Source organism: Leclercia sp. GLN_9, assembly GCF_043105735.1.
Taxonomy (GTDB): domain Bacteria; phylum Pseudomonadota; class Gammaproteobacteria; order Enterobacterales; family Enterobacteriaceae; genus Enterobacter; species Enterobacter adecarboxylatus.
In genome coordinates this window covers 1-57,671 of sequence record NZ_JBICLV010000032.1, presented here as the reverse complement: position 1 = coordinate 57,671, position 57,671 = coordinate 1, and the positions used below count along the sequence as shown (strand labels likewise).

At 57.6% G+C, this 57,671-nt stretch carries 43 protein-coding genes, 1 other RNA gene and 1 other annotated feature (1 of these 45 running past the window's edge); of the genes, 24 read left to right on the top strand and 20 right to left on the bottom strand.

The features are described from left to right. From ACF8PE_RS19340 to ACF8PE_RS19330, 3 genes are all read right to left on the bottom strand, one after another. A protein-coding gene (locus ACF8PE_RS19340; protein ID WP_392495187.1) for a BapA/Bap/LapF family large adhesin crosses the window boundary here: on the bottom strand, window positions 1-16,079 show its 5' portion. Its footprint begins 88 nt before the window's first position; the window shows 16,079 of its 16,167 coding nt (coding positions 1-16,079); its start codon is at window positions 16,077-16,079; the stop codon falls past the left edge of the window. 764 nt (window positions 16,080-16,843) lie between these two features. Beyond that, window positions 16,844-19,648, bottom strand: a complete 2,805-nt coding sequence (locus ACF8PE_RS19335; RefSeq protein WP_392495186.1) for an Ig-like domain-containing protein — start codon at window positions 19,646-19,648, stop codon at window positions 16,844-16,846. Window positions 19,649-20,506: 858 nt separating this feature from the next. Beyond that, on the bottom strand, window positions 20,507-21,067 hold the full coding sequence (locus ACF8PE_RS19330) for a YceI family protein (protein ID WP_032613344.1): 561 nt from the start codon (window positions 21,065-21,067) through the stop codon (window positions 20,507-20,509). 302 nt (window positions 21,068-21,369) lie between these two features. On the opposite strand from ACF8PE_RS19330, the gene nanR reads away from it, so the two are divergent. From nanR to nanQ, 6 genes are all read left to right on the top strand, one after another. After that, window positions 21,370-22,155, top strand: a complete 786-nt coding sequence (nanR, locus tag ACF8PE_RS19325) for a transcriptional regulator NanR (RefSeq protein WP_077227853.1) — start codon at window positions 21,370-21,372, stop codon at window positions 22,153-22,155. A gap of 126 nt (window positions 22,156-22,281) precedes the next feature. Then, window positions 22,282-23,181 carry an N-acetylneuraminate lyase gene (nanA, locus tag ACF8PE_RS19320; RefSeq protein ID WP_392495185.1) on the top strand — a complete coding sequence of 300 codons (900 nt, stop codon included), beginning with the start codon at window positions 22,282-22,284 and terminating at the stop codon, window positions 23,179-23,181. An 88-nt stretch (window positions 23,182-23,269) separates the two neighbouring features. Continuing rightward, entirely contained in the window at window positions 23,270-24,760 is a 1,491-nt protein-coding gene (locus ACF8PE_RS19315; RefSeq protein WP_077227855.1) for an MFS transporter, read from the top strand. Window positions 24,761-24,785: 25 nt separating this feature from the next. Further along, window positions 24,786-25,475 carry an N-acetylmannosamine-6-phosphate 2-epimerase gene (locus ACF8PE_RS19310; protein ID WP_032613335.1) on the top strand — a complete coding sequence of 230 codons (690 nt, stop codon included), beginning with the start codon at window positions 24,786-24,788 and terminating at the stop codon, window positions 25,473-25,475. Continuing rightward, window positions 25,472-26,347: an N-acetylmannosamine kinase gene (locus ACF8PE_RS19305; RefSeq protein ID WP_077227856.1), complete on the top strand. Its 876-nt coding sequence runs from the start codon at window positions 25,472-25,474 to the stop codon at window positions 26,345-26,347. Before ACF8PE_RS19310 ends, ACF8PE_RS19305 begins: the two co-directional genes overlap by 4 nt. Beyond that, entirely contained in the window at window positions 26,344-26,808 is a 465-nt protein-coding gene (gene nanQ, locus ACF8PE_RS19300) for an N-acetylneuraminate anomerase (protein ID WP_392495184.1), read from the top strand. Before ACF8PE_RS19305 ends, nanQ begins: the two co-directional genes overlap by 4 nt. Before the next feature lie 43 nt (window positions 26,809-26,851). Here the strand turns inward: nanQ and ACF8PE_RS19295 are convergent, their stop codons facing one another. Continuing rightward, window positions 26,852-27,706, bottom strand: a complete 855-nt coding sequence (locus tag ACF8PE_RS19295) for a PA4780 family RIO1-like protein kinase (RefSeq protein WP_392495183.1) — start codon at window positions 27,704-27,706, stop codon at window positions 26,852-26,854. A 70-nt stretch (window positions 27,707-27,776) separates the two neighbouring features. After that, the gene (locus ACF8PE_RS19290) at window positions 27,777-28,679 is read right to left on the bottom strand and encodes a LysR family transcriptional regulator (protein WP_392495182.1); all 903 of its coding nucleotides are present in this window, start codon (window positions 28,677-28,679) and stop codon (window positions 27,777-27,779) included. A 108-nt stretch (window positions 28,680-28,787) separates the two neighbouring features. On the opposite strand from ACF8PE_RS19290, the gene ACF8PE_RS19285 reads away from it, so the two are divergent. Both ACF8PE_RS19285 and ACF8PE_RS19280 read left to right on the top strand, forming a co-directional pair. Beyond that, window positions 28,788-29,789: a zinc-binding alcohol dehydrogenase family protein gene (locus ACF8PE_RS19285; RefSeq protein ID WP_150872108.1), complete on the top strand. Its 1,002-nt coding sequence runs from the start codon at window positions 28,788-28,790 to the stop codon at window positions 29,787-29,789. 16 nt (window positions 29,790-29,805) lie between these two features. Beyond that, the gene (locus tag ACF8PE_RS19280; RefSeq protein ID WP_392495189.1) at window positions 29,806-30,096 is read left to right on the top strand and encodes a putative quinol monooxygenase; all 291 of its coding nucleotides are present in this window, start codon (window positions 29,806-29,808) and stop codon (window positions 30,094-30,096) included. Window positions 30,097-30,209: 113 nt separating this feature from the next. Here the strand turns inward: ACF8PE_RS19280 and ssrA are convergent. After that, window positions 30,210-30,573, bottom strand: a transfer-messenger RNA (tmRNA) gene (ssrA, locus tag ACF8PE_RS19275). A gap of 90 nt (window positions 30,574-30,663) precedes the next feature. After that, complete coding sequence (gene smpB, locus ACF8PE_RS19270) at window positions 30,664-31,146, bottom strand: SsrA-binding protein SmpB (RefSeq protein WP_014071418.1); 483 nt, start codon at window positions 31,144-31,146, stop codon at window positions 30,664-30,666. Window positions 31,147-31,302: 156 nt separating this feature from the next. On the opposite strand from smpB, the gene ACF8PE_RS19265 reads away from it, so the two are divergent. Beyond that, a complete protein-coding gene (locus ACF8PE_RS19265; RefSeq protein WP_032613279.1) occupies window positions 31,303-31,740 on the top strand; it encodes a type II toxin-antitoxin system RatA family toxin in 438 nt (145 codons plus the stop codon). After that, entirely contained in the window at window positions 31,730-32,017 is a 288-nt protein-coding gene (locus ACF8PE_RS19260) for an RnfH family protein (RefSeq protein WP_032613278.1), read from the top strand. Before ACF8PE_RS19265 ends, ACF8PE_RS19260 begins: the two co-directional genes overlap by 11 nt. Before the next feature lie 96 nt (window positions 32,018-32,113). On the opposite strand, the gene bamE is transcribed toward ACF8PE_RS19260, so the two are convergent. The 3 genes from bamE to nadK all read right to left on the bottom strand — a co-directional run bounded on the left by bamE (window position 32,114) and on the right by nadK (window position 35,232). Then, on the bottom strand, window positions 32,114-32,455 hold the full coding sequence (bamE, locus tag ACF8PE_RS19255) for an outer membrane protein assembly factor BamE (RefSeq protein WP_032613277.1): 342 nt from the start codon (window positions 32,453-32,455) through the stop codon (window positions 32,114-32,116). Window positions 32,456-32,606: 151 nt separating this feature from the next. After that, on the bottom strand, window positions 32,607-34,268 hold the full coding sequence (gene recN, locus ACF8PE_RS19250; RefSeq protein WP_032613276.1) for a DNA repair protein RecN: 1,662 nt from the start codon (window positions 34,266-34,268) through the stop codon (window positions 32,607-32,609). Between the two features lie 85 nt (window positions 34,269-34,353). Continuing rightward, entirely contained in the window at window positions 34,354-35,232 is an 879-nt protein-coding gene (nadK, locus tag ACF8PE_RS19245) for an NAD(+) kinase (RefSeq protein ID WP_077227861.1), read from the bottom strand. A gap of 121 nt (window positions 35,233-35,353) precedes the next feature. Here nadK and grpE point away from each other — a divergent pair, with 121 nt between their 5' ends. Further along, window positions 35,354-35,947, top strand: a complete 594-nt coding sequence (grpE, locus tag ACF8PE_RS19240) for a nucleotide exchange factor GrpE (RefSeq protein WP_032613272.1) — start codon at window positions 35,354-35,356, stop codon at window positions 35,945-35,947. A gap of 53 nt (window positions 35,948-36,000) precedes the next feature. Here the strand turns inward: grpE and ACF8PE_RS19235 are convergent, their stop codons facing one another. Together ACF8PE_RS19235 and ACF8PE_RS19230 are read right to left on the bottom strand one after the other, a co-directional pair. Further along, the gene (locus tag ACF8PE_RS19235; protein ID WP_032613269.1) at window positions 36,001-37,287 is read right to left on the bottom strand and encodes an HlyC/CorC family transporter; all 1,287 of its coding nucleotides are present in this window, start codon (window positions 37,285-37,287) and stop codon (window positions 36,001-36,003) included. Between the two features lie 18 nt (window positions 37,288-37,305). Beyond that, entirely contained in the window at window positions 37,306-38,097 is a 792-nt protein-coding gene (locus ACF8PE_RS19230; protein ID WP_059307373.1) for an inner membrane protein YpjD, read from the bottom strand. Between the two features lie 166 nt (window positions 38,098-38,263). Here ACF8PE_RS19230 and ffh point away from each other — a divergent pair, with 166 nt between their 5' ends. The 7 genes from ffh (at window position 38,264) to ACF8PE_RS19195 (ending at window position 43,878) form a co-directional block, all read left to right on the top strand. Further along, on the top strand, window positions 38,264-39,625 hold the full coding sequence (gene ffh, locus ACF8PE_RS19225) for a signal recognition particle protein (RefSeq protein WP_032613265.1): 1,362 nt from the start codon (window positions 38,264-38,266) through the stop codon (window positions 39,623-39,625). A 315-nt stretch (window positions 39,626-39,940) separates the two neighbouring features. Further along, window positions 39,941-40,189 carry a 30S ribosomal protein S16 gene (rpsP, locus tag ACF8PE_RS19220; protein ID WP_022649067.1) on the top strand — a complete coding sequence of 83 codons (249 nt, stop codon included), beginning with the start codon at window positions 39,941-39,943 and terminating at the stop codon, window positions 40,187-40,189. A gap of 15 nt (window positions 40,190-40,204) precedes the next feature. Then, entirely contained in the window at window positions 40,205-40,741 is a 537-nt protein-coding gene (gene rimM / locus ACF8PE_RS19215; RefSeq protein ID WP_370462877.1) for a ribosome maturation factor RimM, read from the top strand. Between the two features lie 30 nt (window positions 40,742-40,771). After that, window positions 40,772-41,539: a tRNA (guanosine(37)-N1)-methyltransferase TrmD gene (gene trmD / locus ACF8PE_RS19210; protein ID WP_032613261.1), complete on the top strand. Its 768-nt coding sequence runs from the start codon at window positions 40,772-40,774 to the stop codon at window positions 41,537-41,539. 41 nt (window positions 41,540-41,580) lie between these two features. Further along, on the top strand, window positions 41,581-41,928 hold the full coding sequence (gene rplS, locus ACF8PE_RS19205) for a 50S ribosomal protein L19 (RefSeq protein WP_002914145.1): 348 nt from the start codon (window positions 41,581-41,583) through the stop codon (window positions 41,926-41,928). 130 nt (window positions 41,929-42,058) lie between these two features. Then, a complete protein-coding gene (locus ACF8PE_RS19200) occupies window positions 42,059-42,448 on the top strand; it encodes a DUF2946 domain-containing protein (protein ID WP_032613259.1) in 390 nt (129 codons plus the stop codon). A gap of 62 nt (window positions 42,449-42,510) precedes the next feature. After that, on the top strand, window positions 42,511-43,878 hold the full coding sequence (locus ACF8PE_RS19195) for a PepSY-associated TM helix domain-containing protein (protein ID WP_392495181.1): 1,368 nt from the start codon (window positions 42,511-42,513) through the stop codon (window positions 43,876-43,878). Between the two features lie 4 nt (window positions 43,879-43,882). Here ACF8PE_RS19195 and ACF8PE_RS19190 read toward each other — a convergent pair whose 3' ends face one another. From ACF8PE_RS19190 to ACF8PE_RS19175, 4 genes are all read right to left on the bottom strand, one after another. Beyond that, the gene (locus tag ACF8PE_RS19190; RefSeq protein ID WP_191152337.1) at window positions 43,883-44,365 is read right to left on the bottom strand and encodes an OmpA family protein; all 483 of its coding nucleotides are present in this window, start codon (window positions 44,363-44,365) and stop codon (window positions 43,883-43,885) included. A 13-nt stretch (window positions 44,366-44,378) separates the two neighbouring features. Then, entirely contained in the window at window positions 44,379-45,599 is a 1,221-nt protein-coding gene (gene dgcN, locus ACF8PE_RS19185; RefSeq protein WP_032613252.1) for a diguanylate cyclase DgcN, read from the bottom strand. Continuing rightward, window positions 45,592-46,125 (bottom strand): YfiR family protein, encoded by a 534-nt coding sequence (locus tag ACF8PE_RS19180; RefSeq protein ID WP_032613250.1) that lies wholly within the window; start codon window positions 46,123-46,125, stop codon window positions 45,592-45,594. The genes dgcN and ACF8PE_RS19180 overlap by 8 nt, the downstream gene beginning before the upstream one ends. 150 nt (window positions 46,126-46,275) lie before the next feature. Continuing rightward, window positions 46,276-46,650, bottom strand: coding sequence for a DUF2799 domain-containing protein (locus ACF8PE_RS19175; RefSeq protein WP_032613248.1), 375 nt, complete (start codon window positions 46,648-46,650; stop codon window positions 46,276-46,278). 214 nt (window positions 46,651-46,864) lie between these two features. Between ACF8PE_RS19175 and aroF the strand changes: the two genes are divergently transcribed. The 3 genes from aroF to ACF8PE_RS19160 are packed head-to-tail and all read left to right on the top strand — an operon-like array spanning window position 46,865 to window position 50,000. After that, entirely contained in the window at window positions 46,865-47,935 is a 1,071-nt protein-coding gene (gene aroF / locus ACF8PE_RS19170) for a 3-deoxy-7-phosphoheptulonate synthase AroF (protein ID WP_032613246.1), read from the top strand. A gap of 10 nt (window positions 47,936-47,945) precedes the next feature. Further along, window positions 47,946-49,067 carry a bifunctional chorismate mutase/prephenate dehydrogenase gene (gene tyrA, locus ACF8PE_RS19165; protein WP_103792473.1) on the top strand — a complete coding sequence of 374 codons (1,122 nt, stop codon included), beginning with the start codon at window positions 47,946-47,948 and terminating at the stop codon, window positions 49,065-49,067. Between the two features lie 60 nt (window positions 49,068-49,127). After that, entirely contained in the window at window positions 49,128-50,000 is an 873-nt protein-coding gene (locus ACF8PE_RS19160; protein ID WP_032613242.1) for an SMP-30/gluconolactonase/LRE family protein, read from the top strand. Here the strand turns inward: ACF8PE_RS19160 and pheA are convergent. From pheA to bamD, 4 genes are all read right to left on the bottom strand, one after another. Beyond that, the gene (gene pheA, locus ACF8PE_RS19155) at window positions 49,997-51,157 is read right to left on the bottom strand and encodes a bifunctional chorismate mutase/prephenate dehydratase (RefSeq protein WP_032613240.1); all 1,161 of its coding nucleotides are present in this window, start codon (window positions 51,155-51,157) and stop codon (window positions 49,997-49,999) included. The genes ACF8PE_RS19160 and pheA overlap by 4 nt on opposite strands. Window positions 51,158-51,187: 30 nt before the next feature. Then, window positions 51,188-51,313, bottom strand: a sequence feature (Phe leader region). Further along, a complete protein-coding gene (locus ACF8PE_RS19150; protein WP_193767862.1) occupies window positions 51,265-51,312 on the bottom strand; it encodes a hypothetical protein in 48 nt (15 codons plus the stop codon). It overlaps the preceding feature by 48 nt. A gap of 110 nt (window positions 51,314-51,423) precedes the next feature. Beyond that, entirely contained in the window at window positions 51,424-51,765 is a 342-nt protein-coding gene (gene raiA, locus ACF8PE_RS19145) for a ribosome-associated translation inhibitor RaiA (protein ID WP_032613238.1), read from the bottom strand. A gap of 271 nt (window positions 51,766-52,036) precedes the next feature. Beyond that, entirely contained in the window at window positions 52,037-52,774 is a 738-nt protein-coding gene (gene bamD, locus ACF8PE_RS19140; protein ID WP_032613235.1) for an outer membrane protein assembly factor BamD, read from the bottom strand. A 130-nt stretch (window positions 52,775-52,904) separates the two neighbouring features. Here bamD and rluD point away from each other — a divergent pair, with 130 nt between their 5' ends. From rluD to clpB, 3 genes are all read left to right on the top strand, one after another. Next, window positions 52,905-53,885 carry a 23S rRNA pseudouridine(1911/1915/1917) synthase RluD gene (gene rluD / locus ACF8PE_RS19135; protein WP_059307378.1) on the top strand — a complete coding sequence of 327 codons (981 nt, stop codon included), beginning with the start codon at window positions 52,905-52,907 and terminating at the stop codon, window positions 53,883-53,885. Beyond that, entirely contained in the window at window positions 53,882-54,613 is a 732-nt protein-coding gene (gene yfiH / locus ACF8PE_RS19130) for a purine nucleoside phosphorylase YfiH (RefSeq protein ID WP_059307379.1), read from the top strand. The genes rluD and yfiH overlap by 4 nt, the downstream gene beginning before the upstream one ends. Window positions 54,614-54,742: 129 nt before the next feature. Continuing rightward, window positions 54,743-57,316, top strand: coding sequence for an ATP-dependent chaperone ClpB (clpB, locus tag ACF8PE_RS19125; RefSeq protein ID WP_032613229.1), 2,574 nt, complete (start codon window positions 54,743-54,745; stop codon window positions 57,314-57,316). The last annotated feature ends 355 nt before the right edge of the window (window positions 57,317-57,671 follow it).

Here is a 57,671-nt window from a genome sequence, read left to right as displayed (position 1 = left end):
ATATTTGCCGCTCCGTCTCGGTCGACAGAGATCACGGTATTGCCATTGCTGTTGGTAACGTGCAGATAGTTACCCAGCGTTGCGCTTTGACCGTTCCAGCCCACCAGCAGATCGCTGATGTCGATCTTGTCTCCCTGCGCCAGCGAGAAGTTGGTCCAGTGATCATTGCCCCCGTTGCCCGCCGTGCCGTTACCTGCCGTGTTGTTCAACACCTCGTAAATCAGCGTGTCGCCATAGGCGCTACCGGTGAAGGTATCGTTATGCTCGGAGCTGACGAACTTCGGTGCCATATCAATGGTCAGGGTCGCGGTATCGGAGGTGCCGTTATCGCCGGTCAGTTTGTAGGTAAAGGTCTCCTTCGTGGTCATCGAGGCCAGCGAGACGCCGCTGTTCAGGGTGTAGGTGTAATGCCCGTCCACGCCGATGGTCAGCACCCCGTAATGCCCCTGAACCGTGGCGGTCGCCGTGGCGGTGGTGTACGGATCCAGCGTGGTGACGGTGCCGGTATAGCTGGTGATGCTCAGACGGCTGTCCACCGAATGGAGCTGATCCAGCACGCCGCCCGAATCCGAGCCGTCAAAGATATTGCCGGTGACGGTGTGGCCCGCCGTGGTCAGCTCATTGTTCAGGAACACGGTCGTCCCGGTGACGTACGGCGTGATGGAGATGGCGCCTACCCCCAGTGGCCCCATGGAGCCGGTAAAGCTCAGGGTGTAAGTCCCCGCGTCCAGATCCAGACCCGCGACGTTGATGGTGGCAACGCCACCCAGCAGCAGACCGCCATTGAAGGAGCCGCTTCTGGAAACCCCCGCCCCGGTAATGGTCCAGTTCACGTTCAGGCCGCCCAGCGTCAACAGTGAGGCGACGTTGAAGTGGAGCACGACGTCATGCAGGGCGGTGTTGGCCGCCACCACAAACTCGCCGCTGCCTCTGCCCGTGGTAGGGGCCAGCAGGGCGGCGTTCCAGGTCGCGTTACCCACCGTATCATCCCGATAGGCCGCCACAGGGTGGGTCGCATCCACGCTCAGCGTATCGCTGACGTCGTTGACCGCATCCAGCGCCACCGGCGTTGGGGTGATGTTCAGCGAGGCGGTGTCCTTATCGCCATTCGGTGCCGTCACGGTATAGACGAAGGTGTCCGGCGTGCTGATCAGGTCGGCCCCCACCCCGGCCCGCAGGGTGTAGGTGTATTTGCCCTGCGCGTCGATCAGCAGGGTGCCGTACTGCCCCTCAATGCGGGTGGTGCCCGTGGCGTTCACGTCAACGCCGTTCACCTGGGTGACGAAGGTGCCTGCTGGCACAATGTCACTCTGCAGCACGTCGCCGGTCGTCGCGGCGGTGGTGCTGGTGACGGCATAAACATGATCTTCCAGGATGTTGATCTGGTAGCCGGTCAGGGCGGTGATCCCTGAGACGGTGTTCATCAGGAAGATGTATTCCCCTGCCGGCAGGGTCAGCGTCAGCGGCGCTGAGGTGCCGCCCAGCAGCGGCGCACGCAGCCAGCCTGACTCGGTGCGCATCCGCTCATAGCTCTGGGTCGCCGGGTTGAACTTGTAGATATAGAGGTCTAACACCGACGCAAGGGCAACCCCGCCAACAGACCCCTGAATGGTCATGGTGCGGGTGGTGCCTTCCTGCACGCTGTACTTCATCGTCTCGCTGCGATCGTCCAGCAGGTTGAGATTCAGCACGTTACCCAGGTTGACGCCCACCACGGTAAAGCCGCTCTGGCTCGATGGCCCGTAGTCGATAGCCTGCACCTGCGTGTTGAAGGTCAGTGCAGCGGTATCGTCCACTGCCGTCACGCTGTTGCGCACCGTGTTTTCACCCAGGGTGATCACCAGACGGGCGTCGTCCGTGGCCCCTTTCCCGGCGATGTTGTAGGTGAAGGTGTCGGTCCGGCCCAGCACCGAGGCGCTGGTGTTGGTCAGGGTGTAGGTATAGCTCCCGTCAGTATGCAGGGTCAGGGTGCCGTACAGCCCGTTGATGGTGGTGCCCGCCGCACCCGCTGCCACGTTGACGGTGACGCCGTTGGCGTTGGTCACGCTGGTGACCACCGTGCCGTTCGGGGCGCTGTCGCTGCCGCTCACCGGATCCACATCGGTGATGACGTTGCCGTTTTGCACCAGCGTGCCGGTCAGGGTGCCCGCGGTGGTTTGCGTGACGTCCACATCAAGGCTGGTGTACGACCCGGTCGCCAGCAGGTTGGAGTTGTAGCTCAGCACGCGATACTGCCCGCCCGGCAGGCCGGTCAGGTTCAGCGTCACGCCGCTGGCCCCGAGGGTCAACAGGTTAGCGAACTGCGGCAGGCCGGTATCCACTTCTGTGGTCCAGGTGGTGCCGTTCCAGCGCTGAACGATGATCTCCAGAGTGTTGAGCAGGGAGAGGACAATGCCGGTGGCGCTGGCGTTGATCTCCATATCCGCGCTACCGCCGGTCGGTACGCTGAAGGTTACCTGGGCCGAGTTTTCCCCCAGCAGCGACAGCACGTTGCCGACACCGCCCACCAGCTGCACGCCATAGTCACTGTACTGGGCAGTGCTGACGGTGGCGTTGGTGGTCAGGGCCAGCCCCACCACGTTGTCACTGGCCGACAACGGCAGGTTTGGCGCAATCACCGTGCCGGTGACGGAGGTATTACCCGCCGCATCGGTGGCCGACAGGGTGATCCGCTCCCCTTCGGACTGCTTATCGGTGAAGGTGTAGCTCCAGTTGCCCTGCGCGTTAGCGGTGGTGGTCACTACGCTGTTATCGCTCAGCAGCAGGGTGATGGTGCTGCCCGCTTCGGCAGTACCGCTCAGGACGCTGCCGTCGGCGTTGAAGGTCCCCTGCGGGGTGCCCGGCGCAACGGTATCCACCACAATCGAACTCAGCGGCGTCACGGCGCTGGTGCCCGCCGCATTGCCTGCGGTGGCGGTAAAGGCGTGAGGGCCATTACTCAGCGGCACGGTTGGGGTCCAGGTCCAGACCCCCGCGCTGTTGGTGGTCACCGTGGCTAACAACACGTTGTTGTCATACAGGGTGATGGTGGAGGACGGTTGCGCGGTCCCGGTCAGGGTTGGGGTGGTATCGTCCGTGCTCTGCCCGTTCAGCAGGTTGCCGATGATGCTGCCCACGTTGTCGTTCACGCTGGTGATCGCCGGTGGGTTTGGCACCTGCGAGTACGGCATCCGCAGATCCACCGTCAGCCCGGCGTTACCGGCCCGGTCGGTGGCAAAGACGTGCAGCAGTTCGGCGTTAACCTGTGGCGTGGTGAGCGTGATGCTGAACTTCCCGGTGGCGTCAGCGACGCCGGAGCCCAGCACCGTCACGTTGTCAGTGCCGAGAATGGTCACGGTACTGCCCGCCTCGGCGGTGCCGTTAACCTGGCCGCCGCTGTTAAGCACGGTGAAGCCGCCCGGCGCGCCCGGCGCTACGGTATCGACGATGATGGAGGTCACCGGCGATGCCGCGCTGAGATTGCCTGCCGCATCGGTGGCGGTAGCGGTGAAGTTATGCACCCCGTCGGTGAGGGTGGTGGTGGTCTGCGCCAGCGTCCACTGGCCCTGGGCGTTCGCCGTGACCTCGCCCACCAGAGTGGTGCCGTCGTAGATGCGAACGGTTGCACCGGCTTCGGCTGTGCCGTTGAGGGTCGGACGGTTGTCGTTAGTCGGATTACCGTTGAGTACCGGACCCTGAATCGAGCCGACGTCATCCACCACCGAGGTGATGACAGGCGCGCCCGGGGCGGTAGCATCGAGGTTAAGGTTAAAGCCAGCGGTTGGCAGGCTCACGTTGCCCACCGCATCGGTGGCGGTCACCGTCAGGGTGTGCTGTCCGTCTGCCAGCGGCGTCGTTGGGGTAAAGCTCCAGGCGTTGTTAGCGTCGGCCACCACGCTGCCCAGCAGTCGATCGCCGTCGTAGACGTTCACCGTAGCGCCAGCTTCCGCCGTGCCGTTCAGGGTCGGTCTGGCATCGTTGGTCAACTGACCGCTGGTGAGCGACACCTGGGTGCCGACATCATCCACCACCGAGACCAGAACCGGTACTGCTGGCGGCTGGGTATCTACCGTCAGGCTGAAGGTCGCAGAAGGATCGCTGCTGTTGCCTGCCGCATCCGTCGCCACCGCCGTAAAGTTGTGCTGGGCGTTGGTGAGCGGCGTGGTCAGCGGGATCGTCCAGTTGCCGTTGGCATCGGCAGTGGCGGTACCCAGCAGGGCCTGGCCTTCAAAGATCTGCACCCGGGCATTCGGTTCGCTGGTGCCGGAGAGTACCGGCAGGGTGTCGTCGGTGCGCTGACCGCTGGTGAGCGCACCCGTAACAGAACCGACATCATCCTGAGCCAGGGCGATGACCGGCGCGACCGGTTTAAGGGTATCCACAATCACCGTGAAGCCTGCCGAGACCTCACTGAGGTTGCCTGCCGCATCGACGGCAGTGGCGGTGAAGGTGTGGCTGCCATTGTCCAGTGCGTTTTCGGGTGTGAAGGTCCAGTCGCCTGCGGCGGTGGCCTGCACGGTGCCGAGGGAGACGCCATTGTTATAGACAGTCACCGTGGCGTTAGCGGCGGCTCTGCCCGACAGGGTTGGAGTGGCATCGTCGGTGACCTGACCGGAGGTGGTGAGTGGGGTCTGGATCGGGCCAACGTTGTCGGCGGCCGCGACAATGGTCGGTGCCGCGGGTGCCAGCGTATCCACCGTCAGGGTGAAGGCACCGCTGACAGGACCGGTATTCCCGGCGGGATCGGTGGCCGTCAGGGTCACGCTGTGCAGCCCGTCCTCGATGAGGGTGTCAGGCGTAAAGGTCCAACTGCCCGACGCATTCACCACCGCGTTGCCAATCTCCTGCCCGTCGACAAGAACGCGAACCGTGGAGCCAGCTTCACCGGTGCCGGTAAAGGTTGGACGGTTGTCGTTGGTGATGCCGCCGTTGTTGATCGCGCCGGTGATGGTCCCAACATCATCCACCACGCTGGAAAGCACCGGCGCCAGTGGGGCAACGGTATCCACGTTCAGCGAGAAGGCCGGAGAGGTGCCCGAGACGTTACCTGCCGCATCGGTAGCGTTGACGCGCAGCGCGTGCGCCCCCTGAGCCAGATCGCTGGTTGGAATAAAGCTCCAGCTACCGCTGGCGTTGACCAGCGCGGTGCCGATTTCGATACCGTTATCCAGGATGTGCACGGTGCTGCCCGCTACGCCGGTGCCGGTCAGTTCTGGCCGGGCATCGTTGGTGAGCTGGCCGTTCACCAGCGGGCCGGTATTGCCTGCCACGTCGTCATTAACGCTGACCAGCACCGGGGTGGCCGGTGGGGTCATATCGACGGTCAGAATATACTCCCCGGAGAGCGGGCTGACGTTACCGGCGGTGTCGGTTGCGATGGCGGTAAAGCGATGTTCGCCTTCAGCCAGCACCGTTGTTGGTGTGAAGCTCCAGATGCCGCTGGCGTTGGCCAGCACGGTGCCGAGCAGGCGGCTGCCTTCGTAGATGGCGACGCTGCTGCCCGCTTCCGCGCTACCCGACAGGGTTGGGGTGTTGTCGTTGGTGAACCCGCCGCTGGCGACGTTACCGGTGACCGGGCCGACGTCATCGTTGGCACCGGTGATAACCGGTGTAGCCGTCACGGTATCAACCACCAGCGAGAACGGATCCGAGCGCAGGCTTTCGTTGCCCGCCGGATCGGTGGCGCTGAGGGTCAGGGTATAAGTGCCGTCGTCCAGCGCCTGAGGCAGGGTAAAGCTCCAGGCACCGGTGGCGCTCACCGGGACGCTACCAAGCAGGGTATCGCCGGAATAGACGTTAATCACATCCCCCGGCGTCGCCGTGCCGTTCAGTACCGGCTGGTTGTCGTCGGTCGGTCTGCCGCTGACCACCGATCCGGTGATGGTGCCCACGTCATCCACCAGGGTGCCAAACACCGGTGCAGCAGGTGGCGTCAGATCGATATTGACCGTCGCCGCTGGCGACTGGCCGCTGGTCTGGCCATCAACGGTGGCGGTCACGCTGAAGCTGTGGCTGCCTTCCCCAAGGGTCGAGACCGGGAATGTCCAGGCCCCGGAGGTGGCATCGGCAGTCACCGTGCCCAGCGCGGTGGTGCTGCCGTCCTGGTAAATGGTGACCAGGCTGCCCGGGATCGCCGTACCGGTGAGGGTCGGGGTGGCGTCGTTGGAGCTGCCGCCTTTGACGTTGACGTTACCGCCGGTGCCGTTGTCATCCAGGATGGCATCGATCGTCGGGACATCCGGCAGCGCAGGCGTGGCCGGGACGTCATAGGTTGCCGGGCCGCTGACGTTGCCCGCCGGGTCGCTGGCGGTCAGGGTGAGGGTCACCGCATCGCTTTGCGGCGGGGTCAGGGCCACGGAGAATTGCCCCTGCGCGTTGGTCACGGCGGTGCCCAACACCACGTTATTCGGGCCAGTGACCGTAATGGTGGTACCCGCTTCGGCGGTGCCGGTCAGCGGTGTACCGCCGGAAACGACCTCGGTAACCGCAGGCGCATCTGGTGCGTCAGTATCGATGACCACACTGACCGGGCCGCTTTGGCTGGTGTTGCCCGCCGCATCGCGCGCCACCACGGTGAGGGTATGCGTAGTATCGGACAGCGGCGTGCCGACCGGGATCGGCAGCGTCCACTGCCCCTGCGCGTTGACCTGCACCTCGCCAACAGGATTGCCGTCAACGGAGACGGTAACGGTGCTCAGCGGTTCGCCGGTGCCGCTCAGCGTTGGGGTGCTGCTATTAGCGTAGAGCGTGCCGTTGGCGAGGGTGCTGTCGGAGATCTCCAGCAGCTGCGGGATTGCCGGTGGCACGGTGTCGATGGTGAAGGCAAAGTTACTGCCCGCCTCGCTGACGTTCCCGGCGGCATCCATTGCTGCCACGGTGAGGGTCGTCGCGCCATCTTTCAGCACTGGCGTGGTGATGGTCCAGGTGCCGTTGCTGACCAGGCCGCGTCCCACTTCGATACCGTTGCTGTAGAGAATAACGGTGGTGCCGTTCTCCCCGGTGCCGGTGACGGTTGGGATGTTGCCGTTGCTGCTACTGCCCGCTGCGATATTGCCGGTGACCGGCCCAACGTTATCATCCACGCTGGTGATGACCGGAATGTCAGGCACGAGGCTGTCGACGGTCACGGTCATGGTGCCGGAAAGCTCAGAGACGTTGCCCGCCTCGTCGGTGGCAGTGAGGGTGAAGCTGTGCGACCCCTCGGCCAGCGGCGTCTCTGAACGCCATGTCCAGTTGCCGTTAATATCCACTACCACTTCGCCCACCAGCACGTTACCTGTGGTGGTCTGGTCGTAGATGCTGATCACGTCATCCGGTGTGCCGGTGCCGCTCAGCACCGGACGGGTGTCGTTGGTGGCGCCGTTATTGCCCACCGGCCCGGTAATGTCGCTGACGTTATCCGTCACCACTGGCAGACCCGGTGCGGTTGGGGCATCGGTATCGATGGTGATAGACACCGGCTGCGACGGGGCGCTCTCGTTGCCCGCGCCGTCACTGTTGGTCACGGTCAGGCTGAGGTCGTAGGTGCCATTTGGCAGACTTTCTGGCGGGGTCCAGGTCCAGGTGCCGCCTGGCTGGACGGTGGTTTCACCGATCGGGGTGGTGCCGTTGTAGATGGTAACGATATCCCCCTCATTCCCGGTGCCGCTCAGGGTTGGGGTGGTATCGCGGGTGCTACCGCCGCCGGTAAGGGCGATCTCTCCCGTGCCGTCAGGGTTGACAGTGATGTCCGGGATAGCCGGTGTGGCAGGGGCCACGTTATCCACCACCAGGTTAAAGGTGTTGGAAACGGCGGTATTGCCTGCCGCATCGCTGACCGTGGCGGTCAGGGCGTGCGTGCCATTACCCAGCGGGGTCGTCAGTTGGACGCTCCATGCCCCCGTCGCGCTGGTGGTGGCGGTGCCGAGCAGGGTGGTGCCTTCATAGAGGCTAATCTGCGCGTTGGCCGGGCCTGTTCCCCGGATCAACGGCAGGGTTTCGTCGGTAGGCTGGTCGCTGACCACGTCGCCCGTGACGCTGCCCGTGCTGTCCACGGCCAGGGTGATGACCGGGGCAACAGGCGGTACGGTGTCGATGGTGACGTTAAAGGCCGGGGAGGCCTCGCCGGTGTTACCCGCGGCATCCGTCGCCACGACGATGATCGCGTGCGGCCCCTCGGTGAGTGGGTCTTCCGGGGTGAAGCTCCATGTGCCACCTGTCCCTACCTGGGTCGTGCCGACTTCCACGCCATCCACCTGAATGCTGATGGTGGCCCCGGCTTCCCCGGTGCCGTTCAGAGTCGGACGGGTGTCGTTAGTGGCGGTGTTGTTCCCGATGATAACCGCGGTGCCGGAGAGATCGTTGATCACGGAGGTGATCGCCGGGGCGTCCGGGGCGGTGGCATCAACCACGATGCTCCAGCTGTTGGAAGCGGCGCTGGCGTTGCCCGTGGTATCCACGGATTGCGCCGTGAGTACGTGGCCGCCGTCAGGCAGCGCGGCGGTGAGCTGGATCTCCCAGGTGCCGCCCTCGCCGGTCTGCGTGGTGCCGATCAGCGTCGTGCCGCTATAGAGTTGAATCGTCGTGTTGGCAGGGCCGGTGCCGCGGATCAGCGGCGTTGCATCGTTGGTGGTTTGCCCGTCAGTGATGGTGCCGGTCACGCCGGGCACGTTGTCCACCACATCCACAATCACCGGGATGGCCGGAGGCGTGGTGTCCGGGGCGGCGATCTGGCCTTCCGCGCCGGTGTTTCCGGCTCTGTCGGTGGCGGTGACCGTCAGCAGTTCGCCGTTCTGTTTCGGCGTGGTAAGGGTGATGGAGAAGCTGCCGGTGTCATTGACCACCCCGGTGCCGATCACCGTGTTGCCATCGCGCACGGTGATGGTACTGCCTGCTTCACCCCGGCCAGTGAGGGTGCTGCCATTGTTAATGACCGTGAAGCTGTCCGGTGCGCCCGGGGCAAGGGTATCAACGGTGATGGAAGCCACCGGGGATGCCGCGCTGAGGTTGCCCGCCGCATCGGTGGCAATGGCGGTGAAGGTATGCTCGCCATCCTCAAGGGCGATGAGGGTTTCATCCAGCGTCCACTGTCCCTGATCGTTGGCGAGGGTCTCGCCTACCAGAGTCTCACCGTCGTAAATGCGCACGGTTGCGCCGGCTTCGGCGGTGCCGTTGAGGGTTGGACGGGTGTCGTTGGTCGGATTGCCGTTAAGCACCGGACCTTGCACTGAGCCGACGTTATCCACCACTGAGGTGATGAGCGGTGCGACCGGAGCGGTGGCATCGACGTTGATGACAAACCCTTCGTTAGGTGGGCTGACGTTGCCCGCCGCATCGGTGGTGGTCACCGTGAGCGTATGTTCCCCGTCAGCCAGCGGCGTCGTTGGGGTAAAGCTCCAGGCGTTGTTCGCCCCGACGGTAGCGCTGCCCAGCAGGGTGGTGCCGTCGTAAATGTTCACCGTGCTGCCCGCCTCGGCCGTGCCGCTGAGGGTCGGTCTGGCGTCGTTGGTCAGTTGGCCACTGGTGAGATCCACCGGCTCGCCCACATCATCCGTGACCGAGACCAGAACCGGCGCGTCCGGCAACTGGGTATCTATTGTCAGGGTGAATGGCGCGGACGGATCGCTGATATTCCCTGCCGCATCGATCGCCACCGCCGTGAAGCTGTACACATCATCGCTAAGCTCTGTATTTACTTCGATCGACCAGCTGCCATTGGCATTGGCGATGCCTTCACCGATCAGGGTCTCACCATTGAAAATCTGCACCCGGGCATTCGGTTCGCTGGTGCCGGTGAGCACAGGCTGTTGATCGTTGGTGGTGCGGCCGCTGGTGAGCGCCCCGGTCACCGGGTCAACATCGTCAATCGCCAGCGCGATCACTGGCGCGGTTGGTTTCAGGGTATCGACAATCAGCGTGAAGCCCGGCGAGGTTTCGCTGAGGTTGCCCGCCGCGTCAATGGCGCTGGTGGTAAAGGTGTGGCTGCCGTTGCTCAGGGCCGTGGTCGGGGTCCAGCTCCACTCCCCGGTTTCCGTGGCCTGCACGGTGGCGACCTGAGCACCGTTGTCGTAAATCACCACCGTGGCGTTGGCTTCAGCGGTGCCGGTTAACCCTGGTAAGGCGTCATCGGTGACCTGGCCGGAGGTGGTGATTGGCGTCTGGATAGGACCCACGTTATCGCTGATGGCGGTGAGCGTTGGGGCCGCAGGTGCCAGCGTATCGACCGTCAGAATAAACGGATCGCTGGCGGGACCGGTATTCCCGGCGGTATCGGTGGCGGTAAAGCGGATGCTGCGCGAGCCTTCTTCGAGCGCCGTCTCCGGGGTAAAGGTCCAGCTGCCCGAGGCGTTAACCACCGCGGTGCCGATCTCCTGATCATCGACAAGAATACGGATAGTGGCACCCACTTCGCCGCTGCCGGTAAAGGTTGGACGGGCGTCGTTAGTGACATCGCCGCTGTCCAGCGTGCCGGTCACCGTGCCGACATCATCCACCACGGTGTCCAGCACCGGTGCCGACGGGGCAGTGATATCGATAGTGATGTTGAAGACCGGCGAGGCGCCGGAGACGTTGCCCGCGGCATCGGTGGCGTTAACGCGCAGATTGTGTGGTCCTGAGGCCAGATCGGTAGATGGCGTAAAGCTCCAGTTGCCGCTGGCGCTGACCAGCGCGGTGCCGATCTCCACCCCATTATCCAGAATGTGAACCGTGCTGCCCGCCACGCCGGTGCCGGTCAGTTCCGGGCGCACATCGTTGGTGACCTGGCCGTTGGTCAGCAGGCCGGTATTGCCCGCCACATCGTCGTTGATGCTGGTGATCAGCGGCGTGGCCGGTGGGGTCACGTCAACGGTCAGGGTGTAGGAACCGGAGATCGGGCTGACGTTGCCCGCGCTATCGGTGGCGACGGCGGTAAAGACGTGCTGACCTTCCGCCAGCACGGTGGTCGGCGTGAAGCTCCAGGCACCCGTGGCGCTGGCGGTGACGGTGCCAATCAGCCTAATGCCGTCGTAGATGGCGACGCTGCTGCCCGCTTCCGCGGTGCCCGTCAGGGTTGGGGTGTTGTCGTCGGTGCTGCCGTTGTTGGCGACGTTGCCGGTAACCGGCCCGACATCATCGTTGGCCCCGGTGATGATTGGGGCGTCCGCAGTGGTATTCACCACCAGGGAGAAGGCTTCCGAACGCGGGCTTTCGTTCCCGGCCGGATCGGTGGCGCTGAGGGTGAGGGCATATGTGCCATCATCCAGCGGTTGGGCCAGGGTAATGCTCCAGGCCCCGGTGTTGCCCACCGTCGCGGTGCCGATCAGGGTATTGTCGGCGTAAAGGCTGATCACATCGCCCGGGGTCGCTGTGCCGGTGAAGGTCGGCAGGTCATCATTGGTAGGTCTGCCACTGACCACTATGCCGGTCTGCGGGCCAACGTCGTCCACCACGCTGCCAAACGTTGGGGCGGCCGGTGGGGTGAGATCGATATTGACCGTCGCCCCCGGAGACTGGCCGCTGGTCTGGTCGTCGACGGTAGCGGTCACGCTGAAGCTGTGGCTGCCTTCAGCCAGGGCATCTGAAATCGGGAACGACCAGGCCCCCGTCACTTCGTTGGCAATGACGGTGCCCAGCGCTGTGGTGCTGCCGTCCAGGTAAATGGTGACCAGGCTGCCCGCGATCGCCGTACCGGTGAGGGTAGGGGTGGCGTCGTTGGAGCTGCCACCTTTGACGTTGACGTCACCGGCGGTGCCGTTGTCATCCAGGATGGCATCGATAACAGGAACGTCCGGCAATTGTGGCGTCGGCAGGACGTCAAAGCTCACCGGATCGCTGGCGTTACCCGCCGGATCGCTCGCCACCACGTTCAGCGTGGTTTCGTTGTACTGCGGTGGGGTCAGGGCCACGGAGAACTGCCCCTGCGCATTGGTCACGGCGGTGCCCAACACCACGTTACCCGGGCCAGTGACCGTAATGGTAGTACCTGCTTCGGCGGTGCCGGTCAGCGGCGTACCGCCGGAGACGACCTCGCTGACCACCGGCGCGTCCGGGGCGTCAGTATCGACGACCACGCTGACTGGGCCGCTTTCGCTGGTGTTGCCCGCCGCGTCGCGCGCTACCACGGTGATGGTATGCGGATTATCGGACAGCGTTGTGCCGACCGGCAGCGGGAAGGTCCACTGCCCCTGCTCGTTGACCTGCACCTCGCCGAGAGGATTGCCGTCAACGGAGACGGTAACGGTGCTTAACGGTTCGCCGGTACCGCTGAGGGTCGGGGTGCCGCTGTTCACGTACAGCGTGCCGTTGGCCAGGGTGCTGTCAGAGATCTCCAGCAGTTGCGGGTTGCCCGGCGGCACGGTGTCGATGGTGAAGGTAAAGTCGCTTCCGGCGCTGCTGACGTTCCCGGCAGCATCCACTGCCGCTACGGTGAGGGTGGTCGCGCCATCCTTCAGCGCGGCCGTGGTGATGGACCAGCTGCCGTTGCTGACCAGCCCGCGCCCCACTTCAACGCCATTGCTGTAGAGGATCACCGTGGTGCCGTTTTCGCCGGTCCCGGTGACGGTTGGGGTGGTGTCGTTGGTGCTGCCGCCCGCGGCGATGCCATCCACGCTGCTAATCAGCGGGATCTCCGGAAGCTGGCTGTCAATGGTCACGGTAATGGTGTCCGACACCACCGAGGCGTTGCCCGCGGCATCGGTGGCGATGACGGTAAAGCTGTGCGACCCCTCGGCCAGCGGCGTCTCTGAACGCCATGTCCAGTTACCGTTGAGATCCACCACCACTTCGCCCACCAGCACGTTACCGTCCGCGGTCTGGTCGTAGATGCTGATCACGTCATCCGGTGTGCCGGTGCCACTCAGTACCGGACGGGTGTCGTTAGTCGCGCCGTTGTTGTCCACCGGCCCGGTAATGTCGCTGACGTTATCGGTGACCACCGGCACGTCAGGTTTATCCGGCGCGTCGGTATCGATAGTGATGGACACCGGCTGCGACGGGGCGCTCTCGTTACCCGCGCCATCTTTGTTGGTCACGGTCAGGCTGAGATCGTAGGTGCCGTTTGGCAGCCCGGCTGGTGGGGTCCAGGTCCAGTTGCCGCCCGGCGGAATGGTGGTTTCCCCGATTTTGGTGGTGCCGTCGTAGATGGTGACAATATCGCCTTCTGTCCCGGTACCGCTCAGGGTTGGGGTGGTGTCGCGGGTGCTGCCGCCGGAGGTGAGCGGCTCTTCTCCACTTCCGTCAGGGTTGACGGTGATCGCCGGTACTCCCGGAGTGGCCGGGGCCAGGGTATCCACCACCAGGTTAAAGCTGTCGGAGGTGGAGACGTTGCCTACCGCGTCTCTCACCGATGCGGTCAGGACGTGGGTGCCGTTAACCAGCGGGGTGGCAAGCTGCAGACTCCAGATACCCTCCGCATTGCTGGTGGTGGTGCCGAGCAGGGTGGTGCCTTCATAGATGCTGATCTGCGCATTCGCCGGGCCGCTGCCGTGGATCACCGGACGGGTTTCGTCAGTCGGGACGTTGTTACTTACATCCCCCTGCACGCTGCCGGTGTTGTCTTCGATCCGGGTGATCACCGGAACGTCCGGGGCGACAGTATCAATGGTCAGGGTAAAGGCCCCAGAAGCCGGGCTGCTGTTCCCGGCGGCATCTTTTGCCACCGTGGTGATCTCGTGCAGACCATCCGCCAGCGCCGTGGCTGGGGTGAAGCTCCACTCCCCGCCGTTGCCTACCTGTGCGGTGCCGATCTCTACGCCATCTACCCGAATGCTGATCGTCGAACCCGCTTCGCCGGTGCCGTACAGGGTCGGGCGGTTGTCGTTGGTGGTGCCGTTGTTGGCGATAGCTTCTGCGGTCTCAGGCAGATCGTTGATCACCTGGGAAATGGCTGGCGTGGCCGGTGGCGTAGCATCAAGGATGATGCTCCAGCTGTTGGAGAATTCGCTGCGGTTGTCATTGCTATCAACGGCTTGCGCCGTCAGGACGTAGCCACCGTCGCCGCTTAGCTCCAGCTCGGTGGTCCAGTTGCCGTTCTCATCCACTTCGGCACTCCCCACCAGGGCCTCGCCGTTGTAGATATTAATGGTCGCGCCCGGTTCGCCGGTACCCGTGATGAGCGGACGGGAGTCATTAGTGACCTGACCGTTGCCCACCACGCCGGTAAGGCCCTCTACGTCATCCACCACGCTGGTGATGAGCGGGGCCTGCGGCGGGGTGACGTCCGGTGCAGTCACACTGCCTTCCGGCCCGGTATTGCCCGCCGGGTCGGTGGCGGTGGCCACCAGTTCCTGTCCGTTCAGGCGCGGGGTGCTGAGGAGAATTTCGAAGCTGCCGTCAGGGCCGGCAACGCCTCTGCCGATGACGTCGTCGCCATCGCGAAGGGTGACGGTGCTGCCTGCTTCTGCCTTACCGGTCACCACCGTGCCTTCAGGATTGATCGCCAGATCGGTCGGTGCGTCAGGCGGGGTGACATCCCCCACCACGGTACTCACTGGCTGGCTCTGGTTTCCGGCGGCATCGGAGGCCACCACGTTGAGGGTATTCCCTTCGGTTTGTGGCTCGGTGAGAACCACGTTGTAGTCGCCATTGGCATCGGTCTGGCCGGTACCAATCACCGTTCCGCTACCGTTGGTGATAGTGATCGTGCTGCCTGGCTCGGCGGTGCCGATGACCTCGGTGCCGCCAGGGATCAGGCTGATGGTCGGCTGGTCCGGCGGGGTGCGGTCAATGGTAAAGTCAAACGGAGCGGAAGGGGCGCTGGTGTTGCCCGTCAGATCGGTCTCCGTCAGGGTGATGCTGTGCGCGCCATCCGCGAGAGGGGGCGCTGGGGTAAAGCTCCATTTGCCATCTTCCCCCACCGTGGTCTGGCCCACGGGCTGACCGTTGTCATAGATCGTGATGGTGCTGCCCACCTCGCCGGTGCCGGTCAGGGCAGGGCGGTTGGCATCGGTGGTTTGCCCGGCGGTAAGCACGCCCTGCACCGTCCCGGTGGTATCAGTGATCGTCACGCCAGAAGGGGCATTCGGGGCAACGGTGTCCACGTTAAAGCTGAATGCCGGTGAGGCCGGTCCGGTATTGCCCGCGCCGTCGGTGGCCCGGGTGGTGATTTGATGCGCCCCTTCGCCCAGGGCGGTGTCAGGGGTAAAGCTCCAGCTGCCGTCGCTGTTCACCTGCGCCGTGCCGATGGCGACGTCGTTATCGTAAATTGTGATGGTGCTGCCGGGTTCGCCGCTGCCGCTAAAGGTCGGACGGGCATCATCGGTGGTCTGGCCGCTGGCGAGCGTGCCGGTTACGCTGCCCACATCATCGGTAACGCTGTCGAGGGTTGGGGCTTGCGGGGGTGTCGTATCTACTGCGGTCACCGGGGTACCCGGTCCGGTATTGCCCGCCCCGTCAGTCGGGGTGACGGTCAGGGTCTCGCCATTGGTGTACGGCGTGCCCAAATCGACGGTGAACTCGCCGTTGCCGTTGGTCTGGCCTCTGCCGACCACATTCCCGTTGGCATCGGTGACGGTGATGGTGCTGTTGGCTTCGGCGCTGCCGCTAAGCTGAGTGCCATCTGCGGAGAATCTGAGGTTGCTGGCCGCGCCCGGTGGGGTAGTGTCGTTCGGATCGGTGCCTGGCTGCGTGGGGTTACCGCCGTTGCCGCCGTCACCATCCCCATCACCGCCGTTGCCACCGCCATTGCCATTATCGTCGTCGCTCCCGCCACCACCACCACCGCCGCCGCCACCTGCGGCCAGGGCAATGCCGCCTGCCACTGCCACGCCACCCAACGCCCACGGCCAGATCGCCGCCTCACCTGCCGACGCGGTGGTTGTTCCCGCCAGCAGGGCATCAATGGAGGCTATCGACTGGTAGCCCTCTGCCGCGACAGGATCGCCAATCCACCACAAGGCGCCGTTGCTTTCCTCCAGCACCAGTTGGCTGATCCCCTGATCGCCCGCGACAAAGAAGTTTTTGAGGGTGATGACTTCGCCATCATTCAGCTTAACGATCAGGTCGTTACCGCTGCGTTCGTAGCCGAGAATGTCGGCGCGTTCGGCATCGATTTTAACGATGGAGGAATCATTCAGCGTCACCTGAGACCCGTCTGTTACCCTTTCCACGTGCGTCAGTTTGGAGATGACAGTGATTTTACTCATGTGTATTACTCCCGGCAGAGTGCAATGAAATGGCGAGCGGTTTCAGCCATTTCTATTGAGCAGATTGAGCGCCACCCGTAGGGAAACTGTTTATTTGAAACAATGACCCAGGGTAATTATTTGAAAGTTATTCAGGGCTGCCGATAAATCGATGGTGGCAGCGACATTTTGCCCTTGATATTAAGGGGTAAGGCGATATGAGATATATTTCTCGGCGGTAAAATCCTTGTCTTTAATATTGGTAACAATTTCGTATTGACTGAATTTGATATAGCCATAAAGTGCTAAAAGCGCAACTTAAGCGCAGGTTAATAAAGGGTTAGTAGTGTTGAAGCGGTAATTGTTGTGCAGGTGAATTAAATGAGTCCAGGCGGGGTGCGGGTTGGCGTGATGGGCGAAGCGCTGAGTGGAGGCGTTCATTTTAAAGGTAATTTAAGGGGTTAGGAATTATCTGGATGTGTAAAACAGGCGAATTTATATTTTAGTGTGGCTGTGTAAAGAATTAAGCTGGAGTAAATAAGGCAGTGAATAAGATATATCAGGCGCGTATTTTAATATCCATATACAGGAGTTGCATTAATAAATAGTGTTGCCACTTAGAGCATGGTTTAAGTTAAGGCAACCAGGGTATTTAGTAGTAATAATATTATGCTAGTTAGATCACAATATTTATGACATTAAGAGTGGGGTTATTATCGGAGGGCAAAATATATTTCGGTTTTTAAAGCCGGGAAAGGCGTTGCCGCCCTCCCGGCGCGTACAGGCTAACCGGTAATAATGTGGTTCTGGTTGACCAGCTCTTCGTAGGTGGTCTGGACCTCATCCAGGGTCACCAGCGTCGCGGGGGTATAGCTGGAGCCAGCCCCGTCCCGGTCAAGGCTAATCACCGTGTTGCCATCACTGTTGCTGACCTGAATGTAACCCCCCAGAGTGGCGCGATCGCCATTCCAGCCGATCAACAGCTCGCTGATGTCGATTTTGTCTCCTGCCGCCAGCGAGAAGTGGCTGACGTGGTCGTCACCGGTGTCGTTGAGCACGTTATAGATCAAGTTTTCGCCCGCGGTGCTGGCGCTCAGGATGCTGACCACCGGCTCGTCGGCCTGGGCGAATGCCGTGGTGGCCACCGTCGCGGTCGGCGGGTTCGGGGCCGCCGGATCGACGTTAATGGCCCAGATCTCGGACATCACGCTGTGATTACCGCGGCGGTCAACGGCATCGGCGGTCAGGGAGTGCGCCCCGTCCGTCAGACTTGCCGGGACCTGGAACGACCAGTGGCCTGTCGTATCGACCTCCGTCATCCCGATCTGAATATTCTCACTGTAGATAAAGACTTTGGTGCCCAGCTCCCCCGTCCCGGCGATCTGCGGGGTGCGGTCGTCGGTTATTGTCCCGCTCGCAATGGTGCCGAGAAGGGTAGGAACGTCATCCACCACATCGGTAATAATTGGCGTGGCCGGAGGCGTGGTGTCGTCGGCTTCTACCGTACTGGGCTGGCTGGTGTTATTCGCCTCATCGGTGGCGGTAAGACTCAGGATCTCACCGTTGAGCCTGGCGGGTGTCAGAGCAAAGGTGAAGCTGCCTGATTCGCCAGCCACCACTTCACCCAGCTTCGTTGTGCCTTCCATAATGACCACCGTACTGCCCGCTTCCGCGGTGCCGGTGAGCGTCAGGCCATCCGCGGAGATATCCAGATCTGCAGGCGGTTGTGGCGGGGTGGAGTCAGCGGCAGTGGCCTGCCCCGGAGGACTCTGGTTCTGGGCGGTATCGAACGCGTACACCGTCAGCACTTCACCGTTAAGCTGGCTCGGGGAGACAGGGACAGTGAACTTACCGTCAAGCCCGACTTCACCGGAGCCTAACTCCGTTCCCCCGGCATCACGCACCGAAATACGGGCGCCCACTTCGGCTTCACCGCTTATGCTGTCTCCCGTCGCGGCCACCACCAGGGCGGTCGGTGCCGCTGGGGCGGTAATGTCCGGGACAACCAGGTCTGCCGCCGGGCCTTCGTTACCGGCTCTGTCGGTGGCAATGGCGCTCAGCGTCTCGCCGTTGAGCTGAGGCGGGGTCAGGGTAACGGAAAAGGCCCCGTTGGCATCGGCTATCGCCGTGCCCAGAGCGGTGCCCACATCGTCAGTGATCGTGACCGTCGCGTTGGCTTCTGCGGTGCCGGTGAGGATTGTCCCGGCGGCGTTAATCGCCAGACCGGTGGGGGCAGGCGGCGGCGTACGGTCAATGGTAAATTCAAAGGGGGCGGAGACGGGGCTCAGGTTGCCCGCTTCATCGGTTTCCGTCAGGGTGATGCTGTGCAGTCCATCCTCCATGGCGACAGGCGGGGTGTAACTCCAGGCCCCGTTGGCGGCAACCTCCACTTCCGCCACCAGCAGGCCATTGTCATAGATGGCAATGATGCTGCCCGGATCGCCCGAGCCACCCAGTTCGGGCTGGTTATCATCGGTAAAGCCACCGTTAGTCAGCAGGCCCTGTAGGGTGCCCTCGTCGTCGGTCACTTCCAGTACTGGCGCATTTGGCGCAACGGTATCGATGGTGAGGTTGAACACCGCTGATTCCGGGCTGACATTGCCCGCAGCGTCGGTGGAGGCCGCGGTAAACTGGTGGAAGCCGTCTGCAAGATTGTTGGCGGGGGTGAAGGTCCAGCTGCCGTCGCTGTTCACCACCGTGGAGCCGATGGATTTACCGTTATCGTAAATCGTGAGGGTGGTTCCGGCCTCGCCGCTGCCGCTAAAGACCGGACGGGGATCGTCGGTGGTCTGATCGCTGTTGAGCGAACCGGTCAGGCTGCCGACCGCATCATCCGCAAGGATAATCATCGGCTCTTCCGGTGGGGTCGTATCCGCGGCGGTGATGCTGGTGGAGGGGCTGACGTTACCGGAACCGTCGGTGGCGATAACTGTCAGGGTCTCGCCGTTGGTGTAGGGCGTGCCCAGCTCGACGCTAAATTCGCCGTTGCCGTTGGTTTTCGCTTTGCCCACTACGTTACCGCTGGTATCGGTCACGGTGACCGTACTGTTGGCCTCGGCACTGCCGAGTAGCTGGGTATTTCCATTCGCGAAATGCAGGTTAGTGGGCGCGGTTGGCGGTGTAGTATCCTGGGGCACCGGGCCTGGATCGATACGATCGTCACTCCCGCCGCCGCCTCCACCGCCGCCACCGCCCGCCGCCAGTGCAATACCGCCTGCCGCTGCCACGCCGCCCAGCACCCACGGCCAGATTGGGGTATCGCCGGACGAGTTATTGACGTTGCCCGCAATCAGGGCATCGGTGGAGGGGATCGACTGATAACGCTCCACCGCGAGCGGATCGTTAATCCACCACAGGGCACCGTTTTCATCCAGCACCAGCTGGTGGTTGTTGACGAAGTAGTTTTTCAGCGTCACGGTTTCGCCGTTGGTCATTCTGACGAGCAGATCGCTGTTGCTGCGGGAATAGCTGGCGATATCACCTCTGCCGGCCTGAAGCTTCACCACGGAATCTTCGCCCAGTATGATCTGGTTTCCTTCTGCTACCGTTTGTTGATGCGTCAGTCTGGAGATGACAGTGAATTTACTCATGTGTATTACTCCCAACAGAGTGAAAGAAATGCTGTGTGTTTAAATTCATTTGTTCTCAGCAGATTTTAAGCGTCCCAAAGGAGACACTATTTGTTAGAAAGAGTGACCTGCTGTAATAGTTTTAAAGCGACTTATGCCCATCCGTATGCCCGGAAGCGGCATTGCGCTAAAGCTCAATCTGAATCAGCTAAACGTTGCGGTAAGGCCAGGTGTGAATTTGGTCATCCCTGTTATTAATATTGCGATCGTCTCATTATTGCTTAAAAATGATATAGCCAGAAAGCACTAAAAGCGCAAATGACGAAGCGGCGAAATGAATTATAAGCGAGATAGCGCTTTTTGTAGGGTGATAAAAAAGAGAGTGGCAGCAGGTGGTCTTTCGAAAAGCCTTGCGGCGCGTGGGTTTGCGTTACCTGGTGGCTTTGTTTTCAGGAAGAGTTAAGGCTGTGGAAATGGAGACCGATCACACTTTATCGTAATAAAAAAGCCATAACATAATATTTATTTTCTGCGCATCATCATAGCCGAAAATTTATTTTTATCGGGTTTGCAATTTTGGCGGAACGGGTAATTAGACGGATTGCTGCGGATAGTAATAATACAAAGGTATGATTTTTTAATTTTATCATCGGGCCGTTGGTAAATATCTCTACGACATTCGTATTATTTTCTCCGGCGTTGTTATTTCCGCTGGCGCAGTATAGAACACCCCGCGGAACTCTTCGGGGCAATAATTGATAAATATTATCGAATAAAATCGTCTTTTACGCCTTTATCTGTTGGGTATTCCCGCTGAAGCGAACCGCAGTCACCGTCATGCGTCAACTGACGCCCCTGTGCGTAGTCTTCCTGGCGCTGTTACAGGGCGGTGGCGGGTTTTGCCTGGATATCGATAGCTATGGCGATGCGATCGTCCACCACCAGCGCAAAACGATCCATCTTATAGGCCGATCGTGAGATCGCGGTAGTGGCATGCAGGGCGATCGTCTCTCCCGACAGGCGATCGAGCCGGGCGTCGAGGATCACCGGACGGTTGAGATCCCGTACGGTAAGGGTGCCAAAGGCGCGGTAGTGATCCGGGCCGAGCTTCACCACCCGGGTGCTGGAGAAGGTGATGGTCGGGTAGCGGGCGGCATCAAAAAACATGTCGCTTTTCAGCTGCCAGGTGAGCAGGTTGTTGGAGGCCTGTAACGTCGCCACCGGGACGGTGACATTGATGTGGTCGTCAAATTCATTCTCCGGGTTCAGGATGACTTTACCCGTCACGCCCTTCAGATGCGCCCACGATGGAATGCCGCCAAAGGCGCGCCACGACAGTTTGATGGTGGTTCTCTCGGTGTCGATGGTATGAGCAATTGACGCCGCCTGTAGCGACGGGCAGGTGAGCGTGACCACCAGCAGAAGAAACAGGCGCAGCATAAGGTCTCCCTTTCAAAAAGCGCAGGTTTATTCGGGGTGTGGCCCTGCGTGAGATAAGCGTAGAAAGGCGTGAGGGCATCGGCAAGGGGATTCAGGGCATTGTTATTCCTGCATTTGCGGTGAGGTCACAGTTTTAGAAAGTTTTCCGGGGCGAGGGCGCCAGGCCCCCCGCTGCATGGCCGGGTAGCCTGATGCCTTACCCGGCCTTTATCCCCGGTACCCGGAACGCGCATACCACCTGGCAGTAAGGCCTGTGTTATGATAAAGAACTTCTTAACTCAACTTCTTACGATGTAACGTCTATGACAATCTCCAGCGAAAAACAGGCAGAAAACTCCCCGGAAACCATTGGGCGTGCATTACGCCGTCGCCCGCTGGCGCGCAAAAAATTGTCAGAGATGGTGGAAGAAGAGCTGGAGCAGATGATCCGTCGTCGCGAGTTCGCCGAAGGGGAGCAGCTCCCTTCTGAACGTGAGCTGATGGCATTTTTTAACGTCGGTCGGCCTTCGGTTCGTGAAGCACTGGCGGCGTTAAAACGCAAAGGACTGGTGCAGATCCAGAACGGCGAGCGCGCCCGCATTTCTCGGCCGTCTGCGGATACCATCATCAACGAGCTGTCCGGTATGGCGAAAGATTTTCTTGCCCATCCGGGCGGGATTGCCCACTTCGAGCAGCTGCGCCTGTTCTTTGAATCCAGCCTGGTGCGCCATGCCGCCCAACATGCCAGCGAGGCGCAGATTGGCCTGCTGGAAAAAGCGCTGGAGTTGAACAGCCAGTCGCTGGATGACAACGCGCTCTTTATCCGCTCTGACGTTGAGTTTCACCGCGTGCTGGCGGAGATCCCCAACAACCCTATCTTTATGGCGATCCACGTTGCCTTGATCGACTGGCTGATCGCCGCCCGCCCCACAGTGCCAGAACAGGCGCTGCACGAGCACAATAACACCAGTTATCAACAGCATATCGCCATCTTCAAGGCGATCCGCAGCCGGGATGCCGATGCGGCTGAACAGGCCTTACAGGCGCACCTCACCAGCGTTTTCGCCACCTGGCACGCCTTCGAGCAGAGCAAAAAGCGCCGCAAGTAGTCCCGCGATCATTTAGTGAACTGGATCGCGTTCTGCGTATTTTGACGCCGTTTTTTTTCATCTTGCTGGTATAACAGGTATAAAGGTCTACAGTCATAACATCATCATCACATACACGAGGTTTATATGTCAGTTACGCTGAAAGGGGTCATGCCCGCTCTTCTTACGCCGTTTAATCACCAGCAGCAGCTGGATACCCAAAGCCTGCGCAAGCTGGTGCAGTTCAATATCGCGCAGGGCGTGGACGGCCTGTACGTCGGCGGCTCCACCGGCGAAGCCTTTGTGCAGAGCAGCGCTGAACGTCAGGAAGTGCTTGAAATTGTTGCCGAAGAGGCGAAAGGGAAAGTGACCCTGATTGCTCACGTGGGCACCGTGAGCACCCATGAAAGCCAGCAGTTAGCCCAGGCCGCCAGCCGTTTTGGTTATGACGCCGTCTCTGCCGTGACGCCGTTCTACTACCCGTTCAGCTTTGAGGAACACTGCGACCACTACCGCGGGATCATTGATTCGGCCGAAGGGCTGCCGATGGTGGTGTACAACATTCCGGCCCTCAGCGGGGTGAAGCTCTCTCTGGATCAGATCAACACCCTGGTGACCCTGCCGGGCGTGGGTGCCCTGAAACAGACCTACGGCGATCTTTTCCAGATGGAGCAGATCCGCCGGGCGCACCCGGATCTGGTGCTGTATAACGGATACGATGAGATCTTTGCGTCTGGCCTGCTGGCAGGGGCGGATGGCGGGATCGGCAGCACCTATAACATCATGGGCTGGCGTTATCAGGGGATCGTCAATGCCCTGAAAGCCGGCGATATCGCCACCGCCCAGGCGCTGCAGACCAAATGTAATGAGGTTATCGATCTGCTGATCAAGGTCGGTGTTTTCCGTGGCCTGAAAACGGTACTGCACTATATGGACGTGATTGAGGTTCCGCTGTGCCGTAAGCCGTTTGCGCCAGTGGATGAAAAATATCTGCCAGAACTGCGGGCGTTAGCGCACCAACTCCAGCAAGAAAAAGAACAAGGCTAAGACCACGTCTGATGCCGGGCATATCCGGCATCACTGAAGCTGTATCCTACAAAAACAGCGTATGGGTTTACCCATTGCGGAGACTGACATGAATACAATGACACAAAATGTCCCGTGGTATCGTTGCCTGAGCCGACAACAGTGGCGTGCGTTTTCCGCGGCCTGGGTTGGCTATGTTCTTGATGGTTTTGATTTTGTTCTGATAGCCCTCGTCTTAACCGACATAAAAACCGAATTCGGCCTGACCACCCTGCATGCTGCGAGCCTGATCTCCGCCGCCTTTATCTCCCGCTGGTTCGGCGGGCTGATGCTGGGCGCGATGGGCGATCGCTACGGTCGCCGCCTGGCGATGGTGAGCAGTATTGTTCTCTTTTCCGTGGGCACCCTGGCGTGCGGTCTGGCCCAGGGGTACACCACCATGTTCATCGCCCGGCTGGTGATCGGGATGGGGATGGCGGGGGAGTACGGCTCCAGCGCGACCTACGTTATTGAAAGCTGGCCAAAACACCTGCGCAATAAAGCCAGCGGCTTTTTGATTTCTGGCTTCTCCGTCGGCGCGGTGGTGGCGGCCCAGGTCTACAGCCTGGTGGTGCCGGAGTGGGGCTGGCGGGCGCTGTTCTTCATCGGCATTCTGCCGATTATCTTTGCCCTGTGGCTGAGAAAAAATATCCCCGAAGCGGAAGACTGGAAAGAGAAACAGCAGAGTAAAACCCCGGTCAAAACCATGGTGGATATTCTCTATCGCGGCGAACATCGCTTCATCAATACTGCCATGACGCTGGTGGCGTCCGTCTCGCTGTGGTTCTGCTTCGCAGGCCAGCTGGAGAGCGCCGCCATTATTGCCGTGCTCGGCCTGCTGTGCGCGGGGATCTTTATCAGCTTTATGGTGCAGAGCAGCGGCAAACGCTGGCCAACCGGCGTCACCCTGATGGTGGTGGTGCTGTTTGCTTTCCTCTACTCCTGGCCTATCCAGGCTCTGTTACCCACCTATCTGAAAACGGATCTGGCTTACGATCCGGCCACCGTCGCGCAGGTGCTGTTCTTCAGTGGCTTTGGTGCCGCCGCCGGATGCTGTGCGGGGGGCTTCCTCGGCGACTGGCTAGGCACACGTAAAGCTTATGTCTGTAGCCTGCTGGCATCCCAACTGCTGATCGTTCCGGTGTTCACCATCGGCGGCAGCAGCGTCTGGGTGCTGGGCCTGCTGCTCTTCTTCCAGCAGATGCTTGGCCAGGGGATCTCCGGCATCCTGCCTAAACTGATCGGAGGCTACTTCGATACCGAACAGCGTGCGGCCGGGCTTGGATTTACCTATAACGTCGGCGCACTGGGTGGGGCCCTGGCACCGGTGCTGGGCGCGTTTATCGCCCAGCGTCTGGATCTGGGCACCGCGCTCTGTTCGCTCTCGTTTGGCCTGACCTTTGTCGTCATCCTGCTGATTGGTTTTGATATGCCGTCCCGCGTTCAGCGCTGGCTTCACCCGGAAGCACTGCGTACCCATGACGCCATCGACGGTAAACCCTTTAGCGGCGCCCTGATTGCCCGGGAAAGGGCCAGCCACTTTGTCAAAAACAAAGGCTGAAGCTGAATTTATTAATGGAGGTGTTATGTCATTTCTTGACGAGTTGGATGCAAAAGTAAAAGCCCAGGGCGGACTGATTGTCTCCTGTCAGCCGGTGCCGGGCAGCCCGCTGGATAAACCGGATATCATCGCGGCGATGGCGTTGGCCGCCGAGCAGGCGGGTGCCGTGGCGCTGCGCATCGAAGGTATTGAGAACGTGCGAGCCGTCAGCGCCCTGGTGAGCGTACCGATTATCGGTATTGTGAAACGCGATCTGCCCGATTCCCCGGTGCGCATTACCCCCTGGCTGGAGGATGTGGATGCCCTGGCCGGGGCGGGGGCCAGTATCATCGCCTTTGACGGCACCCGACGGCCTCGCCCGGTCTCCGTTGATGCGTTGCTGGCGCGGATCCAGCACCACCAACTGATCGCGATGGCCGACTGCGCTTCGCAGGAAGAGGGGCTGTACTGCCACCAGCAGGGGACGCAGCTGATTGGCACCACGCTGTCGGGCTATACCACCGACGAGACCCCCACCGAACCGGACCTGGCGCTGGTGGCCTCATTGAGTCAGGCCGGTTGCCGGGTAGTGGCCGAGGGGCGCTATAACGCGCCGGAGCTGGCAGCGCAGGCCATAAAACATGGGGCATGGACCGTCACGGTCGGATCGGCGATCACCCGGCTGGAGCATATCTGCCAGTGGTATCGGGATGCATTACAGAGAGCGGCAAAATGATCACCCTGGCGATGGATATCGGCGGGACCAAGCTCGCCGCGGCGCTGGTGGATAGCGCTTTACAGATTATCGCGCGCCGGGAGATCCCGACGCCCGCCAGCCAGACGCCGGATGCGCTGGAGGCTGCGCTGCGCGACCTGGTGACGCCGCTCTGGCCGCAGGCGCAGCAATTTGCTATCGCCTCGACCGGGATTATTCAGCATGGCGTATTAACGTCGATTAACCCTTCTAACCTCGGCGGGCTTTCACACTTTCCGCTGGTGGACGTGTTAACCACCCTTACCGGGCTGCCTGGCGTGGCTTTGAACGACGCCCAGGCCGCGGCGCTGGCCGAGTACCAGCAGATGCCACCCGCCATCCGCGACATGGTGTTTATTACCGTCTCGACCGGCGTGGGGGGAGGCGTGATCCAGAGCGGCAGGCTGGTGACCGGCTCCGGCGGATTAACCGGCCACTGTGGTCACACGCTTGCCGACCCGAACGGCCCGCGCTGCGGCTGCGGGCGCGTCGGCTGCGTGGAGGCGATAGCCTCGGGGCGGGGGATCGCCGCAGCGGCAGAAGGGGATCTGGCCGGGCTGGATGCAAAAGCCATCTTCGCGCACGCCGCCCGGGGGCATGAACAGGCGGTAGCGCTTGTCGAGCGTTCCGCCAGAACGCTGGCGCGGCTCATTGCAGATCTGAAAGCCCTGACCGACTGCCAGCGGGTGGTGATCGGCGGCAGCATCGGGCTGGCCGACGGCTATCTACCGCGGGTGCAATCCTACCTGGCGCAGGAACCTTCTGCGTACCAGACCGAACTCTCTTCCGCCCGCCATCAGGGCAACGCCGGGCTGCTTGGCGCGGCATTATGGGCACAAGGAAATTTGTCATGATTGTGGGTGATATTAACCAGTTTCAGGCGGCAGGCTTGCCGGCGGCGTTTTGTCAGGCGGTGGATCAGGCGCTAAGCGCCGGGATCGCCAGCCTCGCACCGGGAAGTTATCCCCTGCAAGGGGAAACGGTTTTTGTGAACGTGATGCAGTTTGCGACGCAGCGCCCCGAGGAAAAACGCGCGGAGCTGCACCGTAACTACATTGATATTCAGATCCTGCTGGAGGGGGAAGAGCGGATTTACTACGGCCTGGCGGGAAGCGCCCGGGCCTGTGATGCGTGGCACGAGCAGGAGGATTATCAGCTCTGTCAGCAGACAGAAAACGAACAGGCCCTGACGTTAAAACCGGGTATGTTTGCCGTCTTTATGCCGGGGGAGCCGCATAAACCCGGCTGCCCGGTCACCCAGCCGGGGATGATCAGGAAAGCGGTCATTAAGGTACATCGCAGCCTGCTGGGTTAAGAGCTAATAACAACGCCCGCATTATGTGCGGGCTTGCTGGCTGTTAATCGTCTTCACGCTCTTTAACCGCACGCTGGCGTGCGTAATACTCATCTTCCGCAGAAATGATCTCATCCAGCAGGGAATCCATATCCACGTCATGCGTCTCTTCGACAAACAGCCCGGTGAGCGGCGTTTCCGGGGTTAATTTACCGTCTTCATAGAGCATCCAGATCTCTTTCGCATAGCGTGTTTTCAGCAGCTGCGGGGCGAACTGACCATAATACTCGGTGATGTTATTTATATCACGCTCAAACATGGACTGGGCATGGTTGTTCGCAGCGGCGTCTACCGCCTGCGGCAGGTCGATGATAACCGGCCCCTGGGCATCCAGCAGCACGTTAAATTCTGACAGGTCGCCGTGGACAATACCGACACAGAGCATGCGCACAATATTGCGGATCATGGTGTCGAAGTCCGCCAGGGCCTGCTCTTCCGACAGGCTCACATCGCTCAGGCGTGGCGCAACGGCGCCATCAGCGTCCGTGACCAGTTCCATGAGCAGCACGCCGTCCAGACACATATAGGGCTGAGGCACGCGCACGCCCGCATTCGCCAGGCGGAATAACGCATCCACCTCTGCGGTATGCCAGACCTCTTCCTGTTGCTTACGGCCAAATCGGGAGCCTTTTTGCATGGCGCGGGCATCGCGCGTATTACGCACCTTACGACCTTCCTGATACTGCACGGCCTGCTTAAAGCTACGCTGTGACGCTTCCTTGTACACTTTGGCACACTGAATGTGGTCCCCGCATAGCACGGTATAAACATCTGCCTCTTTGCCGCTTTTCAGGCGTTGAAGCACGTTGTCTATCAGGCCATCGTCGACCAGGGGCTGGAGTCTGTTTGGGATTTTCATGCGGCTTTTATAGCGCATTTTTGTCGCTTTTCGTACCAAAAACGCAGGCAGTTTTCTTCTTTAATGAAGATTACTGCGCCGTCTGACTTTCACAGCACGCTTTGACCGCCTCGTAGAGTAATCTGACGCCCGTCGAGAGCTGTTTGCGGTGCGGGCAGATCATATTCAGCGGCACGCTTTCGCCCTGATAGTCTTGCATTAACACCTGTAGCCGACCGGCACGAACATCTTCCGCAACATCCAGCCAGGATTTGTACGCCACGCCTGCCCCGGAGACCGCCAGGCGGCGGATCACTTCGGCGTCATCACTCATCATGCTGCCGCTGACGTTGACGCTGTGCATCTCGCCGTCGCGCAAAAACGTCCAGCGATCGTGAAGACGGCCGCGCAGAACAAAGGTGAGGGCGTTGACCCGGCTTAGCGCATCGGGATGCTGCAGGTCACCGTGGCGGGCAACCCACTCGGGTGAGGCCACCAGCACGCGGCGGTTGTCGGGGGCGACGGGGAGGGCAATATAGGAGGCATCTTCCGGCATGCCGTAGCGAAAGGCGATATCGACCGGATCCTTAAAGACATCGGCTACCTGATCGGAGAAGAAGATGCGCAGCCGTAATGCCGGGTAGCGTTCGTCAAAGGCCTGGAACACTGGCAGCAGCAAATTGCGGCCTAAATCCGACGGAACGGCAATCTGCAGGGTGCCGGAGATCTCCTCTTCCGGGGTCTGGATTTTCTGCATCCCGGCATACATCGCATCCAGCATCTGCCGCGCGTAGGGGAGCCAGGCTTCGCCTTCCGGGGTTAAGCGCAGGCTGCGGGTGGAACGCGCAAACAGCCGGATGGCCAGAGACGACTCCAGCCGTTTAATGGCGGCGCTGACCTGCGCCGGCTGGACGCCCGCTTCTCGTGCCGCATCGCTGAAGCTGCTCAGCGCGGCAACGCGAACGAACAGTATCAGATCCTCAAGCCGAACCATTTTCATCTCCCGAGTATAAGTCTTGTCTCCGCGAGGCTATTTTTCCCGTCACAGCTTCGCTTTACCATCACTTTATTGCGACACACTGGATAAAACGCCGGAGACATTATGAAAGCCATTGCCATTACCCGTTCAGCACCAGATAACATCGAGTTTTTGCACGAGATTGAGCTGCCGCAGCCAACGGCGACAGGGCACGATCTGCTGATTGAAGTGAAAGCCATCTCCGTCAACCCCGTGGACACCAAGATCCGCGCCGGGTTTACCGGGGAGACGCCGCGCGTTCTCGGCTGGGATGCGGTCGGCGTGGTTACCGCGGTGGGTGAAGCGGTAACACTTTTCGCGCCGGGGGATGAAGTCTGGTATGCCGGGGCGCTGGGACGAGCGGGCAGCAACAGTGAATATCAGCTGGTGGATGAGCGCATTGTGGCGCTTAAGCCAAAAACGCTGAATAACGCCGCAGCCGCCGCGATGCCGTTAACGGCGATCACCGCCTGGGAAATGTTGTTCGATCGCCTGGGTGTTCAGGAGCAGGGCAACGAAGGGGATACGCTGCTGATCGTGGGTGCTGCGGGCGGGGTGGGATCGATTCTGGTTCAACTGGCGCGTAAGCTGACGAAAATGACCGTTATTGGCACGGCATCGCGCCCGGAAAGCCAGCAGTGGGTGCGGGAGGCGGGGGCGCATTATGTCATCGACCACAGCAAGCCATTGTCGGAAGAGCTGGCCGCGCTAGGGATCAAAGAGGTGACCCACGTCGCCAGCCTGAACCACACCGCAGCGCACTATGCGGAGATTGTTAAGGCTCTCGCGCCGCAGGGCAAACTGGCGCTGATTGACGATCCCGAGACGCTGGATGCCCGTCCGCTGAAGGCGAAGAGCATCTCCCTGCACTGGGAGTTTATGTTCACCCGCTCAATGTTTGAAACCCGGGATATGATCGCCCAGCATCAGCTTCTGACCCGCGTTGCCGCGCTGATTGATGAGCAGGTGATCACCACCACGCTGGGTGAGCATTACGGGGCGATTACGGCAGAGAATGTGCAGAAAGCCCATGCGCAGATCGAAACCGGACGCGCGGTCGGGAAGATTGTGCTGGAGGGTTTCTGAGATGGGCGCTTCTGACATCATCTCTATCATTGCGGTGTTAAAGGCGAAACCCGGCAAGCGTGACGCGCTGAAGGTGGCCCTGCAGGCGCTGTTAATACCGACTCGCCAGGAGCCTGGCAACGTTGAGTATCAGCTGTTCCAGCTGCGCGACACACCGGACTGTTTTTACGTCCGGGAAGCCTGGCAAGGCCAGGAGGCGCTGGAGGCACACATCGCGCTGCCTCATTTTCAGGCCTTTATCCCGCAGATGGAGGCGTTACTGGCGGAGCCGTTGCGACTGGATTATTTGACGGCGGTAGAGCCGTAATCGTTTTGTCAGGATGGATGGACTGCGCAGGACGAATTGCAGATACAAAAAAGCCCGCATAGCGGGCTTTCAGGACTTCGTATCAGGCTCTGGTGACCATCTACAAAGAATTTTGGTGGAGCTGGCGGGAGTTGAACCCGCGTCCGAAATTTCTACATCCTCGGTACTACATGCTTAGTCAGTCTTTACATTCGCACGCCAGCTGCGGACAGACACGCCACTAACGAACTAGCCTGATTAGATTTAACACTTCAGCCCCAGGCAGGACATCCATGCGATCTCTTTTGGGTTTGACCTCTCTTTGATCCCCGTCTTAAGAGCGGAAGCTAGGGAGAGAGGGCTCTTAGCAGGTTATTAAGCTGCTAAAGCGTAGTTTTCGTCGTTTGCGACTATTTTTTTGCGGCTTTTTACGAGGCAAACCGCCCCTCGGCATGCACCTTGGGTTTCGCAAATCCCGTCGAATCCAGAATCAGCCCCAATAGTGTTACAGCAAGTATACCAGAACTCGTAGCCGGGATACCACCCCGGAACGCTAACTTATTGAATCGCTCAATAAGTGCGTTGAAATTAACGGCCTGCGTGCTTCATGATGCGCGCTTTATCGACCTGCCATTCACGGTCTTTCGCGTCGTTACGCTTGTCGTGCTGCTTCTTACCTTTTGCCACGCCGATTTTCACTTTGCACCACGCGTTCTTCCAGTACAGCGACAGGGCGAGCACGGTATAACCTTCGCGGTTGATGCGCCCGAACAGGGAATCCAGCTCACGCTTGTTCAACAGTAGCTTACGGGTGCGGGTAGGATCGCAAACGTAGTGTGAAGAGGCGACCGTCAGTGGCGTAAAGTTCGCGCCAAACAAAAAGGCTTCGCCGTCTTTGAAGATCACGTAGCTATCACCGATGTTGGCTTTACCCGCACGCAGCGATTTAACTTCCCAGCCCTGTAACGCCAGGCCAGCTTCGAATTCTTCTTCAATGAAATACTCGTGGCGGGCACGCTTGTTGAGCGCAATGGTTGCCGAGCCAGGTTTATGTGCTTTTTTCTTCGTCATAAGTGTCGTGAAGCCGTAGGTAATCTGATGTCAAAAAGTCACCTCATTGCGTCCTGTGAGGTCTAACGCGCTATATTAGCACGAGATGAGGCTCAGCGTTTTTTTAACAGGTGATAAATGTTATTATTTGTTGGTTGTTTGATCAGGAAAAATGTTATGCCTCAGATTAGTCGTACTGCGCTTGTCCCTTACAGTGTGGAACAGATGTACCAGTTAGTGAATGACGTTCAGTCATATCCGCAGTTTATCCCGGGATGTACCGGGAGCCGCGTGCTGGACTCAGGCCCGACGCAAATGACGGCGGCGGTGGATGTTTCCAAAGCCGGGATCAGCAAAACATTCACGACCCGCAACACGCTGACCGATAACCAGAGCATTCTGATGCATCTGGTGGATGGCCCCTTCAAAAAATTGATGGGCGGGTGGAAGTTCGTTCCGCTCAGTGCCGACGCCTGCCGGATCGAGTTTCATCTTGATTTCGAGTTTACCAACGCCCTGATTGAACTGGCGTTTGGCCGCGTGTTTAAAGAGCTGGCGGCAAATATGGTCCAGGCGTTCACGTTGCGCGCCAAAGAGGTCTACAGTGCCAGCTAACATCGTGGTGGAAGTGGCCTACGCGTTGCCAGAAAAACAGTATTTGCAACGCGTAACTCTGGAAGAGGGCGCCACCGTTGAAGAGGCGATCCGCGCCTCTGGCCTGCTGACGCTACGTAGCGATATCGATCTGGCGAAAAACAAAGTTGGAATTTATAGCCGTCCGGTCAAACTGGCCGATAACGTGAAGGATGGCGACCGGGTGGAGATCTATCGCCCACTGATTGCCGACCCGAAAGAGCTGCGTCGCCAGCGTGCGGAGAAGTCTGCTAAATAAGGTGGCTTTCACGGTTACACTGTTCTCACCGGGTTTACAGGCAGCGAGAGAAACAAAAAAGGTGCTCATTGAGCACCTTTTTGTATTTCTAAAACCTTACTCTTTGGTGAGCGCCGGTTTGTTATCGATGTTCGTCAGAACGCCGCTGCTGTTGAAGGTCAGCGTCAGGGTCTGCTGGGAAACGTCCTCATGGCCTGGCTTCTGGCGGAACACGTAGAACCAGGTATTGGTGCCAAACGGATCGGACATCATCGGCGTGCCCAGGGCATAGGCAACCTGCTGCTGCGTCATACCAACACGAATTTTAGACACATCGTTAGGAGCAAGATAGTTCCCCTGGTTGATGTCAGGACGGTAAACCACTTTTTCCAGAGTGGAGCAGCCTGCGGTCAACATCAGAAGAACCGCTGCGGCAGCGGTCAGCGTTTTACAGCGCATAGTGATTTGATTCCTTTTCCGGCCCGGGCAATACGCGACGGCTCATATGTAATATGCCGATGATAATAGACCTTTCACCACATTAAAACCTCTGGCGGCAGGTCTGTCGGCGTTTTTATTGTTCTGTATGACCCTGAGATACCGAAAAAGTTTAGGCAGCTAGCAGTTCTTTCGCATTCGCCAGCGTGTTGCGGGTGACTTCGCTACCACCCAGCAGACGGGCCAGTTCCTGCAGACGAGCACGTTTGTCCAGCGGCTGCATGTGCGTTTCGGTCATCTCGCCGTCGGTTTCTTTGCTGACAAAGAAATGATGGTGGCCGCAACCGGCAACCTGCGGCAGGTGGGTCACACACATCACCTGAGTGGACTCGCCAAGCTGGCGCAGCAGTTTACCCACTACCGCCGCGGTCGGGCCGCTAATACCGACATCTACTTCATCGAAGATCAGCGCCGGGGTTTCCATTTTCTTCGCCGTGATCACCTGAATCGCAAGGGCGATACGCGACAGCTCACCGCCGGACGCGACGCGGGAAATAGCCTGCAGGGGCTGGCCTGGGTTGGTGGTCACGCGAAATTCAATGCGATCTGCACCTTCAGCCGTGAGGTGGTTGGCTTCAAACTTCACATCAATGGTGAAAACACCGTGCGGCATCGACAGCAGATGCATGCTCTCTGTGATGTGCTGACTGAGTTCCTGAGCGTAACGCTGACGAACATTGTGTAGCTGCGTAGCGGTTTCGATAGCCTGCTGATGATGCACGCTGACGGCCAGAGAAAGGGTTTCCAGCGAGTCGGCTTGATCGTCGAGCTGATTTTGCTCGTCCAGCAGGGACTGGTGGAAGTTCGGCAGCTCTTCCGGAGAAACGTGGTGCTTACGCGCCAGGGAAATTTGGCGCGAAATACGCTGTTCCAGCTCAAACAGACGGTTCGGATCGAGATCAAGACGCTCGCAGTAGTGGCGCAGCTCGTCACTGGCTTCGGAGATTTGAATGGCCGCCTCTTCCAGCATATCCAGCATGCCGGACACTTTGCTGTCCATTCCCGCCAGTTCGGTTACTAACTGACGTACGGAATAGAGCTGGCTTTGCAGATTCACTTCTTCGCCGTCGGCCAGTAAGGTCAGCGCCTGCTGGCCGGTGGAGAGCAGTTGCCCGCTGTTGGCGAGGCGCTTGTACTCTTCGTCGATCTGCTCAAACTCGCCCGGCTGCGGGCTAAATTCGTTCAACTCTTTCAGCTGATAGGCCAGCAGTTCGGCGCGCGCCGCGCGCTCCTGGCTCTGCTGTTGGTGCAGCGCCAGCTCACGGCAGCTTTGATGCCACTGACGATAGTGCGCCGCCATCAGTTGCATAAGGTCAGACTCACCGGCATAGCCGTCGAGTAAGGACTTCTGCTGATCGGGTTTGATTAATTGCTGATGGGCGTGCTGCCCGTGAATCTGGATTAACAGCTGACCCAATTCACGCAGTTGGGACAGAGGCACCGCAGTACCGTTGATGAAGCCACGAGAGCGACCGTCGCTATTAAGAACGCGGCGAAGTAAGCACTCACGACCATCTTCGAGCTGGTTCTGTTCAAGCCAGCGCAGGGCGGCAGGAGTATCTTTGAGGGAGAAACGGGCGCAGAGATCGGCACGGCTGGCGCCAGCGCGAACCATGTCGCCGTCGGCACGACCGCCAAGGCACAGCCCGAGCGCATCAATCGCAATGGATTTACCGGCACCGGTTTCCCCGGTGATAGCGGTCATTCCGCTGTTGAAATCAATTTCTAGCTCACGAACGATGGCGAAGTTGCTGATGGTCAGTTGTGCCAGCATAAACGTTTTCCTGTATGAAAAACCATAACTGTGTTTGTGTACAGTATAAACTGGTTTTTTATCCAGTAAAGTGCTGGATGCTATTTCAGAACAATTTTTTCGACCAGCCGAGCTTGGAGCTTAATGTATTGAAATAGCTGTAGTCTTTAGGGTGGATCAGATTCAGGTGGTAATCGCAGCGGCGGATCAGCACGTCTTCCCCTTCCTGTATCGGCAGCGCGATTTGGCTGTCGCAGCTGATCTCGAGGTCGTTACGGCGGTGAGAGAAACGCAGACGAATCGTGCTGCTGCTGTTGATCACCAGCGGGCGGGCTGAGAGGGTGTGAGGGAACATCGGCACTAACGTGATGGCATCCAGCGACGGCGTCAGGATCGGGCCGCCCGCCGAAAGCGAATAGGCCGTGGAGCCGGTGGGAGTAGAGATAATCAGGCCATCGGAGCGCTGCGAGAAGGCAAAGATTTCGTCGATATACACCTCAAACTCAATCATGTGCGCCACTTTTCCCGGATGCAGCACCACTTCATTAATCGCGGTGCTGATCCGCTTCTGGCAATCCTGCTGGCACACCTGGGCTTCCAGCAAAAAGCGTTTTTCACTGATGTAGTGGCCTTCCAGCACGTCTGCGAGCTGCTGCTGGGCGTTATCCGGGTCAAGGTCGGTCAAAAAGCCCAGGTTGCCACGGTTGATACCAATGACTTTAATGTCATAGCGGGCGAGGGTTCGCGCGGCACCGAGCATATTCCCGTCGCCCCCAACCACCACCGCCAGGTCGGCCTGCTGGCCGATTTCCGCCAGCGTGCCGGTTTTGACGTTTGTTAATTGCAGTTCCTGGGCAATCTGTTGTTCAACAATCACATCGTAGTTTTTGGCGCACAGCCAGCGATACAGCATTTCATGTGTCGTCAACGCAGTAGGGTGACGTGGATGACCGACAATCCCAATACACTTGAAATGGTTGCTCATTTTCTGAAGGTCCTTGTGCGAATGAATGATGACAATGTGGCTTGTTCCCTTGAATCCCGGAAACTGATCCCCATAATAAGCGAAGTTAGCGAGTTGAATGCAGAAAAACGCGGAGAAATTCATGAGTAGTAAAGAACAGAAAACGCCTGAGGGGCAAGCCCCGGAAGAAATTATCACGGAGCAGCACGAAGAGGTTGAAGCTACAGAGGCTGAGGCCGGTGCTGAGCAGGTGGATCCGCGCGATGAAAAAATTGCGAATCTGGAAGCTCAGGTAGTTGAAGCCCAGAATCGCGAGCGCGATGGCATCCTGCGCATCAAAGCGGAAATGGAAAACCTGCGTCGTCGTACCGAGCTGGACGTTGAAAAGGCGCATAAATTTGCGCTGGAGAAGTTCGTCAACGAACTGCTGCCGGTTATCGACAGCCTGGATCGCGCACTGGAAGTGGCGGATAAAGCCAACCCGGACATGGCCCCGATGGTTGAAGGCATCGAGCTGACACTGAAATCCATGCTCGACGTGGTGAAGAAGTTCGGCGTGGAAGTTGTTGCCGATACCAACGTGCCGATGGATCCAAACGTGCATCAGGCAATCGCGATGGTGGAATCTGAGGACGTTGCTGCTGGTAACGTGCTGATGGTGATGCAGAAAGGCTATACCCTGAACGGTCGTACCATTCGCGCGGCGATGGTCTCTGTGGCGAAAGCTAAGGCGTAATTTGCCTCTCGTAGTGCCGGGTGGCGGCTTCGCCTGACCCGGCCTACTCCAGTTTACTCCGCGACACTCTCCCTGAGCGGTTTCACCGGTAACACTCTCACCTGCTTAATCATATTGTCCTGTACGTCCAGGATATCAATATCATACTGGCCGATACGCACCCGTGTGCCCGCCGCCGGGATCTCCTCCAGCGCTTCCAGAATCATGCCGTTAATGGTACGGGCTTCCGCTTCCGGCATCTGCCAGTTAAAGGCTTTGTTCAGTTCGCGGACGTTTGCGCTGCCGTCAATCAGCACCGAGCCGTCGTTTTGCGGCGTGACCTCTTCAGCAAGGGAAGGGGACATGGACGTGGTAAAATCGCCCACAATCTCCTCCAGAATATCTTCTACCGTTACCAGCCCCTGGATATCGCCATACTCATCGACCACCAGACCCACTTTCTTTTTATTACGCTGAAATTTAATCAGCTGGGTGCTGAGTGGCGTGCCTTCCGGGATGTAATAAATCTCATCTGCCGCGCGCAGCATTACCTCTTTGGTGAATTCGTTTTTCTCGGTCATCAAACGATACGCTTCGCGTACGCGCAGCATGCTGATGGTGTCGTCCAGCGAATCGCGGTACAACACGATGCGGCCATGCGGGGAGTGGGTCAACTGGCGAACAATCGACTTCCAGTCATCGTTGATATCAATGCCCACGATCTCATTGCGCGGCACCATAATGTCGTCAACGCTGATCTTTTCCAGATCCAGTACCGACAGCAGCATATCCTGATTGCGGCGGGAGATTTGCGAGTGGGATTCATGCACGATGGTACGCAATTCATCTTTGCTCAGCGCACTGCTGATCGCCACATCCCCTTTAATGCCTACCATGCGCATCAGCACTCGCGTCACGCCGTTTAACAGCCAGACCAGGGGCATCATCAGAATGAGTAACGGTGCCAGCAGGAAGCTGCTGGGATAGGCCACTTTCTCGGGGTAGAGCGCGGCGATGGTCTTCGGCAACACTTCGGCGAACACCAGCACCACGAAGGTGAGCACGCCGGTGGCGATAGCGACCCCGGCGTTGCCATACAGACGCATGCCGACAATGGTGCCCAGCGCAGAGGCGAGAATGTTGACCAGGTTATTGCCGATAAGCACCAGGCTTATCAGGCGATCCGGTTTACGCAGCAGTTTTTCCACGCGACGGGCGGCCCGGTTACCCTGTTTGGCGCGATGACGTAACCGGTAGCGGTTCAGCGTCATCATGCCGGTTTCTGAGCCGGAGAAATAGGCGGAGATAACCACCATGACGATCAGGGTGACGATCAGCGTGGTGGTGGAGATGTGTTCCAGGGGGAACTCCTTGGTTGCTTAGCCGGCGATTTGTTGGATGACGCGGCTACCAAAATAAGCCATTGTCAGGAGGCCAGCTCCCGCAACGTTGAACCAGACCACGCGGCGACCGCGCCAGCCTTCATGATAATGGCCCCATAACAGGACAATATAGACAAACCACGCGATGATGGAGAGCACGGCCTTATCGATATTCTCCATACTGAAGAGATTTTGCATATAAAACAGGCCGGTACTTAGGGTGAGCGTCAGCAATACCACCCCGACTTGAGTGATGTGAAACATCTTGCGCTCGATGGTCATCAGCGGCGGCATTTCGTTACTGAACGCCAACTTTTTATTTTTGAGCTGGTAGTCAATCCAGGCCAGCTGGAGCGCGTACAGCGCGGCAATGATCAGCGTTGCATACGAGAACAGCGACAGGCCAATATGCACCATCATCCCGGGGGTAGTTTCCAGATGGGTGATGAACTCATTCGGCACAAAGGTAGCAAAGGCGAGGTTGATCAGCGCAAAGGCATAGACAATCGGCAACAACAGCCAGCCGCGATTTTTCGAGGCCACAATGGTCATCACCGTACAGATCATCAGACTGACCAGCGAACCGACGTTAAGCAGGCTCAGGTTTTGCCCGCTACCGTCGCCCGGCAGAATGCGCGCTTCGAGCGCAAAGGCGTGACTTATCAATGCGATGACAGCCGACAAAATAGCCATTCGCCGCCAGCCGCTGTTTTTTTGTAGCAGGCCAGGGATGATCAGCGCGAGGCTGACAGAGTACGCCACAAGGGCGATCAGTGCGAAAACAGGCATATAGGTGTCGACAGTTGTCCTGATGAGAAAGAGGTGCAGTATAACGTTACGTGAGGCGTGCTCCAACCGTTGCATAACAACAAAGGCGCCTTCATGTTATACTGCGGCAAAATTCTGTGTACGTGTCGCGCCAGCGACCTAACGTTTCTACCCCAGGCGAGAGACAATGTTTGATAATTTAACCGATCGTTTGTCGCGCACGCTGCGCAACATCAGCGGCCGTGGACGCCTTACTGAAGACAATATTAAAGAGACGCTGCGCGAAGTACGCATGGCGCTGCTTGAAGCAGACGTCGCGTTACCGGTCGTGCGTGATTTCATCAACCGTGTGAAAGAGAAAGCGGTTGGTCATGAAGTGAACAAGAGCCTGACCCCGGGTCAGGAGTTCGTCAAAATCGTTCGTAATGAACTGGTTTCGGCGATGGGCGAAGAGAACCAGAGCCTGAACCTGGCGGCGCAACCGCCGGCAGTGGTGCTGATGGCCGGTCTGCAGGGTGCGGGTAAAACCACCAGCGTCGGTAAGCTGGGTAAATTCCTGCGCGAAAAGCACAAGAAGAAAGTGCTGGTCGTCTCTGCCGACGTTTATCGCCCGGCGGCGATCAAACAGCTGGAAACCCTGGCTGAACAGGTTGGTGTGGAGTTCTTCCCATCCGACGTAGGACAAAAGCCGATCGATATCGTTAACGCGGCGCTGAAAGAAGCGAAGCTGAAATTCTTCGACGTGCTGCTGGTGGATACCGCCGGTCGTCTGCACGTTGACGAAGCGATGATGGACGAAATCAAGCAGGTGCATGCCGCGATCAAACCGGTCGAAACCCTGTTTGTTGTCGATGCGATGACCGGTCAGGATGCGGCCAACACCGCGAAAGCGTTCAATGAAGCGCTGCCGCTGACCGGCGTGGTGCTGACCAAAGTGGACGGCGACGCCCGCGGCGGTGCGGCGCTTTCGATTCGTCATATCACCGGCAAGCCGATCAAATTCCTCGGCGTGGGCGAGAAGACCGAAGCGCTGGAGCCGTTCCACCCGGATCGTATTGCCTCCCGTATCCTCGGCATGGGCGACGTGCTGTCGCTGATCGAAGATATCGAGAGCAAAGTTGACCGTGCGCAGGCCGAGAAGCTGGCGACCAAGCTGAAAAAAGGCGACGGCTTCGATCTGACCGACTTCCTGGAACAGCTGCGCCAGATGAAGAACATGGGCGGTATGGCAAGCCTGATGGGCAAGCTGCCGGGCATGGGCCAGATCCCGGACAACGTTAAATCGCAGATGGATGACAAAGTTCTGGTGCGGATGGAGGCAATTATCAACTCCATGACGCTGAAAGAGCGTGCCAAGCCGGAGATCATTAAAGGCTCCCGCAAACGCCGTATCGCGGCGGGCTGCGGGATGCAGGTCCAGGACGTTAACCGCCTTCTGAAACAGTTCGATGACATGCAGCGCATGATGAAGAAGATGAAGAAGGGCGGTATGGCCAAAATGATGCGTGGCATGAAAGGTATGATGCCGCCAGGATTCCCGGGCCGCTAAAACACGGGCATAGGTCTATCTTGTTTGCCAGTTTAGCCCCGGGGTGTGCTCGACAATACACAGTCGTGTTGTAAACGTCCTTCAGGACGGCCCGAAGGGCGAGCGGAGCGGGTAAATGCTTGCGTACTACCTGTACGCTCCGCTTTTTTGCACACCCTGACTGAACTGGCTGCAGCGATATACGTCTTATATCCCCTGTTTAAGAGATGCTGATTGCATTTTCCCCAGAAATCAGTAAAATTTTCGGGCTTTTAATATGACACCGGGCTCCTTCCCTCGATGGGGCCCGGTGTTTTATTCACACAAGAGGATGTTATGGTAACTATTCGTTTAGCACGTCACGGCGCAAAAAAGCGTCCGTTCTACCAGGTTGTTGTTACTGACAGCCGTAATGCACGCAACGGTCGCTTCATCGAGCGCGTTGGTTTCTTCAACCCACTGGCCTCTGGCGCAGAAGAAGAAACCCGTCTGGATCTGGATCGTATCGCTCACTGGGTTGGCCAGGGCGCTACTGTTTCCGATCGCGTTGCTACGCTGATCAAAGCAGCAAACAAAGCAGCTTAATCTGTCACGGTGGTCATGATGAGCAAAAAAGCACCTGTTGAACCGATTGTATTGGGCAAAATGGGTTCTTGCTACGGTATCCGTGGTTGGCTCAGAGTGTTTTCCTCCACCGAAGACGCCGAAAGCATTTTTGACTATCAGCCCTGGTTTATCCAGAAGGCGGGTCAGTGGCAAGAGGTCGAGCTGGAAAGCTGGCGTCACCACAATCAGGACATCGTTATCAAGCTGAAAGGCATTGACGATCGCGATGCCGCGAATGCACTGACCAATTGTGAAATTGTCGTGGATTCGTCGCAGTTGCCTGAACTGGAAGAGGGTTACTACTGGAAAGACCTTATTGGTTGCCAGGTGGTCACTACCGAAGGTTACGGTCTGGGGAAAGTCATCGATATGATGGAAACCGGATCCAATGACGTTCTCGTCATTAAGGCAAACCTGAAAGATGCGTTTGGCATCAAGGAGCGGCTGGTTCCGTTCCTCGATGGGCAGGTTATCAAGAAAGTCGATCTCGCTACTCGTACTATCGAAGTAGATTGGGATCCTGGTTTTTAAATTCTCCTGAAAACGGTAAAAGACGGCGCTATGTGGATTGGCATTATTAGCCTGTTTCCTGAAATGTTCCGCGCGATTACTGATTACGGGGTAACTGGCCGGGCAGTAAAAAATGGCCTGCTGAGCATCGAGAGCTGGAGTCCACGTGACTTCACGCATGACCGGCACCGTACCGTGGACGATCGTCCTTACGGCGGCGGACCGGGGATGCTCATGATGGTACAACCTTTAAAGGATGCCATCGCAGCAGCAAAAGCCGCGGCAGGTGAAGGCGCAAAGGTGATTTATCTGTCACCTCAGGGACGCAAGCTTGATCAAGCGGGCGTCAGCGAACTGGCAACGAATCAGAAAATAATTCTGGTTTGCGGTCGCTACGAAGGGATAGATGAGCGCGTAATTCAGACCGAGATTGACGAAGAATGGTCTATCGGCGATTACGTTCTCAGCGGTGGTGAGTTACCGGCAATGACGCTGATTGACTCGGTTTCCCGGTTTATTCCGGGGGTTCTGGGCCATGAAGCATCAGCAACAGAAGACTCTTTTGCTGACGGATTGCTGGACTGTCCACACTATACCCGTCCTGAAGTGTTAGAAGGGATGGAGGTTCCGCCAGTATTACTGTCGGGAAACCATGCCGAGATTCGTCGCTGGCGTCTGAAGCAGTCGCTGGGCCGTACCTGGCTTAGAAGACCTGAACTTCTGGAAAACCTGGCTCTGACTGAAGAGCAAGCAAAGTTGTTGGCCGAGTTCAAAAAAGAACACGCGCACCAGCAACAGAAACATGATGGGATGGCCTGAGGCCCCCGAATATCAGTTTACCCAGGATAAGAGATTAAATTATGAGCAACATTATTAAGCAACTTGAACAAGAGCAGATGAAGCAGGACGTACCTTCCTTCCGTCCGGGTGATACCGTGGAAGTGAAAGTATGGGTTGTTGAAGGTTCCAAAAAACGTCTGCAGGCATTCGAGGGCGTGGTTATCGCTATTCGTAACCGCGGTCTGCACTCTGCATTCACTGTTCGTAAAATTTCCAACGGCGAAGGCGTTGAGCGTGTCTTCCAGACTCACTCTCCGGTAGTTGACAGCATTGCTGTTAAACGTCGTGGTGCTGTACGTAAAGCTAAACTGTACTACCTGCGTGAGCGTACTGGTAAGTCTGCTCGTATTAAAGAGCGTCTGAACTAAGATTCGCTTAAGCGACATCCTGTAAAAAGGGCTGGCCGAAAGGCTGGCCCTTTTTTTATCCATCAGTGCTCTGTACGTTAACCTATCCTTCATAAATCGTTTACAATGTCCCCGCTCTAACGGAGGGTAAGTGACGACTAAACAGCATCAGGCACAGTGGCAACGTATCGCGGCAGGTCTCGCGTTATTTGCGATCCTGATGATCGTCTTCGCGCCGCTGGTTTCCGTCTCGTTGCAAAAAGATCCCATGAGCGCAATGCCCGGCATGCACCACGACATGAGCATGATGGCGGATCACCACCATGCACCGTCTGAAAGCATTCCTGTCGATCACGCCGAAGCCTGCGGTTACTGCGTACTGTTGGCCCACGTGCCGGGTGTCATCCTGGCGCTGGTACTGTTGTTATGCGCGGTCTTACTCAGACAGCGCCTCACGCCGCCACGACCTGCCGTACACCACTGGCATTTCTTCCCCTGGCTTTGTCCCGATACCCGCGCGCCACCGCAACTGTCTGCTTAATCCATCTAAAAATACGTACACCCCGGTGTACCGATAACTTTTTACCTTAGAAAAGGGAAAGCATGACTACCTGCACTCCGCGCGCAGCATGGGGCAACCTGTTGCGTCGTCTTCACTTCTATATTGGTCTGTTTGTCGGGCCGTTTATTTTTATCGCCGCGTTGTCAGGAACGCTGTATGTCGCCACGCCGCAGCTGGAAAACGCGCTGTATCATCATGCGCTTTACAGCGAGAGCGAGGGCACAGCGCGTCCCCTTGCTGAGCAAATTGCGGTAGCGGAAAAGGTCACCGGCGGAAAGCTGCAGCTGCAGGCGGTGCGTCCGGGCCTGGCATCACAGGAAACTACCCGGGTGATGTACATTGATCCGGCCCTGAAGCCTTCGGAAAACCGGGCCATCTTTATCGATCCGGTTAGCCTGGCGGTGCGCGGGGATATGACCGTCTACGGCACCAGCGGGATCCTGCCGTTCCGCCAGCAAATTGACTATCTGCATCGGTCTTTGCTACTCGGGGATGTGGGACGCCTTTACAGCGAGCTTGCCGCATCGTGGATGTGGATCGCCGCCCTGGGTGGGATTGCATTATGGTTCTATACCCGACCCAAACGGCGCATCAACAACCGTTTTCAGCAGCGCCGTCGTTTGCATGTATCCCTCGGCTGGAGCCTGTTGCTGGGCATGTTGCTCTTCTCGGCGACCGGCCTGACCTGGTCCCAGTGGGCGGGCGGTAACGTGGATAAACTGCGGGCAGAGATGAACTGGCTCACCCCGCAGGTTAATACGCAGCTGCATGGCCCGGCAGAGACCCCCGATCCGCATGCTGAGCACCACGGTCATCACATGACTATGCCCATGCCGGAAATGAAACCTGACCTGGCCCTCTATGACGGCGTACTGAAGGCGGCAAATGCGGCGGGAATTGATGCCAGCAAGCTGGAGATACGTCCGGCGAAGAAGGCTGCAATGGCGTGGACGGTAACGGAGATCGATCGCCGCTGGCCGACTCAGGTGGATGCGGTTGCCGTTGATCCCGCGACCCTGACCGTTGTCGATCACACCCGGTTTGCGGATTATCCGTTGATGGCCAAACTGACCCGTTGGGGCGTGGATTTCCACATGGGGGTGCTGTTTGGCCTGCCAAACCAGCTGCTGCTCATCGTCTTTGGTCTCGCGCTGTGCATCATGATTGTGTGGGGATACCGGATGTGGTGGATGCGCCGGCCACGGCAGGCGGCAACGGATCCCGCGCAGACACTGTGTCAGAGCTGGCTGGCGTTGCCGCTGGGGGGGCGCGTAGTTTCTTTGGCTATCAGCGTAGCACTGGGGCTTATGATGCCGGTAATGGGCTGTAGCCTGGCGCTGTTTGTCATCATTGACTGGCTGCGCTGGCGCGCGGCATCCAGGTTATCCCTCGCCAAATCGACGAAATAACGACTCAGGGCGTGCTGATTACGACCGCCACGCGGCGGTTTTCGGCACGCCCCTGGGCAGTTTTATTATCCGCGACAGGATATTGCTTACCTAATCCCTGGGTTGTGAGATTGCTGCGTGGAATACTGGCTCCCTGCGCCCAGGCATCGGCAACCACATCCGCCCGCTTCAGGGACAACGCTTTGTTGTAGCTCTCTTCGCCGTAATTATCGGTATGCCCGTCCATGCGTGCGTGCTTGAGCCCCGTTGCGGCAAGACGGGCAGCCATGCTTTTGATCTGCTGCTCACTCTCAGGCTGCAGTTTATATTCGTTTTTACCAAACAGAATCTTCGCGGAGAGGCCAAGCGACCAGTCACCGTTCATTTCATTAAAGCCGTAAGACTTCATGGCGGCGACCTGCTCAGGGCTAAATTTGCCCTGTGGCGTCTGGCACCCGGCCAGTAGCATGGATGCCATAACGAGCGGTTTGATGTATCGCCTTAACATGATGTGTTCCTTTCTACGATGTGATTTTCGAACGCTGGTGCTTCACCGAATACATATTTCGGTCGGCTTGCTCTACTAACGCTTCAACAGAGTGATGCTGCCAGCTCAGCGCGTAGCCAATGCTAAGCGACATCCGGGAGGAGAACCCGTTGTGCAGTTCATAGGACGGGCTGAATTGTTGTGTCAGTGCGGCGCAGAGGCGTAATACCTCGTGCTCCGAATGGACGTCATACAGGATGATGGCAAACTCATCCCCGCCCAGACGGTAAGACTGATGTTGTTCGCCGCCAAACTCGACCATTCTGCGGGCCACTTCAATCAGCACTGCATCGCCCGCGGCATGGCCCCAGGTATCGTTAATACGCTTAAAGTCATCGCCATCAAGGAAGAGCAGGGCGGAGTGGGTTCGCGCAGAGAAATCATTCATCAGCGCAGCAATGCGGATGCGAAAAGCGGCCCGGTTAGCCAGACCGGTGAGGGGATCGTGCATGGCGGTACGCATCAGTTGGGCGTTTTTGGCCTGCAATTTTAGCTGCCACTCTTCCATCTCATCCAGCAGGCTGTTGAAGTCCTGGCCGAAGCGATGAAATTCTTCAATGCGCTCCTGAGAAACCCGGCGGGAGAAGTTCCGGTTTGAACGCACGTCGTGCACCACATCGGTAATGTTTTGCAGGGCGGTCACAACGCCAATATGCAGGGTGCGGGTGATGGTTAATGCCACCAGAGAGGCAAACATGATGCAGCCTGTTAATACCGCCAGCGACGTCCAGAGGAAGTGGCTGATCAGGCTATCCCGTGCGGTGAGGTGTAACTCACCAATCGGCAAATTATTATGCCAGACGCGCTGTCTGATGGGATGCGGGAATAACCACTGGCTGACCAGCTGGCTGAGCGGATCTGCGTCACTGTTCGGCCCCATCGACCACGCGGCAAAACGATTATCGTCGCGATCCAGCAATTCTGCCGCTGAGATTTGCCCTTGCTTGCCGAGGGAGGCCAGCGCTTCGTTGGCGGCGGCAGCATCATTGAAGACCAGCGTCGCCTCCAGGCTGCGGCTCATGGTGGCGCTGGTTAATTCAAGGTTACGTTGAGCATACTGTTTTAGCGTGACCACAGAAGCAATGCACAATAATAGCCAGACGAGCGTCATGGTAATGAGGACGCTAATAATACTGATGCGCCGCAGAGTCCTTTTGAATGTTGGACGCGGCGCTGAGGAAATTCCCTTATTCATGCTTTTTATTCCGTGCGAGCATTAGCACATCAGGATTGACTCTGACTCCGCTGCGCGACAGCACATCCAGATTGACGGAAAATCTTACTCTGGCACTGTCTATTATCAGGCAGAAAGCACTACCTATAAGGCATTGCGGATTTTGCTCCGCGATTAATAGTAACGGTCGGGCATGAAACGCCTGGCTTAATTCAAGCTGGTGGCTCGGGGATTCACTGCCAAAATAGAGCGCATGACATTCTGCACTCATTGCTTCCCGATCATCATGAATAAGCACGGGGGTGTAGGGCAGCGTGTCCGGGCCATCGGCACTGAGCGCTTCAACATAGCCGGAAGTGGCGAAAATACACAGATTCGGCTTGCCAGAGAGTGCAGGCCAGCGGGTATAACTGACGATCCCGGAGACAATAGTGCGAACCGATTTATCCGTTTCGGATAATGTTGCGCCAATAGCGAGTCCGCAGGGCAGTGATAACAACAGTACCAATGCCGCCCGATACCAGGAGATAAGAAATAAGTTACACACCAGAATCCGCCACACCACTCTGGAAATAGTCGTTCTTGAGTTTCGCGGGCAGAATAGCATTTTTTACCCGTACAGTCATTATGCCAAAAGCCTGTGTAGTGGCTTAAGGACAATCTTACTTACTTAATTAACGGGTTGGCGTTGATAAAATTAATTTAAACGGCTGGCTTTGGTTCCTTCATCCATTCCCTGTTTCCAGGCAGTTCGCAGGGCAGTGGCGTTTTCGGCAGTGTCACAGCTGGCGGGGAATATTCGGCCAGCTAATCCCCAGGCGTATACAAAGTTTTCCTGACATATTTTCTCTTGCCCGTCTTTATATCCGCTGAGATAAGCCCGGCGATCCACTTTGGGATCGTTAAAATTAGCAGCAAGGGATTCATTGGATTTTACCGCCACGCCATTCATGGCGTCTTCTTTACCGGCACTCTGCCAGTCGGTTCCCGTCCAGTGTGGTTGATGGGTGTAAGGATCGATCTGGCAGGCAGTTAAAAACAGGCACAGCGTCGAGGTAATAATCAGGCGCATAAGACATTCTCCCTTTTCCATTGAGCATAGCCTGGCGTGGTCAACGCACACTGTAATTTTTACGTTACACGTTAATCGAATGTTTTTTGCTTTAAAGTGGGTGTTGTAAAGTATTATTTACGTATTTTGGATTGAAATCTTTACTTGGTGTGGTATCGTTGGGCTTCCTCATCGAGGAAACTACTATCGCAAACGAGCTTCCAGGATCGCAATCATGCAAAAAGACGCGCTGAATAACGTACATATTAGTGATGAACATGTTTTGATCACCCCGGATCAACTGAAAGCGGAATTCCCGCTGAGCGTTGAACAAGAGGCGCAAATTGCGCACTCCCGCCAGACCATCTCTGACATTATTGCCGGCCGCGATCCGCGTCTGCTGGTCGTCTGTGGTCCGTGCTCCATTCATGATCCAGAAACTGCCATCGAATATGCGCACCGCTTTAAAGCCCTGGCCGAGGAGGTCAGCGATAGCCTCTACCTGGTCATGCGCGTCTATTTTGAAAAACCTCGTACCACCGTCGGCTGGAAAGGGTTGATTAACGATCCGCACATGGATGGCTCGTTTGATGTGGAAGCAGGCCTGAAGATTGCGCGTAATCTTCTGGTGGAACTGGTTAGCATGGGGCTGCCGCTGGCAACAGAGGCGCTGGATCCGAACAGCCCGCAATACCTGGGCGATCTGTTCAGCTGGTCAGCGATTGGCGCCCGTACTACCGAGTCGCAGACGCACCGTGAGATGGCATCGGGCCTCTCCATGCCGGTCGGCTTCAAAAACGGCACCGACGGTAGTCTGGCAACCGCTATCAACGCCATGCGTGCCGCCGCTATGCCGCACCGTTTTGTCGGTATCAACCAGGCCGGCCAGGTCTGTCTGCTGCAGACCCAGGGCAACCCGGATGGCCATGTCATCCTGCGCGGCGGCAAAGCGCCGAACTACAGCCCGGCAGATGTGGCCCAGTGTGAAAAAGAGATGGAACAGGCAGGACTGCGCCCGGCGCTGATGGTAGATTGCAGTCATGGTAATTCCAATAAAGATTACCGTCGTCAGCCTGCGGTGGCGGAATCCGTCGTCGCGCAGATTAAAGATGGCAACCGTTCGATTATTGGTCTGATGATTGAAAGCAATATCCATGAAGGCAATCAGTCATCTGAACAGCCGCGCAGCGCCATGAAACACGGGGTTTCCGTGACCGATGCCTGCATTAGCTGGGAAACCACCGACGCGCTGCTGCGTGAGATCCACAAAGATTTGAACGGCCAGTTGGCGACGCGTCTGGCTTAAGAGGTTTGTTATGGTTGCTGAATTGACCGCCTTGCGCGATCAAATTGACGAGGTGGATAAGGCGTTACTGGATCTGCTGGCGCGCCGGATGTCGCTGGTCGCTGAAGTTGGCGAAGTGAAAAGTAAATACGGTTTACCGATTTACGTGCCGGAGCGCGAAGCCTCCATGCTGGCATCCCGGCGAAAAGAGGCCGAGGCGCTGGGCGTTTCGCCAGATCTGATTGAAGATGTGCTGCGCCGCGTGATGCGGGAATCTTACTCCAGCGAAAACGACAAAGGATTTAAAACCCTCTGTCCGACGCTGCGTCCGGTAGTGATTGTCGGTGGCGGCGGGCAGATGGGGCGTCTGTTTGAGAAGATGCTCACGCTCTCGGGCTATCAGGTGCGCATTCTCGAAAAAGAGGATTGGGCGCAGGCGCAGACCATGGTGGCCGATGCGGGCATGGTTATTGTCAGCGTACCGATTCATGTCACTGAAGAGATTATTGCTAAATTGCCACCGCTGCCGGAAGACTGCATTCTTGTCGATCTGGCTTCGGTAAAAAATGGCCCGCTGCAGGCGATGCTGGCCGCGCATAACGGCCCGGTGCTGGGCCTGCACCCGATGTTCGGCCCGGACAGCGGCAGCCTGGCAAAGCAGGTCGTCGTCTACTGCGATGGCCGTCAGCCAGAGGCCTACCAGTGGTTCCTGGAGCAGATTCAGGTGTGGGGCGCGCGGTTGCACCGGATCAGCGCCGTCGAACATGATCAGAACATGGCCTTTATCCAGGCGCTGCGCCACTTCGCAACCTTTGCGTATGGTCTGCATCTGGCGGAAGAGAATGTCCAGCTTGAGCAGTTGCTGTCGCTGTCGTCACCTATCTATCGCCTGGAACTGGCAATGGTTGGCCGACTGTTTGCCCAGGATCCGCAACTGTATGCCGATATTATTATGTCTTCAGGCAACAATCTGGCGCTGATCAAGCGTTACTACCAGCGTTTTGGTGAGGCGATTACCCTGCTGGAGCACGGCGATAAGCAGGCGTTTATCGACAGCTTCCGTAAAGTTGAACACTGGTTTGGCGATTATGCCCAGCGCTTCCAGAGCGAAAGTCGCATTCTGCTGCGGCAGGCGAATGACAGTCGCCAGTAATCTGATGATGTATATACTGAAAGCCAGCACTGCTGGCTTTTTTCATTTTGGGGATTTGTCATGGCTGAACCACGCGTTCTGTTTGAATACACGGGGCACTTACCGGAGTGTCCGACCTGGAGCGAAGCGGAAAGCGCCCTCTACTGGGCCGATATTCTGGAAGGCGAGATCCACCGCTATCACCTTCCCACTGGTGAACATACGGTTTTATCCTTCCATGAAGAGGTGGGCTGTTTCGCGCTGCGCGAGGGGGGAGGCTTTATTGTCGCCATGCGCACGGGCATCTGGCTGGCGGATAAACACGGCCTGTTGCAACGTAAGGTTTGTGATAATCCGTCAAACCCGCAGCTGGCGCGTTTTAATGACGGGGGAACCGATCATTTCGGCCGCTTCTATGCTGGCACCTTCTGGGCGCCGGGCGACTACAACGGCGCTCTGTTAATGCGGATCGATAACGACCTGACGCCGGAGGTTATCCAGTGTGATATCCACGGTCATAATGGTCTGGCATTCAGCGACGACAAACGCTGGATGTACACTTCCGACACCCCTAACGCGGTGATCTATCGCACGCCGCTGGACGAGCAGGGTGAGCCGGGGAAACGGGAGGTCTTTCGTCGGTTCAAGCCGGGAGAGGGGATCCCGGACGGTGCGGCAGTGGATGCAGAGGGGTGTTACTGGAGCGCACTGTTTGACGGCTGGCGGATCGCCCGCTTTTCACCGCAGGGTGAACAGCTGGAGGAATATCGCTTGCCGGTGCGCTGCCCAACGATGGTTTGTTTCGGGGGCGATGATATGAAGACGCTGTTTATCACCACCACCCGTGAGAATATGGAGCCAGAGGAAGTGGCGGCATATCCGCTTTCCGGGGCCATTTTCACCCTGCCCGTCAGCGTGGCAGGCGTGAAAAAAGGCCCGTTTATTGCGCGTTAAACCGGATCCACCGGGACCACGTTTTCGCTCGGATAGCAGCCCAGCACTTTCATCGAGCGGGTGATCTCACCCAGTTCACGCAGGGCTTTCTGCAGGGACGCAGACTCCAGGTTGGCCTGAATATCGAGATAGAACATCTCTTCCCATGGATTGCCATGAATCGGACGCGATTCCAGTTTGGTCATAATAAGATTGTGATTGCGCAGGACCAGCAGGGCTTCTACCAGCGCACCCGCCTGCTGTCCGGTCGCCATCAGCAGGGTGGTTTTGGCCGGGACCTGATCGGAGACATTGATCGCCTTACGTGCCAGCACGATGAAACGGGTGATGTTTTGCGTCTGGTTCGCCAGGTTACGCTCCAGCACCTGTAATCCATACAGCGCGCCACCCGCTTCGCTGCCAAGGGCAGCCACGGTTGGGGAATTGGCCTGCGCGACCTTTTCCATTGCTGCTGAGGTGCTTTCGGTATACTCAATTTTCCAGCCTGGATAACGATTCAGGAACTGACTGCACTGCTGGAAAGGTTGCGGGTGGCTATAGACGGTCTCGATTTTGTCGAGGTCTGTGGTGCCGGATACCAGCACGCAGTGATCAATAGGGATCGTCATCTCGCCAACCAGCGACAGGGTGGTGTGCTGGAGCAAATCGTAAACGTCATTGATCGCCCCGGAACTGGTGTTCTCGATTGGCACAACAGCGTAATCCGCTTGTCCGGTCTCCACCTGATTAAAAATATCCGCGAACTTCGCGCAGCCGCTTTCAATAAACTCTTCGAAATGACGGGCCGCATACTGACGCGCGGCAAGGTGGGAATAGGAACCTTTCGGCCCCAGGAAGGCAATACGCGCCGAATGCGGGTTAGTTTTGTTTAGATGCTGTTGCAGCAACGCCTGCTGCGTGAGGACGGAATCTTCAATAATCAGCTGGAACAGGCGGGTGATGTAGTGCGCGTCGAGATGGTGGGTTTTGCCGAGAGCGATCAGGCGTTCCAGCAGGTCGCGCTCCCTGTCGATGTCGCGTACCGGACGATGCGAGGCCAGCTTTGCTTTTCCTACCTCCACGGCCAGCGCGCGGCGTTCGGCCAGCAGCGACAGCAATTTCTCATCCAGAGCGCTGATCTTGTCGCGCAAATCCAGTAACGGGTTTTCCGGTGTCATAGCGTTGCCTTAATTATATTATCGTTATCAATAAAAAAGGCCTCCCGGGGTGGGAGGCCTTGTTGTTCGTCTTCGCATTCTTTATCACACGACGAAACGCCTCCCAATCAGGGGAAGGTAAAAAAGAATGCGAAGAAAAACGGTTTTACAGTCATGAATGATTCCTTCAGAAGACAGACTTAAAGTACCTGTACTGTTTTCACCCTGTCAATAAAAAACAAAAAACGCGCCCGAAGGCGCGTTGGCGATAGACTCAATGTAAAGGATTATTCATCTTCAACTTCTTCTGCGAAGCTGGCGTCTTTCACCGATGTTGTGGCGCGACGGGCTTCACCTTTGTGTTGCACTTTATTGAGCTGCCGTTCCAGCTTGTTAATCAAATCGTTGATGGCGGTGTACATATCCTCATGTTTCGCGCTGGCGACCAGATGGCCGTTTGGAGTATTGATAGTTGCGTCAGCGATGAAACCTTGTGGCTCCTTAGAGAGAATGATATGTGGGTTAATCAAGTGTGTTTGCCATTTATCCAGTTTGGCGAGACGGTCTGCGACGTGCTGGCGGATAGCCGGAGTAATTTCCATTTGTTTACTGGTAATGTTCATTGTCATAAATTTTACCTCTTGTCTTTCCCGTCTTGGTGATTCCAGCATACCGTTCTTAATGTCAATTTGTGTGATCCAAATCACATTTTAATGTCACTTTTTGTCAATGGATTCTTTTTGTGAGGCAGGACAGGAAGAAGCAACTTTTACCTTGTCGTTATAAGAAATTACGGCCATAGTTGATAGGATTGATGCGAGCTAAACCGGTTCAGCATAGTCCGAAAATGCATAAAAAAACGGCAGCCCTTAGGCTGCCGTTTTGCATCTTAACGAAGAATCAGGTGTTGCTGCTGTTAGCGGCGATGATCTTCGCGACTTTATCAGCCTGAGATGTCATCTGCAGCTCGCGGTAGGCATTTTCCATCAGCTTCAGACCATCGCGTGTTGCCTGAGTATCCGGGTAATCACGCAGCATACCTTCAACACGGTTCACAACGGCAACGTATGCGCCACGGCGGGTATAGTATTCCGCAACGGAGTATTCGTATTTCGCCAGACGATCTTTCAGGAACACCAGACGTTTGCTGGCATCCGTTACGTACTGGCTGTTCGGATAGCCACGTACCAGTTTAGAGAAGTCATTGAACGCATCGCGGGCGTGCTGAGGGTCACGGTCTGAACGGTCAACACCGAAGAAGCCTTGCAGCGCGCTGTCATCCAGTGCCATGTTGGTCAGGCCGCGCATATACATGACGTAATCGATATTAGGATGGGTCGGATTCAGACGCATGAAGCGATCAATCGTCGCCTGGGCCAGTGGCAGATCGGCATTTTTATAGTAGGCGTAGATCAAATCCAACTGTACCTGCTGGGAATACGGGCCAAATGGATAACGATTATCCAGCGCTTCCAGTTGCGTTATCGCCTGTTTCCAGTTACCGTCCTGCAGCTTTTGCTGAGCAGTCGCATAGATTTCATTCGGCGGATTGTCAGGGACCTGTTCATTCGAACCGGAGCAGCCGACCAAAGCCAGGCTCAACGTGGCCGCTGCCACCAGATATTTCATGCGCGTCATGACGTTTTGACTTTCCTCAAATGTTTGTCCGGGAGAATCTCTTTCCTGCTCCCGATTAAGACCAGCTACAATAGCACACTATATTAAACGGCAAAGCCGTAAAACCCAACGTTAAACGAAGAAGCAGTCTATGGCACAACGAGTAGAACTCACCGCAACAGTCTCCGAAAAACAACTCGGACAACGCTTAGATCAGGCTTTGGCCGAAATGTTCCCTGATTATTCGCGTTCACGTATAAAAGAATGGATCCTTGACCAGCGCGTGCTGGTAAACGGCAAGATCTGGGACAAGCCTAAAGAGAAAGTGTTGGGTGGGGAAGTGGTCGCCATCAATGCTGACATCGAAGAAGAAGTTCGTTTCGAGCCTCAGGATCTCCCACTGAATATCGTCTACGAAGATGACGACATTTTAGTGATCAACAAGCCACGTGATTTTGTTGTACACCCTGGCGCAGGCAACCCTGACGGCACCGTGCTGAATGCGCTGCTGCACTACTATCCGCCAATCGCTGATGTACCGCGTGCGGGTATCGTGCACCGTCTGGATAAAGACACCACCGGCCTGATGGTCGTTGCGAAGACCATTCCGGCGCAAACGCGTCTGGTAGAGTCGCTGCAGCTGCGTGAAATCACCCGTGAATACGAAGCGGTCGCGATTGGGCATATGACTTCCGGCGGTACGGTTGAGCAGCCTATCAGCCGCCACCCAACCAAGCGTACCCATATGTCCGTTCATCCGATGGGTAAACCGGCGGTTACGCACTATCGCATCATGGAACATTTCCGCATCCATACACGTCTGCGTCTGCGTCTGGAAACCGGCCGTACTCACCAGATCCGTGTGCACATGTCGCATATTACCCATCCGCTGGTGGGCGATCAGTTGTACGGTGGCCGTCCGCGTCCGCCGAAAGGTGCCTCAGAAGAGTTTATCGCGATGCTGCGTAAATTCGATCGCCAGGCTCTGCATGCAACCATGCTGCGTCTCTATCATCCAATCACCGGGATCGAGATGGAGTGGCATGCGCCAATCCCACAGGATATGGTGGATCTGATCGACGCCATGCGCGCTGATTTCGAAGAACATAAGGACGCCGTGGACTGGTTATGACCAAACTGATTGTCCCGCAGTGGCCGGCGCCAGCAGGCGTGGCGGCCTGCAGTTCCACCCGCATCGGGGGTGTCAGTGAGGGTGCCTGGGAGTCATTAAACCTGGGCGCGCACTGTGGCGACGATCTCAACCATGTGGAAGAGAATCGTCAGCGCATGTTTGCTGCGGGTCAGTTGCCGTCGAAACCGGTCTGGCTTGAGCAGGTTCATGGTACGGCTGTTCTCAGGCTTACCGGGGAACCCTATGCCTCGAAACGCGCCGACGCCTCTTACAGTAATACGCCCGGCACGGTATGTGCCGTTATGACAGCCGACTGCTTGCCCGTACTTTTCTGCAACCGTGCAGGCACCGAAGTGGCTGCAGCCCATGCTGGCTGGCGCGGGTTGTGTGCTGGCGTGCTGGAAGAAACGGTTGCCTGCTTTGCTGACAGCGCGGATAACATTCTTGCCTGGCTCGGCCCGGCGATTGGCCCGCAGGCTTTTGAAGTAGGTTCCGACGTTCGTGAAGCCTTTATGGCCCACGATCCGCAGGCAGAGAGTGCTTTTCGCCCGGTGGGGGAGAAGTACATGGCCGATATTTATCAGCTTGCCCGTCAACGCCTGACCCATCTCGGCATCAGCCAGATCTATGGCGGCGATCGCTGCACTTTCACCGAAAAGGGTGATTTCTTTTCCTATCGCCGCGACAAGACGACCGGGCGTATGGCAAGTTTCATTTGGCTGATATAACCTATAGAATCAAGACGATCCGGTACGCGCCGTTTTCTTTTCGCATAATTCAGGTCATTCACCTTGAATAATTGAGGGATGACCTCATTTAATCTCCAGTAGCAATTTTGACCTGTTATGGGAGGAGTTATGCGTCTGGATCGTCTTACTAATAAATTCCAGCTTGCTCTCGCTGATGCCCAGTCACTCGCACTGGGGCACGACAACCAGTTTATCGAACCTCTTCATCTCATGAGCGCCTTACTGAATCAGGAAGGGGGATCGGTACGTCCTTTACTTACGTCTGCCGGCATTAATGCGGGCCAGTTACGCACAGCCATCGATCAGGCATTGAGCCGTCTACCTCAGGTAGAAGGCACGGGCGGTGATGTCCAGCCGTCTCAGGATCTGGTTCGCGTACTGAATCTTTGCGACAAACTGGCGCAGAAACGCGGCGACAATTTTATTTCGTCAGAGCTGTTTGTTCTGGCGGCGCTTGAATCACGTGGCACATTGACCGACCTGCTGAAAACGGCCGGTGCAACTACGGCTAATGTGACGCAGGCGATTGCACAGATGCGCGGAGGTGAGAACGTGAACGATCAGGGTGCCGAAGACCAGCGTCAGGCATTGAAGAAATATACGGTCGACCTGACCGAGCGTGCTGAGCAGGGCAAGCTTGACCCGGTCATTGGCCGTGACGAAGAGATTCGCCGTACCATTCAGGTACTGCAGCGCCGGACCAAAAATAACCCGGTCCTGATCGGTGAGCCGGGTGTCGGTAAAACCGCCATTGTCGAAGGGTTAGCGCAGCGTATCGTTAATGGTGAAGTCCCGGAGGGCTTGAAAGGCCGTCGCGTACTCGCGCTGGATATGGGTGCGCTGGTGGCGGGTGCAAAATACCGGGGTGAATTCGAAGAGCGCTTAAAAGGCGTACTTAACGATCTGGCCAAACAGGAAGGTAACGTCATCCTGTTTATTGATGAACTGCACACCATGGTCGGTGCCGGTAAAGCCGACGGTGCCATGGATGCCGGGAACATGCTGAAACCGGCGCTGGCACGCGGTGAGCTGCACTGCGTTGGGGCTACCACGCTGGATGAGTATCGTCAGTACATTGAGAAAGATGCCGCGCTGGAGCGTCGCTTCCAGAAAGTCTTTGTGGCTGAACCGACAGTGGAAGATACCATCGCCATTTTGCGTGGTTTGAAAGAGCGGTATGAGCTGCACCACCACGTGCAGATCACCGACCCGGCTATCGTGGCGGCAGCAACGTTGTCACATCGTTATATTGCCGACCGGCAGTTACCGGACAAAGCGATCGACCTTATCGATGAGGCCGCTTCCAGTATTCGCATGCAGATTGATTCAAAACCGGAAGAGCTGGACAGACTCGATCGGCGCATTATCCAGCTCAAGCTTGAGCAGCAAGCGCTGAAGAAAGAGTCGGATGAAGCGAGTAAAAAGCGTCTGGATATGCTTAATGAAGAGCTGGAGGATAAAGAGCGCCAATATTCCGGCTTAGAAGAGGAGTGGAAAGCGGAAAAAGCCTCCCTTTCCGGCACTCAGACGATCAAAGCCGAACTGGAGCAGGCGAAAATAGCGATCGAGCAGGCACGTCGCGTGGGCGATCTGGCGCAGATGTCTGAGCTGCAGTACGGCAAAATTCCTGAGCTGGAAAAACAGCTTGCAGCCGCAACGCAGCTGGAAGGTAAAACCATGCGTCTGTTACGTAATAAAGTGACGGAAACAGAAATTGCCGATGTGCTGGCGCGCTGGACCGGTATCCCGGTTGCCAGAATGATGGAGAGCGAACGCGACAAATTATTGCGAATGGAAGAAGACCTTCATCATCGCGTTATCGGTCAGGATGAAGCGGTTGAAGCGGTATCGAATGCCATCCGCCGTAGCCGTGCAGGTTTGTCCGATCCTAACCGCCCGATTGGTTCCTTCCTGTTCCTCGGCCCGACTGGGGTAGGTAAAACGGAACTGTGTAAAGCGCTGGCGAACTTTATGTTCGATAGCGATGATGCGATGGTGCGTATCGACATGTCCGAGTTTATGGAGAAACATTCTGTGTCGCGCCTCGTGGGGGCACCTCCAGGATATGTCGGTTATGAAGAGGGCGGATATCTGACAGAAGCGGTTCGCCGTCGTCCGTATTCCGTCATCCTACTGGATGAAGTGGAGAAGGCGCACCCGGATGTGTTCAATATTCTGTTGCAGGTATTGGATGATGGTCGCCTGACGGACGGGCAGGGGAGAACGGTCGATTTCCGTAATACGGTTGTCATTATGACCTCAAACCTCGGTTCCGATCTGATTCAGGAACGTTTTGGCGAACTCGATTACGGCCATATGAAGGATCTGGTGATGGGCGTGGTTAGCCACAGCTTCCGTCCTGAGTTTATCAACCGTATCGATGAAGTCGTGGTCTTCCATCCTCTGGGTGAAAAACACATTGCGTCGATTGCCCGTATTCAGCTGCAGCGGCTGTATAAGCGTCTTGAAGAGCGTGGCTATGAAATGCATATTGCGGATGACGCACTGCAACTGCTGAGTGCAAATGGTTACGATCCGGTGTACGGGGCGCGTCCTTTGAAACGTGCCATTCAGCAACAGATAGAAAACCCGCTGGCTCAGCAAATCCTTTCCGGGAAGCTGCTTCCAGGCAAACCGATACAGCTGGTGAAGAAAGAAGACCAGATTGTGGCAGTGCAGTAAGTCACAAAAAAGCAAAAACGAGCCTCCAGAGGCTCGTTTTTGTTTAAAAACCAGGCAAGAATAGAGGCCTGAATGCGTAATTGCCTGGAAATTGAGCGGTCAGCAAATAATTTTCATTTTATGCTTGCCAGCCCAAAAGAACTGCCTATAATGCGCCTCCACTGACACGGAACAACGGCAAACAAGCCGCCGGGTCAGCAGAGAAAAGCGTGAAATAATCGCTTGACTCTGAAAGAGGAAAGCGTAATATACGCCACCTCGCAACGGTGAGCGAAAGCCGCGTTGCACTGCTCTTTAACAATTTATCAGACAATCTGTGTGGGCACTCAAAGTGACATGGATTCTTAATGTCTCC

Excerpts from the sequence above, each read along its gene's own strand:
- ACF8PE_RS19335 (WP_392495186.1), bottom strand. The coding sequence starts at position 19,648 with ATGAGTAAATTCACTGTCATCTCCAGACTGACGCATCAACAAACGGTA.
- ACF8PE_RS19330 (WP_032613344.1), bottom strand. The coding sequence starts at position 21,067 with ATGCTGCGCCTGTTTCTTCTGCTGGTGGTCACGCTCACCTGCCCGTCG.
- nanR (WP_077227853.1), top strand. The coding sequence starts at position 21,370 with ATGACAATCTCCAGCGAAAAACAGGCAGAAAACTCCCCGGAAACCATT.
- nanA (WP_392495185.1), top strand. The coding sequence starts at position 22,282 with ATGTCAGTTACGCTGAAAGGGGTCATGCCCGCTCTTCTTACGCCGTTT.
- ACF8PE_RS19315 (WP_077227855.1), top strand. The coding sequence starts at position 23,270 with ATGAATACAATGACACAAAATGTCCCGTGGTATCGTTGCCTGAGCCGA.
- ACF8PE_RS19310 (WP_032613335.1), top strand. The coding sequence starts at position 24,786 with ATGTCATTTCTTGACGAGTTGGATGCAAAAGTAAAAGCCCAGGGCGGA.
- ACF8PE_RS19305 (WP_077227856.1), top strand. The coding sequence starts at position 25,472 with ATGATCACCCTGGCGATGGATATCGGCGGGACCAAGCTCGCCGCGGCG.
- nanQ (WP_392495184.1), top strand. The coding sequence starts at position 26,344 with ATGATTGTGGGTGATATTAACCAGTTTCAGGCGGCAGGCTTGCCGGCG.
- ACF8PE_RS19295 (WP_392495183.1), bottom strand. The coding sequence starts at position 27,706 with ATGAAAATCCCAAACAGACTCCAGCCCCTGGTCGACGATGGCCTGATA.
- ACF8PE_RS19290 (WP_392495182.1), bottom strand. The coding sequence starts at position 28,679 with ATGGTTCGGCTTGAGGATCTGATACTGTTCGTTCGCGTTGCCGCGCTG.
- ACF8PE_RS19285 (WP_150872108.1), top strand. The coding sequence starts at position 28,788 with ATGAAAGCCATTGCCATTACCCGTTCAGCACCAGATAACATCGAGTTT.
- smpB (WP_014071418.1), bottom strand. The coding sequence starts at position 31,146 with ATGACGAAGAAAAAAGCACATAAACCTGGCTCGGCAACCATTGCGCTC.
- ACF8PE_RS19265 (WP_032613279.1), top strand. The coding sequence starts at position 31,303 with ATGCCTCAGATTAGTCGTACTGCGCTTGTCCCTTACAGTGTGGAACAG.
- bamE (WP_032613277.1), bottom strand. The coding sequence starts at position 32,455 with ATGCGCTGTAAAACGCTGACCGCTGCCGCAGCGGTTCTTCTGATGTTG.
- recN (WP_032613276.1), bottom strand. The coding sequence starts at position 34,268 with ATGCTGGCACAACTGACCATCAGCAACTTCGCCATCGTTCGTGAGCTA.
- nadK (WP_077227861.1), bottom strand. The coding sequence starts at position 35,232 with ATGAGCAACCATTTCAAGTGTATTGGGATTGTCGGTCATCCACGTCAC.
- grpE (WP_032613272.1), top strand. The coding sequence starts at position 35,354 with ATGAGTAGTAAAGAACAGAAAACGCCTGAGGGGCAAGCCCCGGAAGAA.
- ACF8PE_RS19230 (WP_059307373.1), bottom strand. The coding sequence starts at position 38,097 with ATGCCTGTTTTCGCACTGATCGCCCTTGTGGCGTACTCTGTCAGCCTC.
- ffh (WP_032613265.1), top strand. The coding sequence starts at position 38,264 with ATGTTTGATAATTTAACCGATCGTTTGTCGCGCACGCTGCGCAACATC.
- rpsP (WP_022649067.1), top strand. The coding sequence starts at position 39,941 with ATGGTAACTATTCGTTTAGCACGTCACGGCGCAAAAAAGCGTCCGTTC.
- rimM (WP_370462877.1), top strand. The coding sequence starts at position 40,205 with ATGATGAGCAAAAAAGCACCTGTTGAACCGATTGTATTGGGCAAAATG.
- trmD (WP_032613261.1), top strand. The coding sequence starts at position 40,772 with ATGTGGATTGGCATTATTAGCCTGTTTCCTGAAATGTTCCGCGCGATT.
- rplS (WP_002914145.1), top strand. The coding sequence starts at position 41,581 with ATGAGCAACATTATTAAGCAACTTGAACAAGAGCAGATGAAGCAGGAC.
- ACF8PE_RS19195 (WP_392495181.1), top strand. The coding sequence starts at position 42,511 with ATGACTACCTGCACTCCGCGCGCAGCATGGGGCAACCTGTTGCGTCGT.
- ACF8PE_RS19190 (WP_191152337.1), bottom strand. The coding sequence starts at position 44,365 with ATGTTAAGGCGATACATCAAACCGCTCGTTATGGCATCCATGCTACTG.
- dgcN (WP_032613252.1), bottom strand. The coding sequence starts at position 45,599 with ATGAATAAGGGAATTTCCTCAGCGCCGCGTCCAACATTCAAAAGGACT.
- ACF8PE_RS19175 (WP_032613248.1), bottom strand. The coding sequence starts at position 46,650 with ATGCGCCTGATTATTACCTCGACGCTGTGCCTGTTTTTAACTGCCTGC.
- aroF (WP_032613246.1), top strand. The coding sequence starts at position 46,865 with ATGCAAAAAGACGCGCTGAATAACGTACATATTAGTGATGAACATGTT.
- tyrA (WP_103792473.1), top strand. The coding sequence starts at position 47,946 with ATGGTTGCTGAATTGACCGCCTTGCGCGATCAAATTGACGAGGTGGAT.
- ACF8PE_RS19160 (WP_032613242.1), top strand. The coding sequence starts at position 49,128 with ATGGCTGAACCACGCGTTCTGTTTGAATACACGGGGCACTTACCGGAG.
- pheA (WP_032613240.1), bottom strand. The coding sequence starts at position 51,157 with ATGACACCGGAAAACCCGTTACTGGATTTGCGCGACAAGATCAGCGCT.
- raiA (WP_032613238.1), bottom strand. The coding sequence starts at position 51,765 with ATGACAATGAACATTACCAGTAAACAAATGGAAATTACTCCGGCTATC.
- bamD (WP_032613235.1), bottom strand. The coding sequence starts at position 52,774 with ATGACGCGCATGAAATATCTGGTGGCAGCGGCCACGTTGAGCCTGGCT.
- rluD (WP_059307378.1), top strand. The coding sequence starts at position 52,905 with ATGGCACAACGAGTAGAACTCACCGCAACAGTCTCCGAAAAACAACTC.
- yfiH (WP_059307379.1), top strand. The coding sequence starts at position 53,882 with ATGACCAAACTGATTGTCCCGCAGTGGCCGGCGCCAGCAGGCGTGGCG.
- clpB (WP_032613229.1), top strand. The coding sequence starts at position 54,743 with ATGCGTCTGGATCGTCTTACTAATAAATTCCAGCTTGCTCTCGCTGAT.